Raw genomic sequence first — 42,945 nt, 5'->3', positions numbered from 1 at the left:
AGCCGGTGACGGCCTGACCAACAATGCCGGCCTGACTTTCAACACGGCCGACAGCGATGCGACCCGCGTCATCACGGTCGACGGCGCCGTGGTCAGCAGCTACGACGCCAGCAAGCTCACCGACGGCAAGCATACTGTCAGCGTGACCGATACGGACAAGGCAGGCAACAGCAAGAACGCATCGCTCAGCTTCACGCTCGATACCACCCTCACTGCGCCCACCCTGGCGCTCACGTCGGACAGCGGCGAAGCCGGCGACAAGCTGACCAACAATGCCGGCCTGACTTTCAACGCAGCCGACAGCGATGCAACCCGGGTCATCACGGTGGACGGCGCCGTGGTCAGCAGCTACGACGCCAGCAAGCTCACCGACGGCAACCATACCGTCAGCGTGGCCGATACCGACAAGGCGGGCAACAGCAAAAACGCGTCGCTCAGCTTCACGCTCGACAGTAAAGGCCCGAGTTTCGTCTCCGGGGCGACCGCAAGCGTTATGGAAAACATTGGCGCCAATCAGATTGTGTATCGGGCGCAGGCAACAGATGAGCATTCGGTCACCTATCGCCTGGAAGGCGCCGATGCCGGCAAATTTGACGTGAGCGCCGCCGGTATCGTCTCACTGAAGGAAAACCCGGACTACGAAAGCCTTAACGCCTACCGCTTCTCCGTAGTCGCGACGGACACTGCCGGCAATCACACTACTCAGGCTATCAACCTTGGCATCGACAATATCAACGAAGCGCCGGTTGCCTCGCCCGTCGGCCTGTCCACGATTGAAAATGCACCGGTTACCTTCCAGGTCGCCGATTCTGTCTACGACCAGGATGCTGGCGACAAGCACACGCTTTCCTTGAGCTCGAACGTGGCAACCTTAAGCTGGGCGAACAGCGATCCCAATGCTGTTACGAAATTAATCAACCCTGTCACACGTGCGGAGGTCGCGCTCTCCTCCCTGAATGTGCAGGCGCAGATTTCGGCTGATGGCAGCAGCGTCACACTCGTGCCCTCCACAGAACTGGACTGGATGGTCACTGGCCAGGCGGTGAAGGCGGTATTCACTTACACAATTACGGATACGGGTGGCCTGACGAGTAAAAATTCCATCACCTTGCTCATGACAGGATCGACTGGTGACAAAGGCGTGAATCTGAATGGCGGAAACGGTAGCGACACACTGTCGGGCAATACGACCAACAATGCCGAAGACGTACTCCAGGGTGGCAACGGCAATGACACGCTCTCCGGCTATGGCGGCACCGATGCACTCTACGGTGGCAACGGGGACGACAGGCTGACAGGCGGCGCAGGCATCGACTACCTTTACGGTGACAGCGGCAATGACACGCTCGACGGTGGCACCGAAGGGGATGTCATCATGGGCGGCAAGGGCAATGACATCCTCACTGGTGGTGCTGGGGCTGACAAGTTCATATTCGATCCTCAGAACGGCAATGACCGCCTTCTGGATTTCAAAGCCGCCGAGGGAGACAAACTGTTTTTTGCAGACTTCTTCTCGACGCCGATGAATGTCGATGCGTTCATCGCGAAGTATGTCACTGACACCGGCAACGATCTACTCATCAGCCTGCCTGGTACCTCGATTGTCCTGGTCGGCGTTCCGAGCGTCTCGGCACTGTCGGGTGCCATTATGTTCGGCATGCCCGAATAAGGCGCAAGGGCCTGCGCTTTGACAGTGCAGGCCCTTGTGCAACCAAAGCCGCATCGTACTGACGCGCCGGCATCGACGTGCAAGCCGGATCAACCGTGCGTATTGCTACAGGTGACGCAAGGGGTGTGCGTAATCGGGCCAGACCGGCTCGAAGAATTTCGCCACCATCGCTGGCGTCACTTCCTCCAGCGTCGCCGGATTCCACTTCGGCAGGTTGTCCTTGTCGATCACCAGCGCGCGCACGCCTTCCAGCACTTCGCCGTGTTCGAAGTTGTGGCGCACCAGCGAGCGTTCCATGCGCAGGCAATCGGCCACGTCCAGCGAGGCGCCGCGCTGCAGGAGTTCGCGCGTGACGCACATCATCAGGGGCGAGCGCTGGCGCATGGCCTTGAGGGCTTTTTGCGCGAACGGGTTCTCGTCGCGCGCCAGCGATGCCATGATGGCGGCCACAGAGGCGGCGCCGAAGTGGGCGTCGATCACGGCGCGCCGGGCCTGCAGTTCACTGCTGCCTGCGGCCCGCGCAAACGGCGCGGCAAACGCACGGATCGCTGCAGGCAAACCAGCACCCGGCGTAGCTTCCACCAGCGCCATCAACTCACCCATCTTCTCGCCCGGCACGAACAGGTCCGCCAGGCCCACGTACATCGCGTCGGCCGGGCCGATCGTCAAACCGGTGAGGCCCAGGTACTGGCCCAACTGGCCCGGCGCGTGCGACAGGAAATGGCTGCCGCCGACATCGGGGAACAGGCCGATATTCACCTCGGGCATGGCGACCTTGCTGCGCTCGGTGACGATGCGCAGGCCGCAACCGGGACCGCCCTGGGCAATGCCCATGCCGCCACCCATCACCACGCCATCCATCAGCGCGATATACGGCTTCGGGTAGAAATGGATCAGGTGGTTCAGCGCGTATTCTTCGGTGAAGAAATCTTCCAGCAGCGCGCTGCCGCCAGTCGGCCCGACATGGCCCATTTCATGGAAGAAACGGATGTCGCCACCCGCGCACAAGGCCTTTTCGCTCGAGCTGGTGATCACGACCGCGTCGATGCCGGCATCGTTCTGCCAGTCGCGCAGGATCGCGGTGAGCGCGCGCACCATATCGAGCGACAAGGAATTCAGGGCTTTTGGCCGGTCGAGCGTAATGACGCCGGTGCGGTTGGCGACGCGGGTCAGGACGGTGTCGGTCATGGAATGTGCTGTGATCGAAAAAACATGCATTTTACAGAACAGTCGCGCGCATGCGAAGCACTGTAGATGCAAAAAGGGCGTCCCCTCAGACGCCCTTGCTGTCATTGCTGCCGCGCGTATTTACGCAGCGGCGGCTTCGCCGAGATCCGGCAGGCGTTTGTGCGCCACGTGATTATGATTTTGCAGCATGGACTTGTGCTTGATGACCTGGCGGTCCAGCCTGTCCATCAGCATGTCGATCGCCGCGTACAGGTCTTGCGCGGCACTGGCCACATGCAAAATTTTTCCTGATACTTGCAGGTTGATCTCGGCTTTCTGCCGTTTTTCTTTTTCGGTGAGGTTGTCGATGGCGAGGAACACGTGGGTGTCGATCACGTGATCGAAATGACGGTTAATGCGCTCGAGCTTATTCTGAACGTATTCACGAATTGCGGGAGTCACTTCAAGATGATGACCACTGATTGTGAGGTTCATACACACTCCTTTAAAATGTCGCGCTGCCCGCGCCACAAGATAGGTGTGGGCAGTGCAGTTACAGAGACTTGCGGAGGCTGACGGGAGGGATCTTGAGGGCTTCGCGGTATTTGGCAACCGTCCGGCGCGCAATGACCATACCTTGTTCCCCGAGCATTTCCGCGATCTTGCTGTCGGATAGAGGGTTCTTTGGGTCTTCTGCTCCTGTCAATTGCGCAATGAGCGCGCGGATCGCCGTGGAAGATGCTTCTCCCCCCGCTTCGGTGGCGACGTGGCTTCCGAAGAAATATTTCAGTTCAAACATGCCGTGGGGGGTCAACATGTATTTCTGCGTGGTTACACGGGAAATCGTACTCTCGTGTAGGCCTAGTGTATCAGCAATCTCGCGCAGCACAAGCGGGCGCATGGCAACCGCGCCATGGCTGAAAAAGTTGCGCTGGCGCTCTACAATTGCCTCGGCCACACGCAAGATCGTATCGAAACGCTGGCGCATATTCTTGATCAGCCACTTGGCTTCCTGCAGCTGCGCGCCCATCTGGCTTTCGCTTTTCCCCTGCTTGAGCAGGTTGGCGTAGAGCGAATTCACGCGCAGTTTCGGCATCACGTCCGGGTTCAGCACCACCGACCAGCCGCCCTTGGCGCGGCGCACGATCACGTCCGGCACCACGTAGTCGGAGGTAGCAGACGCAAAGGTCGCGCCGGGATGTGGATTGCACTGGCGGACCACGGCCTGCACTTCGCGCAGGTCTTCGTCGTCGCAGTCCAACGCCTTCTTGAGCTTGGCGTATTCGCGCTGGGCGAACCAGCTCAGGTAGCCTTCGACGATCTTCAACGCAAGGCGCCGCGTGACCATCGGCACGCCCGGCATGCGGCGGATCTGCAGCGCCAGGCATTCGGCCGCGCTGCGTGCACCGCAGCCGACCGGGTCCAGGCTCTGCACCAGTGCCAGCGCACAGCGCAGCTCGTCCATCTCGATCTCGAGTTCGGCGGGCAGGCGCGCGTGGATGTCGTCCAGCGGCTCCTCCAGATAGCCGTTGTCGTCGAGCGCATCGATCACGAGTTCGGCCAGCGCGCGGTCGCGCACGCTGCAGCCGGTGGTGCGGACCTGTTCGGCCAGGTGCTCGCGCAGGGATACGCTGCAGGCTTCCAGCTGCGGGCGGCCGTCTTCGTCGTCGCCGCTGCGCGCGCCGCCGCCCTCGCCGCCCCAGTCGCCATCCGGTTCGCCCCGGTCGCGATCATTGCCGTCCTCGATACCTTCGCCCTCCGGCTTGGCGCCCTCGCCTTCGCCGGCTTCCTGTGCCGGCTGCGTGGCCGGGGCTTCGCCGCTGGCGGGTGCGCTGTTGATGGCGCCGTCAGCCAGCAGGCGCACCGAGTGGTCGAGCGGATCGTCAAGGCGTTCGAGCAGCGGGTTATCGGTCAGTATCTGCTCGAGCTCCTGGTGCAGTTCGAGCGTGGACAACTGCAGGAGCCGGATCGACTGCTGCAGCTGCGGCGTGAGCGCCAGGTGCTGCGAAGTGCGGAGTTGCAGGGACTGTTTCATGGTCACATGCGGAAGTGTTCGCCGAGGTAGACGCGGCGCACCGACTCGTCGGCGATGATGTCGTCCGGACGGCCCGAGGCCAGCACCGCCCCCTGGTTGATGATGTAGGCGCGATCGCAGATGCCGAGCGTCTCGCGCACGTTATGGTCCGTGATCAGGACGCCGATGTTGCGCTCCTTCAGGAAGCGTACGATGCGCTGGATCTCGATGACCGCGATCGGGTCCACGCCGGCAAACGGTTCGTCGAGCAGCACGAAGCGCGGGTTGGTCGCCAGCGCGCGCGCGATCTCCACGCGGCGGCGCTCGCCGCCCGACAGCGACAGCGCCGGGTTCTCGCGCAGCTTCTCGATCTGCAGTTCGGCCAGCAGGGTATCGAGGCGCTCGTTGATCTCGTCCTTCGACATGGCCTTGCCTTCGTCGGTGCGCTGCAGTTCGAGCACGGCGCGGATGTTCTCTTCCACCGTGAGCTTGCGGAACACCGAGGCTTCCTGCGGCAGGTAGGACAGGCCGAGCACCGCGCGGCGATGAATCGGCAGGCTCGAGATGTCGGTGCCGTTGATGTCGATCGAACCGGCGTCCGACGGCACCAGGCCGACGATCATGTAGAACGAGGTGGTCTTGCCGGCGCCGTTCGGGCCCAGCAAACCAACCACTTCGCCGCATTCCACCTGCAGCGAGACGTCGCGCACCACCAGCCGCTTGCCATAGCTCTTTTGCAGGCCCTTGACGATCAGGGTGCTGCAGCCTTCGCGCACGGTTGCCAAGGCTGCCGTCATTGCTTGCCGCCTTCTGCGGTTGCAGGGCGGCGCGGGGCGATGATCAGGGTGCCGCGCCCGCCGCCGATCTTGCTCTGGCCGCTGGCGTCGTTGCGCACCTGGGCGACTTCCTTGCGGTTGTCGTAGGAAATGAACGGACCCTTGATTTCATTGGTCATGCGCCCGCTTTCGAGCTCGCGCACTTCGGCCGCGGTGAACAGCTTGACCAGCTCGGCGCGCTCGTCGTATTCGATGCGCTGGGCCTGGCCTTCGACCCACAGGTCCGGACCGCCGTCGCGCTTCTGGCGGAAGGTGGCCAGCTTGCCCGGCGCTGCGGTGAGCGTCACGCTCATATAGCCTTCCGGCGTTTCCTTGACCTGGGCGCGGTCGGACTTGAGCACCAGGGTGCCGCGCGTGAGCACGACGTTGCCGGTCAGGATGCGGGTTTGCGTGACCTCGTCGACGTCCAGGGTGTCGAAGTTGATCACGGCCTGCTTGAGCGAATCGGCGCGCTCGGCAAAGGCGCCGAGGGAGGCCAGGCCAAGAAGGGCGGCAAGAATGATTTTTTTCATGGTGCTTGTCCTGTGATGACGTGCGCGCTAGCGTTGCGCGCGTGGCGGATAGACGATCTGGCCGCGGCTGGCCAGGTGCAGTTTCTGGGTCGCGTTGTTCGCGACCATGCCGGTGCCACGGATGGTGGAGGCGCCGAGCTGCATCTCGATCGGCTTGTCGGTCTTCATGATCTCTTCGTCGGGCAGCACGGTCAGCGCCTCGGTGCGCACGCGCAGCGCTTCGCTGGTCGGCGTGGCCGGACGCTGGATGTCGACCTTGCCGAGCAGGTCGACGCGGTGTTCTTCGTGGTAGATGCGGCCGCGGTTGGCCACGACGTTGGTGCGCGGGCGGCCGGGCGTCATGCCCTGCACCACCGGCTGCTCTACTTCGGAGACGTCGCCCTGCGGCTGGTGCGCCAGGCGCTTGCCCGACACGACGTAGCTCGGCTTGCCCTCTTCGGTCATCCGCACGAACGAGAAATTCTCGACGATGTAATCGGGCTCGTTCATCGGCCCGCCCAGGCGCGCATCGCCATCGTCGCTGTCCATCACCTGCACCAGCCAGAAACTGCCGAAGGCGAGGAAGACACCGATGATCATGACGCTCAGCAGTCTCCAGCGGTGGGCGGTGCGCTTGTAGTTGACCATGTCTGCTCGTGCGACGGCTTAGGCAAAGTAAGGCGCGAGCGCCTGTTCGTAGGTGCCCTGGGCCCGCATGACCAGGTCGCAGACTTCGCGCACGGCGCCGCGGCCGCCAGCGTTCCTGGTGACGTAATGTGCGCGGTGCTGCACTTCCGGGTGGCCCGAGGGCACGGCCACGGCAAAGCCGACTTTGGTCAGCAGCGGCAGGTCGATCACGTCGTCGCCGATGTAGCCGCATTCTTCCGCAGTCACGCCGGTGGCTTCGAGCAGCTTGGCAAAGCCGATGCGCTTGTCGTGGATGCCCTGGTAGACATGCTGAATGCCCAGGTCTGCTGCCCTTTTGACCACGATCGGCGACAGGCGCGCGCTGATGATCGCGGTCTGCACGCCGGTCTTGCCCAGCAACTGGATGCCCAGGCCATCGAGCACATTGAAGGTCTTGGTGACTTCGCCGTCCGGGCCGTAGGTAAGACTGCCGTCGGTGAGCACGCCGTCGACGTCGAAGATCATGACTTTGACGCGCGCGGCGCGCTGCATGTGTTCCAGTGGGGTCATCAGATCACCTTGGCGCGGGTCAGGTCGTGGATGTGGAGCGCGCCGACCAGGCGGCCCTCAAGATCCACCACCAGCATCTGGTTGATGCGGAATTCTTCCATCACGGCGACCGCGTCGACCGCCAGCTGTTCCGGGTGCACGGTGCGCGGACCCGCATGCATCACGTCGCGGATCAGGATGTTCGAGAAATCGTGCATGCGCTCGATCAGGCGGCGCAAGTCGCCGTCGGTGAACACGCCGACCGGGCGGCGGTCTTCGTCGATCACGGCGGTCATGCCCATGCCCTTCTGCGAGACTTCCAGCAGGGCCTTGGCCAGCGGCGTGTCGGGGCTCACGGCGGGGATCGCGTCGCCGCTGCGCATGACGTCGCGCACATGGGTCAGCAGGCGGCGGCCCAGGGCCCCGCCCGGGTGGGACATCGCGAAGTCTTCTTCGCGGAAGCCGCGCATGTCCAGCAGCGACACGGCCAGCGCGTCGCCCATTGCCAGGGTCACGGTGGTGCTGGTGGTCGGGGCCAGGTTTAGCGTGCAGGCTTCCTTGGCCACCGAGATGTCGAGGTGGATCTCGGACAGCTTGGCCAGGCGCGAATGCGGCTTGCCGGTCATCGAGATCACCTTGCTGCCCATTCTTTTGACAGCCGGCAAAATTTCGAGCAGCTCGGACGATTCGCCCGAGTTGGAGATGGCGATAAACACGTCCTGCGCCGTCACCATGCCCAGGTCGCCGTGGGCGGCTTCGCCCGGGTGCACGAACATGGCCGGGGTGCCGGTCGAGGCCAGGGTGGCGGCAATCTTGCGGCCGATGTGGCCCGACTTGCCCATGCCGGACACCACTACGCGCCCGGTGCAGCCCAACAAGAGCTGCACGGCGCGCACGAAGTGGTCGTCGTCGCCCAGGCGCGCATGCACCGCGCGAATGGCGTCGGCCTCGATGGCCAGGGTCTCGCGGCCCAGCTCCAGCACGCGGCGGGCCTGGTCCGCATCAAAACTTTTCAGCATTGTTTTTTCATCGGTTACACTCATCGTGGCAGTATAAACGAATTGGCCAAGCAAAAAACTTGCCAGTGGTAACAAACTACAACAATGACCCCTGGGGAAGATGCATTCCGGACTCGAACTGACCCTGCTCCTGCTGGGCTGCGCCGTACTTGGCGTGGTCGCTTTCCGGATGCTTCACCTGCCGCCGATGCTCGGCTACCTGGCCGTCGGCATCCTCATCGGCCCCCACGCGCTGGCCCTGGCCGACGACAGTCCCGCCACCCATGCGCTGGCCGAATTCGGCGTCGTCTTCCTGATGTTTTCGATCGGGCTGGAGTTCTCGCTGGCCCAGCTCAAATCGATGCGGCGCATTGTGTTCGGCCTCGGCCTGGCTCAAGTCGTATTGACAATCGCGGCCGCCATGGGCTTCGGCCTGTTCATCTCCTGGTGGGTGCCCGAGATGCACGTGAGCTGGCAGGCGGCCTTCGCGCTGGGCGGGGCGCTGGCCATGTCGTCCACCGCCATCGTCGTCAAGATGCTGACCGAGCGCCTGGAACTCGAGAGCGAGCATGGCCGCCGGATCATCGGCATCCTGCTGTTCCAGGATCTGGCGGTGGTGCCGCTCCTGATCATGATCCCCTCGCTGGCGCGCCCGCCCGAAGAACTGGCCGCGACCCTCGGCTGGGCGGCGGTGAAGGCGGCCTTCGTGCTGGCCCTGTTGCTGATCTTCGGCCAGAAGCTGATGCGCAACTGGTTCACCATCGTGGCCAAGCGCCGCTCGCAGGAGCTGTTCATGCTCAACCTGCTGCTGGTGACGCTGGGCCTGGCCTGGGTGACCGAGCAGGCCGGCCTGTCGCTGGCGCTGGGCGCATTCGTGGCCGGCATGCTGATCTCCGAGACCCAGTACAAGCACCAGGTGGAAGAAGACATCAAACCCTTCCGCGACGTGCTGCTCGGGCTGTTCTTCATCACGGTGGGCATGCTGCTCAACGTCGGGGTGGTGCTGCAGCACTGGTGGCTGGTGCTGGCGCTCGTGGTGTTCCCGGTGCTGCTGAAATTCGCGATCATCGCCGCCCTGGCCAAGGCCTTCGGGTCGAGCGACGGCGTGTCGATGCGCACCGGCCTGGCCTTGGCCCAGGCCGGCGAATTCGGCTTCGTGCTGCTGAACCTCGCCTCCGGCTCGAAGCTGATCGACGACTTCCTGATCCAGCTGGTGCTGGCCTCGATGGTGCTGTCGATGCTGGTTGCCCCCTTCGTGATCCAGAACATGGACAAGATCGTGATGAAGGTCGCGACCAACGAATGGATGATGCAGTCGCTGCAGCTGACCCAGCTCGCCAGCCGCACCATGAAGACCCAGAAGCACGTGATCATCGCCGGCTTCGGCCGCAGCGGCCAGAGCCTGGCCACCCTGCTGAGCGAGGAAAAGCTGCCCTGGTATGCGCTCGACCTGGACCCGGAACGGGTGCAGGAAGCGCAAGCCGCCGGCGCCAACGTGTCCTACGGTGACGCCGCCCGGCGCGAAGCCCTGATCGCGGCCGGCATCAACCGCGCCAGCGCGCTGGTGATCACCTTCGCCAATACCCCGCTCGCGCTGAAGGTGCTGCACCTGGTGCACGAGCTGGCGCCGAATTTATCGGTGATCGTGCGCGCCCACGACGACAGCGATCTCGATCAGCTCAAGCGCGCCGGCGCCACCGAAGTGGTGCCCGAAGCGCTGGAGTCCAGCCTGATGCTGGCCTCGCACGCGCTGGTGGTCATGGGCGTGCCGCTGCGCCGCGTGGTGCACCGCGTGCAGAACGCGCGCGACGAACGCTATGCTTCGCTGCGCGGCTACTTCCATGGCGCGGGCGACGTGTCGGACGATCCGGAACACACCTATGTGCGGCTGCATTCGGTGACGCTGCGTAGCGAGGCGGCGGCGGTGGGGCGGCGCATCCGCGAGATGGGGCTGGAAGAAGTCGGTGCCGAGGTGACCACGCTGCGGCGCAATGGGCAGAGCCTGAGCTGGGATCCGGAGACGATTCTGCTCGTGGGGGATGTGCTGGTGTTGCGCGGGGCGGGGGAAGCGGTAAGCCGGGCTGAGAGCCGGCTGCTGTAAACCCTGCGCTGTGCCGCGTTACTAATTTCGTTAACCCCTGCACGTCGTACCCGCCTGCGCGGGGATGACGTGCATGTGGCGCGTTAAATGAAGGGCATTGCGGTATGCGTATTACACATTGCCCGCGTTTTTACCCCGTGACGACTCGGTTGCGCCCATCCGCCTTCGCACGATACAGGGCCGTATCCGCCTGCGCCACCAGATCCTGCGCCACGCCCTCGATCGCATGATCCCGCTCGAAATCATCCAGCGTCGCCACCCCGATCGACACCGTCACCGACACGTGCTCGCCGCTTGACAAGTCCACCGGCGTCACCGCCACGCTGTGACGAATGCGCTGCGCAACCACGCTGGCGCTCTCCAGCCCCGCATCGATCAGGAGCACCACGAACTCCTCGCCCCCAAAACGCCCGAGCGCATCCGAAATGCGCAGCTCCGCCTTGATCCGTGACGCCACCTCGCGCAGCACGTCGTCCCCGCCCCCGTGTCCGACGCTGTCGTTGACCTTCTTGAAATGGTCGATGTCGATGTACAAGCACGAGATGCGATAGCCCTGGCGGCGCGCCCGCGCGATTTCTTCCACCAGTCGGCGGTCGATGTAGCGGCGGTTGTACACGCCCGTGAGTGCATCGGTCAGGCCGATAAACTTCAGCATCTCGTTGCTGATGACGTTCTCGAGGCAGATCGCGATGATCGATCCCATGTGCTCGAGAAAGTCGGTGCCGAGGGCTGCCGTAAAGCGGTTCGGATCCGCGCTGCCCAGATTCAGGCTGCCGATCAGGCGCGTGTTGCGCAGCAGTGGCACCAGGGCCACGCTTTGCAGCGCAGCGGGCGGATGCGGGAATTGCGCGCAGTGCTGCGACGGCGCATAGGGCCCGAGCAGCGGGCGCGGACGGCGGCCTTCGGCGTGCTCGAAACCGAGCTCGCTGGCGTGTTCGCAAAAACTCAGGTCCTGCAGCTGTTCGTAGTCGACGCCCAGCTTGTGCATGACGGTATAGATGTCGGCGTCAGGATCGACCAGCGACAGCGTCACCGTATCGAGCTCCGAAATGACCGGCAGCGTGCGGAAAATCGTCGAGACCAGTTCCTGGAAGGTGCCGGCGCCGACGATCTGCAGGTCGAAGGCCTGGTGGCGCGTCATGATCGAATGGTTGCGCTCGGCCTGTTCGAGCAGGTACGCCATGCGGGAACGCAGGGTCTCGTTCTCCAACATCAGCTCTCGCGTCAGCGCATCTGGCTCGTGCATTGGAAATTCCTTTCGGCAATAACCGTAACATTACGCTATCTGACCTCCCTTGAAAACGAAAACCGCCCGAAGGTGGGCGATTTAGCGACACAAAATTTTTACAAGTGTCAAAAATTCAGGGTCAGTTCCAGTTCCTGGCCCACGCGCAAGCTGCGTCCGGCGCCGCCGGTGACGATGCAATTCATGCCCATGCAGACTGCACCTTCCATGCGCGGATTGGCGCGGTAGGTTTGCAGGATGTCGAGCGGATCGGGGCCGATGGCGCCGGTAGCCTGGTCGATCGAGGGAATCGGACAGCGGGCGCAGGGTTTGACCGGGCGTATATTCAGTTCGCCGGCTGTCAGCGATTCGACGAAGTCTTCTTCGAAGGCTTCCAGGCCATCGACGACGAGGTTCGGGCGGAAGCGGTTCATCGGCAGCGGCGCGCGTCCGGCGCTTTCCAGCCTGGCGTTCAGGTCGTCGAGCGAGGCCTGGCCGATCAGCAGGATGGGGTAGCCGTCCGCAAAGCGGGTTGCCGAGGGGGCGCCGCCGGTCCATTTGGTGCTGGTGGGGCGCTGCATCTCTGGGCGGAAGCGCACCAGGCGGCAATCGGCGCCCAAGGCTTCGGCGAACCATCTGGCAGCCGCGTCGCCGCAGTCGGCGGCGCTTACCCGGTCATCCCAGATGTTCACCTCGACCCTGGCGGCTGCAGCGTCGTGCGCCAGCGGCAGGCGTAGCGGCGGCTTGCCGGGGATGCTCACTTCCAGCGCGTCGCCGCCGATGCGGGGGGTGACCAGCGCCATGCGCGGATACTCGCGCTGGGTCAGGAACAGGCCGTCGCGGGTGACCAGCATCCATTCGCGGTCATGCACGCCCTGCGCGGAGAAGCCGTCGATCCCGCATTCCACTTCGGCTATCTGGATGCCGTTGCAGGACTTGATCGGGTAGAGAACGAGTTCGGTAACGGTGGCCATGCTGTCAACCCTTGCGAATGAAGGCCGACAGTATGGCAGGGAACGCACTCATTGGCACGGTCAGCGGCCGGCCGCTTTCGTCTTCTCGTCGCGTTCACGCAGCAGGCGGGCGTTCAGGTTGCGGGTCGCGCCGGCGGCCAGCTTGCGGCAGCCTTCCGGATCGATGAAGGGGTTGGACTGCGCCGTCTTGGCCGCAGCCTTGCCGAAGGCATCGGTGGCGGAGGGATGGGCTGCGATCACGATGTCGCACTTCAGGCCGGCCACCTTGGCGAGGGTAGCGCGGAAGCTCGCAGTGCGGTCCGGGTAATTGGCGCCGCCGCTGTAGTGGAAGCCGTCGGTGGACACCGGGGTCAGGCTGTCGGCATAGACCATGTCCAGGCACCTGCCCCGCTCGCACGACTGCCAGGTCCAGGTCGTGCCGCCGGGCGTGTGGCCGGGGGTGTGGTGGACGGTGAAGCGCAGCGGGCCGACGCTCAAGGTTTCACCATCGGCGACTTCTTTTACCTGCGCCAGCTTGGGGATGGTGAAGCGGTCGTTCGGGTCGTATTGCGGATCGTCCGTGCCTGGCGTGCCGTCGCGCAGCACCTGGGCGCCGTGCGGGCTGTGCGCGACAGTCGCGCCGCTTGCGCGCTGCAGCGCGGCGAGGCCGCCGGCGTGGTCGAAGTGGGCGTGCGAGTTCAGGATGAGTTTGACGTCCTTCATCCTGAAGCCGAGCGTCTCGATGTTCTTCTGGATCAGCGGCGCCGACTGCGGCAGTGCGCCGTCGAGCAGGACGTGGCCTTGCGGGCCGGTGACCAGCACGGCGGACAGGCCGGCGGTGCCGACGTAGTACGCGTTGCCGTAGATGTTGAATGGGGTCGCCGGTTGGTTCCATTCATCGCAGGAGGTGCAGGTAATCGCATCCTGCGCCAGCGCACCGTTCGTGGCCATCAGCGCCAGCGCGATGGCCGCCGGCTTCATTATGTTCTTCATCATGTGACAACACTCCAGACAGAAAAAAAGGGCCCCACAGGGCCCTCGATCACAACGCCGATCAGACGTTAAACAGGAAATTCAGCACATCGCCATCCTTGACCACGTATTCCTTGCCCTCGGCGCGCATCTTGCCCGCTTCCTTGGCGCCGGCCTCGCCCTTCAAGGCGATGTAGTCGTCGTACGAAATGGTCTGGGCACGGATGAAGCCGCGCTCGAAGTCGGTGTGAATCACGCCCGCGGCTTGCGGCGCGGTGGCGCCGACCTTCACGGTCCAGGCGCGCACTTCTTTCACGCCGGCGGTGAAATAGGTCTGCAGGCCAAGCAGCTTGTAGGCGGCGCGGATCAGGCGGTCCAGGCCCGGTTCGTCCATGCCCATGTCGCCCAGGAAGGCGGCCTTGTCGGCGTCGTCCAGGTCCGCGATTTCCGCTTCGATCGCGGCGGAAATCGCCACGATCGGCGCGTTCTGCTTCTTGGCGAATTCAGTCAGCTGGTCCAGCAACGGATTGTTGGTGAAGCCGGTGTCGGACACGTTGGCGACGTACATCGCCGGCTTGGCCGTGATCAGGTGCAGGTCACGGATCAGGGCCGTCTCGTCGGCGTCCAGGCCCATGGTGCGCACCGGCTGGCCTTCGTTCAGGTGCGGCAGGATGCGCTCGCAGATCGCCACCAGCTTGGCCGCGTCCTTGTCGCCCGAACGCGCCTTCTTGTTCTCGCGGTGAATCGCCTTCTCGACGGCAGTCAGGTCGGCCAGCGCCAGCTCGGTCTGGATGACTTCGATGTCGTCGATCGGGTTGACCTTGCCGGACACGTGGATCACGTTGTCGTCTTCGAAGCAGCGCACCACGTTGACGATGGCGTCGGTTTCGCGGATGTGCGACAGAAACTGGTTGCCCAGGCCCTCACCCTTCGAGGCACCCGCCACCAGGCCGGCGATGTCGACGAATTCGACGATGGCCGGCACCACGCGCTCCGGCTTGACGATGTCGGCCAGTGCCTGCATGCGCGGGTCCGGCACCTCGACCACGCCGACGTTCGGCTCGATCGTGCAGAACGGGTAGTTCTCGGCCGGGATGCCGGCCTTGGTCAGGGCGTTGAACAGGGTGGACTTGCCGACGTTCGGCAAGCCGACGATGCCGCATTGGAGACTCATGGGAATTCTTTCTAATTCGGTGGACGCGGAGCGGAAAGGAAGCCCGGCTCCAAAACCCCACATTGTAACCGCGGACGGTGCCGGTTGCTGAAAAAACCGGCGTGCAGGGACGGCGGCGTTGCTATCGGGCAGCCGGATTTGGCGCGAATATTTTAGCCCGGCGGCGGCTTCAATGTCTGTCATGTCAGCCTGGTGTCGTTTATTCTGAACGCCATGCCCCCTACCGACTTCCAGCTCATCGGCGATTACATGATGCCGCCCTTCCCGGTGCAGCCGTCAGATATCGGCTTCCTGTTCGGTACGCGGCACGGCGTCGAACAATTCTGCGAGGTGGCCTGCCGACTCTGGCGCGAGGGGATGTTCAGCCGCCTGCTGGTATCCGGCGGGAAGACCGGCGGCCAGCCGAGGTCGGAGGCGGAGGTCATCGCCGCGCGCCTAGTGGCGCTGGGCCTTCCGGAATCTATCCTGATTCTCGAAACCGCCGCGACCAACACCGGCGAGAACGTGCGCTTCGGGCGCGCCCGGGTGGCTGAAGCGATGGACATTGAGGCAGTGCGCAGTGTCGTCGTAATCGGCAAGATGTGCTCGACCCGGCGCTACCTGATGACCCTGCAGCAGCACTGGCCCGGCTTGCGTATGTCGGTCTGCCCCGTCAACTATTTCGGCGTGCCGGATGAATGCTGGCACGAGCATGACGAGTTTCGCGCCCGCGTACTGGGCGAGTTCGGCAAGATTCCGGCGTATGTGGAGCGAGGCTTCCTGGCCGAGATCGACGGATGCGCACCGTATCCGCAACTGGCCGGCGCGGGGCGCACATAAAACGCTTGTGCAGATCGTACTGATTAAGCTTCGCCTTTGAGCCTGAAATTCGAACGCTTGTTTGCATGATTAGCGAAATCAGCGGGCGTTGCTCACATTACCGTTCCCTCTGATCGGTACTGCCGTGCCTCTTGTGGGACATCACAGTCGAGCTCAGATCTCAGGCGCAGAGTAGCCATTTGCGCTGTGCCGGCACGATCTCAAGCTAAAGTGGCCGCACCCGCGACAAATCCGGCTTCGCCACGAACTCCGCCAGTTCATCCCGCAGCCGCTGCCCCTCCCCCATCGCCTTCTGCCAGTTGCGGATGCGCGCGTCGTGATCGAGCCCGTAGAACTTGAAATCGGCCCGGTCCGGCAGCTTCCCGCGAGGCAGGGTGCGCAGGAAGTCGTCGGACGGCGCGATGATCAGGACGTTGTCGAGCCAGCCGCGGTTGACGCCGCGCGCGGCCCGCCGCCATGGGAAGCCCTTGTCGAGCCAGCCCGGCACGATGTGCTGGGTGAAATGCGGGTACAGCACCAGGTCGCCCTTGGCCTCCCCCGCCGCGCGCGCATAGGGCAAGGCCAGGTGGTAGTCGATGATGCCGCCATCCCAGTAACTCCCCGGCGGGGCCTCCGCGATACCTGTGACCGGTTTCATCAAGAGCGGCAGCGTCCCCGAGGCGAGCAGGCTGCTCTCCAGGTTGCCGCGCGTGAGCGACGAGAAATGCGTCGTAAACGCGTCGAAGCGCTCGCGCAGCCATGGCGCCTTCGAGCGCTGGTCGCCGATCACCACGCGCTCGAGCAGGCGCCCGAGCCAGTCGCGCGAGCCGGCATTGTGCAGCGCCGCCGCGGCGAAGCCGCGCAGTTCGGCGCGCGGATGGCTTGGGGCCGCCAGCCTACCCTTGCCGCGTACGGCCAACAGGTGCAGGCGGTGGTGGGGATGGCTGACGATGTCGTCTTCGTGGCCGCGCACGAATTCACCTAGCAAGGCCTGCACCACCTCGTTGATTTCGCCCTGCGTCGGCTTCGTGCTGGTGTAGCGCTGGCCGGCGTAGAGCTCGCCCAGGCGCGCGAACGCCTTGGCGGGGTCGCGCTGGCAGGCGGCCGCCATGCGCCAGGCGCCGATCGAGGCTCCGATCAGGTCGCGCTCGCGCGGGGCCGAGGGCAGCCATTCGCCGAACATCCATTGGTCGACGGCCTGGAAGATCAAGCCCTTCGGTCCGCCGGCGGCAGCGGGAACGATGGCGACGTCTTGGGCACGCAAGCCTTGCGCGCCGAGCTGGGCCAGGGCCAGCGGCCCGGCATGGAAACTAAGTGCCTTCATGGGCAAAATTATCGCAGGAAGAACACGCTTGTGCTGGCGCAAGGGTCGGAGAAGGCTGCTACGTAACATGGACCGTTCCTGCTCGCGGAGTCCGCCATGCCGTTTCGACTTGCCCTGGTTCTTTTGCTGCTGTTCGCCTGCGGCCCGCTGGCGGCGAACGACAACGCCATCACTGTCGAGCGCTACCACCGGCACTTCACGGTCGACGCCGACGGGTCTTACGTGCTCGACGTCGAGCTGGTGAAGAACATCAATACCAGCGCAGCCATCGCGCTGCATGCCGAGCAGTTCATCAGCTTCAATGCGTCGCTCGACGAGGTCGTGTCCGTCGACGCCTGGACCGCAAAGGTCGACGGCCGCCGCGTCCCGGTCGCGCCCAGCCAGATCCGCGAGCAGCAGGAAGCGGTTTCCCAAAATGCGCCGATGTTCCAGGACACGCGCCTGAAAATCGTGATCTTCCCCGACGTCGCGGTGGGCGACCTCCTGCACCTGCGCTATCGGCTGCGGCGCCACACGCCGCTGTTTCCTGGACAGTTCGAAGACTTCACCATCGCCCGCCCCTTTCCGACAAAAGACTTCCGGCTGACCTATGACTTGCCGGCCTCGATGATGCTGTATGCCGACGCGGCGGGCTTCGAGCAGGCGGCGGGCGAGAGCCCGCCGAGCGACAGCCCGCCGAGCGACAGCCCGCACGGCCGGCGCCGCACGAGCTGGCGCTATGTGGAGGGCGAGCATGAGCGCATCGAGAACGGTTCCGTCAGCTATCTCGACTACGGCCGGCGCCTGGCCGTCACCACCTTCCCGGACTATGCGGCCTTCGCCCGCGCCTATCACGCCCGCGCCGCGACGGCGGCCATGCCCGACGCGGCCATCACCAGGCTCGCGGCCGGGATCACGCACGGCATTGCCGATCCTCGCGCGCGTGCGATCGCCCTGTCCGACTGGGTCAGGCGCAACATCCGCTACGTCGCGGTCTATCTCGGCCCGGGCGGCGTGGTGCCGCATCCCGCACCGGCCGTGCTGGCCAACCGCTATGGCGACTGCAAGGACCATGCGGCGCTGCTGCAGGCGCTGCTTGCTGCAGCCGGCATCCCGGGCAGCGCCGCGCTGGTCAACAGCGACGCCGCCTATCGCCTGCCGGCCGTGCCGACGCTCGGCGTGCTGAACCACGTGATCGTCTACGTGCCGAAGTTACAGCTGTATCTGGACCCGACCGCGGCGACGGTGGCCGGCGGCTTCCTGCCGCCCGGCCTGCTCGGCAAACCGGTGCTGCTGGCCGACAGCGGCAGCTTCGCGGTGACGCCGGTATTCCAGCCGGCACGCAGCCGCACCCTTACCCGCTTCGACATCGCGCGCGACGGCAGCAGCCGTTTCCACGTGGCGCGCACCAGCGGCGGTGCGATTGCCGAACCCTACCGGCAGGCGGTGCGCGCCACGCCGCAGGGTGAAAGCGAGCGCTTCGTGCGGCGCATGCTGGCGGGACTGGGACAGACGGGTGACGGCTTGATCGAGCCGGGCGAACTCGATGCGCCCTCGAGCGAATACACCCTGGCTTTTTCGGGCGCAATGGATGGTTTCGTGCACCTGCCCGGGCCGGTCGCGCTGGCGACGACCTACAACTTCTGGGGAGGACTGGGCGATGCGGTAGTCGACCTGGGACGCGAGCCGGAGCGGCGCCAGGAATTCGTCTGCCCCGCCATCGATGCCGAGGACGAGCTGCGCTACCGGCTCCCTGGAAAAACGCGTGTGCTGACGCTACCGAAACCGCTGGTGGTGGACGATGGCAGGTTCTTCTACCGTTCGCAGTATGCACGGCAAGGCGATGCGGTGGTGGTGAAGCGGCGCCTGCAGTTCCGGCACACGTCGGCAACCTGCACGCCTGAAGACTACCGTGTCATGCGGCCGGCGCTGGAGCGCATGATGCGCGACCTGCGCGGCCAGGTGGTGGTGCAAGGGCCTTAGCGATCAGGCGGTATGCAACTGCATGGTCGCCACATCCATCTTGCCTTCGCAAACCAGCGGGATGATGCGCAAGGCTTTGTCGATCGATTCTTCGATGAGCACCTGCTCTTCGCGGCGCGGGCGGTGCAGCACGAAATCGGCCACGCCCTGCTGCAAATTCAGGCTGCGCGGATGGCCGATGCCCAGGCGCAGGCGCCAGTAGTCCTGGGTGCCCAGGGCTGAGGTGATGTCCTTCAGGCCGTTGTGCCCGCCCGAGGAGCCACCCTTCTTCAGTTTGGCCACGCCCGGCAGCATGTCGAGTTCGTCGTGCACGACCAGCACCTCATCGGGATTGATCTTGTAGAAACGCGCCAAGGCGCCGACCGACTGGCCGGAGCGGTTCATGTAGGTCAGCGGCTCCAGCAGCCAGATTTCATTGCCCGCGATGCGGGTCTTCGCGACCATCGCGTTGAAGCGCGATTCGCGCTGCAGCCGGCAGCCAGGCAGCGAATTGGCCAGGTTGTCGACCAGCCAGAAGCCGGCGTTATGGCGGGTTTGTTCGTATTCCGGGCCCGGGTTGCCGAGGCCGACGATCAGTCGGATGGACATGTAATGGATGATTCTGGGAAAAACAGGATTATCGCCCAAAAAGGCGGGCTCACGTGCCGGCAAGGCGCCAACAAAAAACCCGCCGGGCAAGCCACGGCGGGTTTTCGTTTCTTTCGCACCGCTTGCGCGGTGCTACAGGAAGATATTACTCAGCAGCTGCTTCAGCCGACACGGCGCCGCGTGGGATCGACGAGGTGACGATGGTCAGGTTCTGGCCGTGGGTCAGCGCGGTCACGCCTTCTGGCAGGACCAGGTCGTTCGTGTGGATCGACTGACCGGCTTCCAGCTTGCCCAGGTCGACTTCGATGAACTCAGGCAGCTTGCCTGGCAGGCAGGACACGTCCAGCTCGTTCAGCACGTGCGAGATGACGGCTGCGCTCAGCTTGACGGCTGGCGAGGTCTCGGCGTTGATGAAGTGCAGGGCGACCTTGGTGTGGATCGGCTGCGATGCGTCGACGCGCTGGAAGTCAGCGTGCAGGACCAGTTGCTTGAATGCGTGCATCTGGAAGTCACGCAGCAGGACTTGCTGGGTGGCGCCGTCGATTTCGAGGTCGAGCACGGAACCGTGGAAGGCTTCTTTCTTGAGCGCGTGCCAGAGGGCGTTGCCGTCCAGGGCGATCAGGACTGGGGCAGCGGTGCCGCCGTAGATGATGCCTGGGGTCTGGCCAGCCTTGCGCAGGCGGCGGCTCGCTCCGGTGCCCTGCAGGGTGCGGTTGAATGCAACAACTTTCATGTGAAACTCCAAGTATAAAGGGTCCGAATGCCGGAACAAAGGTGCCGGCCCGGTAACCCAATTGTGGTGACCACCCCCGCGACCAGGGACAGTCATGAACGAGCGCCATGCTGCGCGCTCAAGAATTACTGTCGATGAGCGCCGAAACGCGCCCGAAATCTGTGCAGCCTGAGATAGTACAACGGCGCGCCGGCTTTTTCAGCCAGGCGCGCCGCAAAAACTGCTGCGGTGTTGCTTATTCAGCGAACAGCGAAATGACCGAGTCGCCTTTGACGATGCGCTTGAAGGTCTCGGCCAGCAGTGGTGCGCTGGTGAGCTGGCGGATCTTGGTGCAGGCGGCGCCGGCTGCGCTCAGCGGGATGGTGTCGGTGACGACCAGCTCGTCGAGCGGCGAATTGTTGATGCGGTCGATTGCCGGACCCGACAGGACAGGGTGCGTGCAGTAAGCAACCACTTTCTTGGCGCCGCGCTCTTTCAGCACTTCGGCAGCCTTGGTCAGGGTGCCGGCGGTGTCGACCATGTCATCCATGATGACGCAGTTGCGGCCTTCGACTTCACCGATGATGTTCATGACTTCCGACACGTTCGCCTTCGGGCGGCGCTTGTCGATGATCGCCAGGTCGCAGCCGAGGCGTTTGGCCAGGGCGCGGGCGCGCACCACGCCGCCGACATCCGGCGACACGACCAGCAGGTCGTCGTAATTGCGCTTCTGCAGGTCGCCCAGCAGGATCGGCGACGCATAGATATTATCGACCGGAATGTCGAAGAAGCCCTGGATCTGGTCGGCGTGCAGGTCCATGATCAGGACGCGCTCGACGCCGGCTTCTTCCAGCATGTTGGCCACCACCTTGGCCGAGATCGCAACACGCGCCGAACGCGGGCGACGGTCCTGGCGGGCGTAACCGAAGTAAGGAATCGCGGCGGTGATGCGGCCAGCAGACGCGCGCTTGAGCGCGTCGACCATCAGGATGATCTCCATCAGGTTGTCGTTGGTCGGCGCGCAGGTCGATTGCAGGACGAAGACGTCCTTGCCGCGCACGTTCTCGTTGATCTCGACCATGACTTCGCCGTCCGAGAACTTCGAGACCATTGCTTTGCCGAGTGGAATGCCGAGGTTCTTAGCGACCCCCTCTGCTAGTGCCGGATTGGCATTGCCGGTAAAAACCATCAGGTTTTCGTAAGCCATGGAGGAAGTCCCAAGAGATAGAAGAGTTGACACTTGAAAAACAATCAGCCGGCTAAACCGGCTGATGTTTGACGACGCTGCGTTGCCGATGCTTGCGGAGCACTGCACCGCTGTCTTTACCCGCTGGACGCTTGAGCATCGACAGCCGGGAAAACTTTGGCAGGGGAACAAGGATTCGAACCTTGGTATGCCGGAATCAAAATCCGGTGCCTTAACCAGCTTGGCGATTCCCCTACACGACTGCACTTGCTTGCCGTTACATTCTGCGTATTTTAACGCTTAACGTCGCGACAGGCAAAATTTTATTCTATAACTCACTGATTCTGCAAGAGCGATTTCAACGGATGACTCAACAACGAATGCGCTTTCCATGCCCGCCAAGTGTCTGGCACAAGGGCCACCACCTGATCCGCTTCACGCTCGCTGGAGAACGCGCAGAATACACACGCACCGGAGCCAGTCATTCTGGCATCGCCATGCCTGCCCAACCATTCGACCGCCTCTGCTACCGGCGGGAACAGGCGTTCAGCCACGTCCTGCAAATCATTCTTTCCGAAACCGCGATGCTTGCCTGAAACATCGTAGCCGCTGGAAAAGTCCGATATTATGACCCGCTCCGTATCCCTTGTCAAATCCGGGGCAGAAAATATTGCTGGGGTCGGCACGGCGACGCCGGGCTCGATGACGACATACCAGCATTCCGGGCCGCGCACGGACTGGAGCGACTCGCCTACACCCTCGGCAAATGCCGTCTCGCCGAACAGGAAGAACGGAATATCGGCGCCCAGCGGCAGCCCGAGGCTAATGAGCTCCTGTTGCGTCAGTCCCGCCTGCCACAGGTGGTTGGCCGCCATCAGCGCGGTGGCCGCATCCGACGACCCTCCTCCCAGCCCGCCTCCCATTGGCAGGATCTTTTCCACCGCCACATCGATACCCGGCGGCAGGCGGCCGTGGCGGCGCGCGTATTCCGCCTGCAGCAGGCGCAGGACGCGCACGACCAGGTCCTGCTCGGCCGGCACGCCCGGCATGTCGGTGGTGCGCACGATGAGCTCGTCGTCGCGCAGGTCGAAATGCAGGGTATCGGCGCGGTCGATCAGCTGGAACACGCTTTGCAGCAGGTGGTAGCCGTCGGCGCGGCGGCCGACGACGTGCAGGAACAGGTTGAGCTTGGCCGGGGCCGGGCAATGGTGCAGCGAACGCATGCGTCTTAGCCCTGCCCTGCCGGGTTGACAACGATGCGGATCGACAGGTCCTGGATGTCCCCTGCCGCGGCGCGCTCGGCATGGATCACGCGCGGCGCCGGCTGGGCTGCCTTCGCATCCTGCCATTCCACGAAACGCAGGCGCCAGCCGTCGCGCGTGGTCACGCTGTTATTCGCGGGCGAAGCCGAGAAGCGCTGCCCGTCGGCAGCCACCGCATAGCCCTGCAGCCAGTCACGCAGACCCGAGACCGGCAGCGGCCAGCCCAGCGCCTGCTGGGTCAGGCCATCGATGTCGGCCGCGCTCACCGGCTTGCGGCCGGCTTGCGTCAGGGTGGCCGAGCCAGGCGTGACCGCGATGGTCGCCACCGTCTGGCCCAGCGGCGACACCAGCTCGACGTCGACATGACCCGGACGCTGCGCCCAGTTGAAATTGCCGTTCAGTGATTCGGTCTTGCCGTCCTTCTGGTAATTGACTGCCAGACGGCCATTCAGGTCGATGCTGTCGCGGTAGGCGGCGACCGTGGCGACATTGGTGCTGGGGGTGGCGCAGCCGGCGAGAATCGTGGCGGCAAAGGCGAGCAGGGTCAGGCGTCGGGTAATTGGCATTGGTAAATAGGAGTAGTTACGGGCGTCATTCCGCTACGCGCAGGCATGAATAAAGGGTCGGCACAGGTGCAGTGTCGTTCAATTAGCTTGTCATCTTACGTTAACGAAAGAATGACGCACCGTGATTGAACGGGATCGCAGTGCATTGCAGCGCAGCAGCGCAGCAGCGCAGCAGCGCAGCAGTGGATTATTTCACAAGCTCTGCCGAAGCCGCGCCAGCGTGCTGCGCAGCGTGTCGTTCTGCGGATCCTTGGCCCGTGCTTCGCGCCACAGTTGCTGGGCGTCGGCCTGCTTGCCCTTCTGGAACAGCACTTCCCCCAGGTGCACGGCGATTTCCGGATCGCGCCGCAACGCATACGCCTGGCGCAGGTATTTTTCCGCTTCGTCGAGCTTGCCAAGGCGGTACTGGACCCATCCCATGCTGTCCATGATAAAGGCATCGCCCGGTGCCATCTCGAGCGCCTTGGCGACCAGCGCGTGGGCTTCCTGCAGGCGCACGTTGCGCTCGGCCAGCGAATAGCCGAGGGCGTTGTAGGCGTGGTGGTTGTCCGGCGCCAGCGTCATCACGTCGCGCAGCAGCTTTTCCATGATCTCGACGCGGCCGATCTTTTCGGCCAGCAGCGCAAAGTCGTATAGCAGGTCGGGATTCTTCGGGAAGCGCTTGGCGGCCGCGTCCATCAGCGCATAGGCCTCCGACACCTGGCCGGCGTCGCGCAGCAGCTGCGATTCGGCCACCGCCACCTGGGCCTGCTGGGCCGGCTCGGCGGGCGTCAAGCCGGCCAGCAGCCGGCGTCCGCCGGCCAGGTCGCCGGCCTTGGCCATCACGCCTGCGCGGCGCAGCTGGGCGTTGAACAGCAGTTGCGGCTCGGTGCCGGCGGGGACTTTTTCCAGCCATTGCAGGGCAGCCGGGTAGTCACCGCGGTCCTCGGCCAGCTGGGCCAGGATCAGGAGCGCGCGGGTCGGGTCGCGGTCGTCTTCCGGGTTGCGGCCCAGGACATCCACGAAGCGCGTGAAATAAGTCTCGGCGGCCTTGGCGTCGTTCATCTGGCTGGCCAGCACGCCCACCGCGTACAGGTTGCCGGCGTCGTCCGGCTTGGCCTTGAGCAGCGCCTCGAACTGGGCGCGCGCCTGCGGGTACTGCTTCTGGTTGACCAGGATGCGGGCGTGGGCGGCGCGCACTTCGCGCGCCTCCGGGTGCTGCTTGAGGAAGGCGTCGAGCATCGGCGCGACCTTGGCGTCGTCTTCCAGTACCTGGGCCATCATCAGCATGGCGATTTCGGAATCGGGCTTGGCCGCCAGGCCCGCCTGCGCTTCGCGCACGGCCGCAGCCTTGTCGGCGCGGGCGAGCGCCGCCTGGGCGCGCACGATGTGCGCTTCCAGGGTGCCGTTATACGGCGTGACGATGCGCTCGAGCATGGCAGCGGCGGCATCCTTGTCCTTGGCGCGGCCCAGCAACTGCTGGATCTGGAACATCAGCACGCCGCGCTCCTTGAGCGGCGCCGCCCTCAATCGTTCGACGAAGATCGGCTCGGCTTCGGCGATGTCGTCGGAGGTGACCACCATGCCGACGAAATATTGCGTTGCTTCGTCCGAGGCCGGATCGAGCTCGCGCCACAGGCGCACGGCGGCCAGCGTGTCGTCGGCCTGGCGGGCCGTGACCGCCATTTCGGCCGCGCGGCGCGCCAGGCGCGGGTCGCGGGTCTGCTGGGCCAGCGACAGCATGGTGAGATAGGGTCCCTGCCAGTCGCCTTTGCGGAATGCGAACTCGGCCTTAAGTAGCTGGTTCAGCATGCTGCTGGTCAGTTCGACCTTGGGCAGGCGCGCCTCGATCTCGGCCCGGAGTTTGGCTTCCGCGTCGTCGTCCGATTCCGTGGCTGCCGCCGTCTCGACTTGCTCCTGTCCGGGCGGCACGCCGGCGCCCGCTGCCGGAGCCGCGCTGGCTGCCACCGGCGGCTGCTGTGTCGGCGCGACAGCACACGCCGCCAGGATGCTGGAGAGGGTTACAATGACGAAAGCGTTTTTCAAGGCAAATCCTGTGTTCTGGGTGTCGTCTGATTCTACGCTCAAGCGTGGCCCCGCGTGCACTGCAGCGCAGTTGTCGTCAGTCGCTCTCCAAGAATTGTCACCGAATTCCTCCCCATGCCCGAACTCCCGGAAGTCGAAGTCACCCGGCGCGGTGTCGCCCCCCATATCGAAGGCCGTGTCGTCGAAGCGGTGGTCCTGCGCCGCGAAGGCCTGCGCTGGCCCTTCCCGCCCGGCCTCTCCAGCCAGCTGGTCGGGAAGCGCATCACCCACACCGACCGGCGCGGCAAATACCTGCTGGTCCACTTCGAACATGGCGCCCTGATCATCCACCTTGGCATGTCCGGCCACCTGCGCGTGCTGCCGCCCGGGGTCGAGCCGCGCAAGCACGACCATTTCGACCTGGTCGTCGCCGGACCCGACGGCCAGCAGGTATTGCGCCTGCACGATCCGCGCCGCTTCGGCGCCGTGCTCTGGCACGACCAGGGCGAAGGAGAGATCGGCCAGCACCTCTTGCTGCGCGGCCTGGGGGTCGAACCGCTCGAGGACGGCTTTTCGGGCGAGCTGCTGCACCGCGAGACGCGCAAGCGCAGCGCGCCGATCAAGCAGGTGCTGCTGGCGGGAGACATCGTGGTCGGCGTCGGCAATATCTACGCCTGCGAAAGCCTGTTCCAGGCCGGGATCAACCCGAAAACGCCGGCCGCGCGCATCAGCCGCGCCCGCTACGACCGGCTGGCGGTGGCGATCAAGGAGATCCTGGCCGCCGCTATCGTGCAGGGCGGCAGCACCCTGAAAGACTTTATTGCTGTAAACGGACAATCCGGATATTTCCAGCAGACATATTTCGTCTATGATCGTGCAGGAGTGCCCTGCCGCAACTGTGGGTCGTCGGTCCGCCAGATCAAGCAGGGCCAGCGCTCGACTTTCTATTGCGTGCAGTGCCAGCGCTAGGTTCACGATCACGGGTACAAAAGATGCAGGATTTCCAACAGTATGGCGCCTGGCGCGCCGCCGTCACCGCAGCGCTGGAAGCCTATGGCGCGGCCCTGCGCGATGCCGCGCTGGTCGACGGCGGCGGCGAGCAGCAGCTGGCGCGGGCCCTGGCGCGGCTGCGCGACGACCGCCTGTCGGTGGCCTTCGTGGCCGAGTTCTCGCGCGGTAAGACAGAGCTGATCAACGCGCTCTTCTTCGCCGACTACGGCCAGCGCATCCTGCCTTCGAGCGCCGGCCGCACCACCATGTGCCCGACCGAGCTGCTGTACGACGCAGCGCTGCCGCCGTGCATCCGCCTGCTGCCGATCGACACCCGCACCGAGCGCCTAGCCACCAGCGACTTCCGCGAGGACCCGGCCGCCTGGACGGTCCTGCCGCTGGATCTCGACGCCCCCGAGCGCATGACGGAAGCTTTTCGCCAGGTGAGCCTGACGCGCCGCGTGCCCGCCCTAGAGGCCGAACGCTACGGCCTGTGGGACCCGAACGACCCGGAAACCGCCACCAGCCTGGGAGCGGACGGCATGGTCGAGATCCCGCAATGGCGCCACGCCATCATCAACCTGCCCCACCCGCTGCTCAAGCAGGGACTGGTGATCCTCGACACGCCGGGCCTGAACGCGATCGGCACCGAGCCGGAACTGACCCTGAACCTGATCCCGAACGCGCACGCGGTGCTGTTCATCCTGGCCGCCGAAACCGGCGTGACCAAGAGCGACATCGACGTCTGGCGCACCCATATCGGCGCCGGGCCGGGACGGCTGGCGGTGCTCAACAAGATCGACGCGATGTGGGACGAGTTGCGCACGCCGGAACAGAATGACGCCGAGATCGCGCGCCAGCAACTGAGCGTCGCCCGCGAGCTGGGGCTCGATAGCGCGCGCGTGTATCCGGTCTCCGCGCAAAAAGCCCTGGTCGGCAAGATCAACGGCGACATGGCCCTGTTCGAGAAGAGCCGCATGGGCGCGCTGGAAGCGGCCCTGTTCCACGACCTGATCCCGGCGCGCAAGGAGATCGTCCGGCGCCAGCTGCGCCTGGACCTCGAGCAGCTGGCCGCCGGCCAGGCCGCACTGGCGGGCGCGCGCATGCGCGACCTGGTCGACCAGCTGCAGGAGCTCAAGAGCCTGCGCGGCAAGAACCAGAACGTGATCGCCCACATGATGCGCCGCGTGGAGCTCGAGAAAAAGGAATTCGACGCCAGCCTGTTCAAGCTGCAAGGCACGCGCGCCGTATTCGCCCGCCTGTCGACCGAGCTGTATTCGACGCTGGGCATGGACACCGTGCAGGAGCAGACCAACGCCGTGCGCGCCGAGATGCAGGCGGCGCGCTTTGCGACCGGCATGCGCCAGCCCGTGCGCGCCTTTTTCGAGGCGGCGCGCGCCAACCTCGACGCGTCCAGCGCGAAGGTCGACGAGATCGGCGCCATGCTCGACACTATGGTGCGCAAGTTCTCGGCCGAGCATGGCCTGGCGCTGGCCAGCCCGATGACGCTGTCCTTCGCCCGCTACCGGCGCGAGATCGACGAGGTCGAAGAGCTGTTCCTGAAGCAGTTCGGCACCGCCACCCTGCTCATGACCAGCCGCGCGACCCTGCTCGAGCGCTTCTTCGACTCGATCGCCTCGCGCGTGCGGCGCAGTTTCCGCAGCGCGAACCTGGACGCCGAAGCCTGGCTGAAGGTGATCATGGCGCCGCTGGAGGGCGCGATCCGCCAGCACCGCGAGCAGCTGCGCGGCCGCCAGGCCTCGATCGGCCGCATCTTCGAGGCCACCGACAGCCTGGAACAGAAAATCACCGCCTTCGAAGGCAGCCGCCTGGCCCTCGAAGGCACGCGTACGCACCTGGCGGAGTTGTCTGCGCAGGTCGCCGCCACACTGGACACACCCCCTGCATGAAGCGTTTGACCGAATTCGACCAGCTGGCCGACCCCACTTTTTCGCAAGCCGTGATCGACTGGCAGCGCACCCATGGCCGCCACACGCTGCCGTGGCAGAACACCACCGACGCCTACCGCATTTGGCTGTCCGAGATCATGCTGCAACAGACCCAGGTCGCCGCGGTGCTCGGCTATTACGCGCGCTTCCTGGAACGCTTCCCGACGGTTCAGGCGCTGGCCGAAGCGCCCTCGGAAGATGTCATGGCCCACTGGAGTGGCCTGGGTTACTACACCCGCGCGCGCAACCTGCACGCCTGCGCCAGGCGCGTGGTGGAGGAGTACGGCGGCGTCTTCCCGGGCGACCCGGCGCTGCTGGCCGACCTGCCGGGCATCGGCCGCTCCACGGCGGCAGCGATTGCCGCGTTCTCGGTAAGTGCACGGGCCGCGATCATGGACGGCAACGTCAAGCGCGTGTTCGCGCGCGTGTTCGGCATCGAGCAGTATCCGGGCGAGAAGCGGGTCGAAGAGGTCCTGTGGCGCCGCGCGGAGGCGCTGCTGCCGGAAACCGGCATCGAATCGTACACGCAGGGGCTGATGGACCTCGGCGCCACCCTGTGCACCCGCAGCCGCCCGGACTGCCCACGCTGCCCGCTGCAGGAGCGCTGCGTCGCCTGTGCCACGGGCCGCACGCAAGAACTCCCGGTACGCAAGCCGAAGAAGACCTCGCCGGAAAAGCGTGCGGCGCTGCTGGTCGTGATCGACCGCGGACAGGTGCTGCTGGAGCAGCGGCCGGGCACCGGGATCTGGGGCGGGCTGCTGTCGCTGCCGGAGGTGGACGGGCACCTGGCTGTCGAGGTGGAGCCGGTGTTATCTTCCGGGATCGTGGCTGCGGCAGCGCAGTTTGGCGCGGTGGAAGAGGTGCAGGCGCTGCGCCCGCTGGTGCACGTGTTCACGCACTACAAGCTGCATATCGCGCCGTGGCAAGTGGTCCTGTCGGCACGCGGGAGCGCGACCGGACGGCACGTGTGGTGGGATCTGGATCGGATCGACGCAGCGCCCTTGCCGGCGCCGGTGAAGAAGTTGTTGCTGGAGTTGGGAAGGCCGGGGTTGTTTGGGTGAAGCGCTAGTCAGCCAAACGGTCCCGCCTTTTTCATTGTCAGCTCAAAAACCGTCATTCGCGCGAAGGCGGGAATGACGGCTCACAGGGAGCGGGCTGGGCAGTGCGTCGCCGCTACTCAGCGGCTACTGCAGCAGTCAAAAGTGATCCAGCGAGAAAATCCTGCGATGCTCCCGGATCGCATACCGATCCGTCATCCCCGCAATGTAATCCGCGATCTTCCTTGCCTGCCCCATCGGGTCGCCCTCGACCTGGTAGTCGTTCGGCAGCAGCACCGGGTCTTGCATGAAACCGTCGAACAGCTCGCGCACGATGCGGCTGGCCTTGACGCGCATGCGGTTGACCTGGAAGTGACGGTACAAATTCGCGTAGAGAAAACGCTTGAGCGCCGTCGTTTCCGCGCGCATCTGGCTTGAAAAACGAATCAGCGGCGGCAAGCTGCGCACGTCGTCGATGTTCAAAGGCCCGGCATCCAGGATCAGGGCTCTCGAGGTGTCAACCAGGTCCGCCGTCATCTGCGTAATCATCAACCGGATCGTCTCGTACAGCGCACGCCGTCCCGGCAGGCCCGGATACTGCGCCTCCACCGCATGCCGGTGGCGCGCGAACAGCTCGACCTCTTCCATCTGCGCCATCGTGAGCAGGCCCGAACGCAGGCCGTCGTCGATATCGTGGTTGTTGTACGCGATCTCGTCGGCCAGGTTGGTCAGCTGGGCTTCCAGGCTGGGCTGGCTGCGGTCGATGAAGCGCTGGCCCAGCTCACCGAGCTCGCGCGCATTCGTCAGCGAGCAGTGTTTCAAAATGCCCTCGCGCGTCTCGAAGGTGAGGTTCAAGCCGTCGAAAGCGCCGTAGTGTTCTTCGAGCTTGTCCACCACGCGCAGGCTTTGCAGGTTGTGCTCGAAGCCGCCGTAGTCCTTCATGCATTCATTGAGCACGTCCTGGCCGACGTGGCCGAAAGGCGTGTGCCCGAGGTCGTGCGCCAGCGCGGTGGCTTCGACCAGGTCTTCGTTCAGCTGCAGGCTGCGCGCCAGGGTGCGGCCGATCTGCGCCACCTCGATGCTGTGCGTGAGCCGGGTACGGAACAAATCGCCCTCGTGGTTCAGGAAGACCTGGGTCTTGTATTCGAGGCGGCGGAAGGCGGTCGAGTGGATGATGCGGTCGCGGTCGCGCTGGAACTCGCTGCGCGAGCCGGCCGGCGGTTCCGGGTGCTGCCGGCCGCGCGACTTCGACGAATGGGCTGCGTAGGGTGCAAGGCGTGCGTCGAAGTCCATGATATTTACTGTACGCAGGCCGCTAGCGTGGCGCGCAGGGTTTCAGGCGGCACCGTCGTGATCGACGGGCTGCCCAGGGGCTTGAGCAGGATGAACTTGATCGCCCCGCCCTCGTTCTTCTTGTCCACCGCCATCAGCTCGATCCAGCGCTCCTGGCCCAGGTCTGGCGCCTTCGTCGGCAGGCCGGCAGCGGCCACCAGCGCGCGCACGCGCTCGACGGTGGCGGCATCGACCAGGCCGAGGCGGGCCGACAGGTCGGCCGCCATCACCATGCCGCAGCCGACCGCCTCGCCGTGCAGCCAGTTGCCGTAGCCGAGGCCCGATTCGATCGCGTGGCCGAAGGTGTGGCCGAAATTGAGCACGGCGCGCAGGCCGCCTTCGCGCTCGTCCTTGCGCACCACCTCGGCCTTGATCTCGCAGGAACGCGCGATCGCATAGGCCATCGCTGCGGGTTCGCGCGCCACCAGCTTGGCGATGTTCTGCTCGATCCACTCGAAATACGCGGCATCCAGGATGGCGCCGTGCTTGATGACTTCGGCCAGGCCCGCCGACAGTTCGCGCCCGGGCAGCGTGTCGAGGGTGGCGGTATCGGCGATCACGGCGCGCGGTTGGTAGAAGGCGCCGATCATGTTCTTGCCCAGCGGGTGGTTGATGCCGGTCTTGCCGCCCACCGAGGAATCGACCTGCGACAGCAGCGTGGTCGGCACCTGGACAAAAGGCACGCCGCGCATGTAGCTGCTGGCGGCAAAGCCGGTCAGGTCGCCGATCACGCCGCCGCCCAGCGCCACCAGGGTGGTCTTGCGGTCGCAGCGGTTGGCCAGCAGCGCGTCGTACACGAGGTTGAGCGACTGCCAGGTCTTGTGCTCTTCGCCGTCCGGCAGCACGATCTCGACCACCTCCCGCCCGGCTGCGCGCAGCGTACCGGCGACCTTCGCCAGGTAGAGCGGCGCGACAACCGTGTTGGTGACGATGGCGACCTTGCCGCTGTCGATATGGCGGGTGAGCAGCGCGGCGTCGCCGAGCAGGTCGCGGCCGATGGCGATCGGGTAGCTGCGCTCGCCCAGCTCGACGTTGAGGGTGGTGGTTGCCTGTGCGTTCATCGGATTGCGTGCCAGCTCCTGCGTGCGTCCGGTATCGAGCGCGGCGAGCTGGTCCAGTATGGTTTGTACCATCGATTGTACGTTAGGTCGGCCGGTGTCGATGACGAGGTCCGCAATCTCGCGGTAGAGCGGATCGCGAACGGCCAGCAGCTCTTCCAGCTTGGCGCGCGGGTCGGCGGTCTGCAGCAGCGGACGGTTCTTGTCGTGCGAAGTGCGCTGCAGGATGCTGCCGATCGCGGCGCGCAGGTAGATCACGGTGCCGCGCTCGGCCAGCAGCGCGCGGCTGGCCGGGTCCAGCACGGCGCCGCCGCCGGTGGCCAGCACCAGGTTGTCCTGCTTGGTCAGGTCGCGGATCATCTCGGCTTCGCGGCGGCGGAAGCTCGGCTCGCCCTCGATCTCGAAGATCCATGGCACCGAGGCGCCGGTGCGCGCTTCGATTTCGTGGTCCGAATCGACGAAGCGCTTGCCGAGCTTGCGCGCGAGCTGGCGTCCGATGGTGGTCTTGCCCGCCCCCATCAGGCCAACGAGGAAGATATTATTGTTCTTGGGATGAGGCACTGCCGGGTCCGCAGAAATAAAAAAAAGACGGCCAGTATAGACTGGCCGCCTCTCTTTGCGTCAATCCATCGATGGCTCAGGCCATCATGGGCAGCTGAAGGTGACGCGGAAGGGATACGAGCTGACGTTGCCGCGCGGGGTGGTCACCGTGACGTCGAAGGTCGCCACGCTGCCGGCCGTGCATGGCTTGGCGCCGACGCTGGTGATCGTGAAGCGGTGGGTCGAGCCCTGGTTGCCGCTGATGACGTTGCCGGTCGGGTCGTCCTTATTGGCATCGTGCGGGAAAATGTTGGGCACGACCGCCGGAACGACGCCCACCACGGTGCCGTTGGCGATGCCGGTGACTGCCACCGTGGAGCCGGCCGGAAGCGGGTTCAGGTTCAGGTCGTTGAGCTCCAGGAGAAACACCAGCGGATTGTCCGCCGGTACCGGTCCGATGTCGGTGGCGGTGATTTTCGACAGCTTGGTACCGTTGAGGAAGACATTGTCCGCAAAGCCGCCGCTGAAGAACACCGCCGATTTCGCGAACTGCGTGACCACGCCGTCGGTCGTGCTGGCGCAGATCGTGGCCACACCCGGGCGCGTCGCGTCAGGCGTCGAGCCCGGGCCGGTATTGCAGGGGGTGGCCGGGACGTTCGGCAGCGGATTGCGCGGGTTCTGGGTGCGGAAATCGACCGAGCAGCCGCCGTTGAGCGTATTGCAGCCGCCTTTGTTCGACGAACCGATCGCGCCCATGTTGGTCTGGAAGACCACGGGCGTGCCGTCGGCGACCGGATTGCCGAACTGGTCGGCCAGCAGGATATTGAACATCGCCGCCGGCGTGGTTGGGCCGCTATCGTAGCTCCAGCCTTCGAGGTTTGCCCTGGTCACGCTCAGCGAGACCGAACGCTGCACCGGCAGGCCGGTGGTCACGACGATCGAGTCCGAGGTGGTCGAGATGTTCGGGCGGGTCGCGGTTGCGGTTTGCGGCAGCGTCGCCTGGACGCGGAAGGTGGTCGGGAAGCTGCGCGAGTTGACCGTGGTGATGACTTCGCCGTTCTGGTCGGTGGTGTCGGTGGTCTTGTTCAGGGTCACGGCGTCCGCCGGGGACACGCTGAAGTCGACGCGCTGGCCCACCAGCGGACGGTCGAAGATGTCGAACACGCGGAAGCGCAGGGTCGCGGTTTCGGTGCGGTTGATGCCGCCCTGGCCCTGGATCACGATCGATTTATCGTTCGGCAGCGCGGAAACAAACTGCACCGACGCCGCGGCCGGCGGGGCGATCTGCAGGGTCGCCGAAGCCGGCGTGGCCACGCCGGTGGCCGAAGCCGTGATGACGTCGCTGTTGCCGCAACCCTGGTCGCGGTAGACCACTTTCGCAGTGCCGTTGTTGGTGGTGGCGGTATCGGCCAGCGTGGCCTTGCCGGCCGTGGCGCAGGCCGAACTGAATTTCACCGGCACCTGCCCTGTGTAGGGGGCGCCGTTGGCCAGCACGTCGAGCGAGATCTCGCTCGAGCCATAAGCCGCGATGCTGGCCGGCGCCAGGCGCAGGGCGCTGAAGGTCAGCGCGGTGGCGCCGACCGAATAATTGGCTTCGCCGGTGATGGTGGCGGCGCTGATGGAAGTAGTCGCCGTCACCTTGCCGGCCCCGCCCGCAGCCAGGCTGGCCGTACGCATCATCACGCTGGCCACGCCGCTGGCGTCGCTCAGGCTGGTGCCGGCGGTCGGCGAGAACACCGCCAGCGCCGGATCGGTGGCAAACGACACCAGCACGTTCGGCAGCGGCTGGCCGGCGGCGTTGCGCACCAGGGCGCGCACCGTCAGCGGCGCGGCGCCGGTGAGCGTGTTGCTGGCCTGGCCGCTGCCGTTGACGAAGCTCACGCCGACCGTCGGCGCCGCCGGGGTGACGGTGCCCCCGGTGCCGCCGGTGCCGGTGCTGCCACCGGTATTGGTGCCGGGATTGCCGCCGCCGCCGCCGCAGGCAGCCAGCATTGCGGCCAGCACCAGCGCGGCGCCGCCCTTGAGGTAAATCGATTGCAGGGTTGTCATGTCAGGATTTTTTATTGTTCGTTGATCGGGTAAGGATGCCGGCTCAGCGCGCGGCGGCTGCGTCAGTCACGATCTTCGGCGTGATGAACACCAGCAGTTCGGTCTTGGCGCTTTCGCGGCCGCGGGTCTTGAACAGGTAGCCGAGCACCGGCACGTCGCCCAGCAGCGGCACCTTGGTCTCGTTGTTGCGTTCGGTCTGCTGGTAGATGCCGCCCAGGACCACCGTGCCGCCGTTCTCGACCATCACCTTGGTCTTGACGTGCTGGGTGTTGATGGCAAAGCCCGCGCGGGTTTCCTCGCCCTTCGAGTCCTTGTTGACGTCCACTTCCAGCACGACGTTGCCGTCCGGGGTGATCTGCGGCGTCACTTCCAGGCGCAGGTTGGCCTTCTTGAAGGTGATCGAGGTCGCGCCGCTGCTGGTGGCGACCTGGTAAGGCAGTTCGATACCCTGCTCGATCACGGCGAGCTGCTTGTCTTCGGTGACCACGCGCGGGCTCGAGATGATCTTGCCCTTGCCGTCCGCTTCCAGCGCCGACAGTTCCAGGTTCAGGAAGCGGTTGGCGGCCGAGGAGAACAGGCTGAAGGCCAGCGAGGACGGCGCGATGCCGCCGATCGCCGCGGCCGGCAGGTTCACCAGGCTCATGTTGTTGTAGCTGTCGGCGCTGTTGGCGACCTGGTTGGTCACCTGGCCGACCCCGGTCAGGTTGCCGGCGATGGCCAGGCGCTCGTTGCCGCCGACAGACCAGCCGGCGTCGCCGCCGCGGATGCCGCGCATGTCCGAGAAGCCCAGCTTGGCGCCGAGGGTGCGCGAGAAGCCGTCGTTGGCTTCCACCAGGCGCGCTTCGATTAACACCTGCTTGGAGGCGACGTCGGTCTTCAGGATGAGTTTACGGATGTCTTCGATCTTGGAAGCCACGTCGGTGACGAACAGCTGGTTGGTGCGCGGGTCGATGACGGCGCTGCCGCGCTTGGACAGCACGCGGTTCTTGCTTTCTGCGGATGCCCCGCCGGCGGAGTCCAGGCCGAACACGGTGCGGAAGGAGTCGACCTTCTGGTAGTTCAGCTGGAAGATCTCGGAGCGCAGCGGCTCGAGGTCGGCGATCTGGGCGCGCTGCTCGAGCTCGAGCTTTTCCTTGGTCAGCAGTTCTTCGCGCGGTGCGATCCACAGCACGTTGCCGTTCTTGCGCATGTCCAGGCCCTTGGCCTGCAGGACCACGTCCAGTGCCTGGTCCCACGGCACGTCGCGCAGGCGCAGGGTCAGGTTGCCGGTCACGGAATCGCTGGTGATGATGTTCAGGCCCGAGATGTCGGCGATCGCCTGCAGCGCGGCGCGCACTTCCACGTTCTGGAAGTTAAACGAGAGCTTCTCGCCGCGGTAGCCGGTGCTGCCCTGGGCGAGCTTGTTCGGGTCTTCCTTGATCGGGCGCACGTCCACCACCAGCTGGGTGTCGCTCTGGTAGACCGATTGTTCCCACACGCCTTGCGCGTCGATGGTCATGCGCACGTTCTGGCCCTGCACGGCGGTCGTGATGCGCGACACCGGGGTGCCGAAATCGGTTACGTCGAGGCGGCGGCGCAGGGTTTCCGGCAGGCCGGTCTTCATGAAGTCGACCAGGATCTGGTTGCCGACCTGGCGCACGTCGACGCCGACCTGGCCATGCGGCAGGTCGACCACGACCCGGCCTTCGCCATTGGCGCCGCGGCGGAAGTCGAGGTCGCGCAGCAGTTGTTTACCGGCCGGGGCGGTAGCGGGCGCGGCGACCGGCAAACCGGAAGCATTCACGGCCTGGGCCACGCCGCCCGAGCCTTCGACGGTGACGATCACCGACTTGCCGTCGATCGCGGCGGCGTAGTTCAGGGGACGCGCCAGGTTCAGCACCATGCGGGTACGCTCGCCGGCCTGTACCAGGTTCAGGCCGCGCACATCGCCCAGGTTGATGTCCTGGGACGACTTGCCGGTGGCGTTCGCGGTGGCGCCGAAATCGAGGGCGATGCGGGCCGGGTTGGTGATCGAGAAGCCGATCGGCGCCTTGCCTGGGGCCTCGCGCATGGCGATGTTCAGGACCACGTTGGCGCCCTGCTGGTTGGCCGTGATCGACTCGATCGCATTGCCCTGCGCGGCGGCCGCGCCGGCGCCGAGCGCCAGCAACATGGCGGCGCAAGAGCGCGCCAGCCAGAGCGGCGCGGTGATGCGAATGGTGGTATTTGGGCTCATTTCCCGGTCTCCTTGCTTTCCGCTAACTCGATCGTCGCCTTGCGTTCGACCCAGTCACCGGTGGCGTCCTGCACAACTTCCCTGATGTCGATCGCGCTGTCGGAAACGCGCGTGACCAACCCGTGATTCTGGCCGATGCGCCGGCCGACCCTGACCTGGTGGATCAGGGCGTCGATCTGTACCAGCGCGTAGTTCGCGCCGCCTTTTTGCAGCGTGCCCACCATCCGCATCGTGTCGAGCGGGTAGCTCTCGAGCGGCTCGCGTGGACGGTTGAGATTCGGCTGCATCGGGCTGCCGGACGCCTGCGCCACGCGCGCCATCTCGCCGAGCAGCTTGTCCTGGCTGAAGGGCTCGACCGCGGCGCCCGGATTATAGGCGTAGGGGACGAACTGCTTCGGTTCCGGCAGGGGCTTCACGGCCGGCACGGTTTCGCGCTCGACCTTCTTCATCCAGTCGCGCACTTCCTTGACGTCGCCGTCGCCGCAACCGGCCAGCAATGCCGCGGCGCACAGGGCGCCGGCTAATCGCAGGCGCATCATTTCTTCGCTCCTTTTGCCGGCTTGGCCTTGTCCTTGCCTTTACCCTTGCCTTTGCCCTTCTTGTCGCCGCGCGCCTTGTTCTGCGCCTCGATCTCTTCCGGGTCCAGGTAGCGGAAGGTCTTGGCCACCGCCTCCAGCTGCAACGCGCCGTCCTTCGACGTCAGCGCCATGTTGTTGAGCGTGACGATGCGCGGCAGGTTGGCCATGTCGGAGGCAAACGCGCCGACGTCGTTGTACTTGCCGCTTACCTTGATGTTGATCGGCAGCTCGGCATAGTAGTCGCGCACCACTTCCTGGCCCGGCTTGAACAGCTCGAACTGCAGGCCGCGGCCGACACCGGCCTGGTTGATGTCGGACAGCAGGTCCGCCATCTGCGACCGGTTCGGCAGCTGCTTTTCGAGGCGCTCGACGTACTGGTCGACCTGCACCTTCTGCGCCTGCAGCGCCGCGAGGTTGATGGCCTGGGCCATCTTGGTCTTGTATTCGGCGCGCAGCTTGGTTTCTTCCTTGGCGCCCTTCTTCTGCTTCTCGAACTGGCCATCCCAGTAGAAGAAATAACCGAGACCGACGACGGCGGCCATCACGCCGGTTGCGCACAGCAGGCGCGGGGCCAGCGGCCACTGGCCGGGCGGGCGCCCCTGCAGGTCCTGGAACTGCGCCGCAAGGCGGGCGCCGAGGTCTTTGAGATCGATATTCATGGTGTGTCCGTTCCGGCGCCGGCAGCGTTGCCGGCAACCTTGGCGCCCGGCCTGGCGCCGTCGTCCTGCACCTGTTCGCGCGGACGCTTGATCGCCACGTCCATGCTGAACTCGACGACCTTGCGGCCACTCTTGCTCTGCGCCAGCGGGGCGACCTTCACCTCGGTCAGGTTGGGGCGCTCGAGCCAGGGCGAGGGGCCGGAGACGTTGCGCAGCAGTTCGGCGACGCGCTCCTGCGACTGGGCGTAGCCGGTGAGCGTCACCTTCTGGCCCTCCTGCTTGAACGACTTCAGGTAGACGCCTTCCGGGGTCTGGCGCACCAGTTCGTCGAGCAGGTAGACCGGCTGGTTGCGGTCGCCCTGCAGGTCCTCGACCGCCTGCTGGCGCGCCTTGAGGGCCTCGATTTCTTCCTTGAGCGTGTTGATTTCGCCGATCTTCTTGTCCAGCTCCGCGCTGGCGGTCTTGAGCACCAGGTTGCGCTGGTTCTGGGTGGCGATGCGGCTGGCGTTGTAGCCGCCCACCAGCAGCACCACGACGGCGCCGGCGATGCCGCCCAGGGCCAGCAGCGCGACGAACGCTTTCTGCTTCTGCTTGCGCTTGGCTTCGCGGTGGGGTAACAGGTTAATCCGGATCATCAGCCAAACCTCCGCATGGCAAGGCCGCAGGCGACCAGGTAGGCGGCGCCTTCCTGGCGCAGCTGCTGTTCGCGCACTTGCGGACCGTGCGACATGCCCGCGAACGGCGCCACGATGCTGCTCGGGATCCGGGTGCGGTTGCCGATCAGTTCCAGCAATCCCGGCAGCGCGGCGCAGCCGCCGGCCAGGTAGAGCGCGTCGATCCGGGTGTAGGGAGTCGAGGTGAAGAAGAACTGGATTGCGCGGGTGATTTCCAGCGCGGCGCTTTCCATGAAGGGGCCCAGCAGCTCGGCGCGGTAGTTCTCGGGCAGGTCGCCGGCCGTCTTGCGGCTTTCCGCTTCCTCGAAGGCCATGCCGTAGGCGCGCACGATGTCCTGGGTCAGCTGGTTGCCGCCGAAAGGCTGCTCGCGCTCGTAGATGGTCTCGCCGTTCTGCAGCACCGACACGTGGGTGGAGTGGGCGCCGATCTGGAACAGCGCGATGATCTGGTCCGGCTTGCCGCCGGCGACCCGCGCCAGCGCGGCGCGCGCCGCATACGATTCGATGTCCATCACGGTGGCGGTCAGGCCGGCCGCTTCGGCGATCGCCACGCGGTCCTCGACCTTCTCGCGGCGCGCGGCGGCCAGCATGACTTCCATGTCCTCGCTGGACGCCGGGACCTGGCCGATCACGTCGAAGTCGAGGCTGACTTCGTCCAGCGCGAAGGGGATGTACTGGCTGGCTTCGGATTCGACCTGCACCTCTAACTGGTCTTCCGACATGCCGGCCGGAAGGATGATTTTCTTGGTGATGACCGAGGCCGGCGGCATGCCGAGGGCGACGTGCTTGGCGCGAGTGCCGCTCCTGGTCCAGACGCGGCGCACGGCGTCGGCGACCTGCTCGATGTTTTCGATATTGCCGTCGACGACCGCGCCACGCGGCAGCGGTTCGGCGGCAAAGCGCTCGAGGCGCAATTCGCCCTTGCCGGCGTCGGCCAGCTCCACCAGGCGCACGCCCGAGGTGCTGATGTCGAGCCCGGCCAACGGCGGGCTGGACTTTCCAAACAAGGAAGCTAGATTGATCACGAGCGGACTCCCTGGTGCCCTCCCGCTTGACACGGGATTTGATGTTGAATGCCCGCACGCGGGATTTTGTTTCTAATAACCTGCAAAAAATCACAGAGTTAATGCACATATATGAGGCAGTGCCTGAGATCGTAGCAATAAGGATGCCCCCAGACAAGATATTTCTATGTGGGAACATAGCAATCCGGGGCGCGCGCGCCACACTAGGGCGAAGGGTGTTATCACCGCTGCCACGACCGTTTCCTGCTTGATATTGTTAAGGCCGTCCTGTTGAGCTCAATTCCTTGGGTAGGTGAAATGGCTGCCTTATAATGAGGCGCTTAATGAAGTGAACCAAACCTGCGAAAGCGAGCATGAAAGAGAAACAAGCGTCACCTTCTTCGCCATCGAAATACAACCCGAAGCGCCTGGTGCTGATCGCGCTGGCCGCCCTCAGCGGCCTGGCCGCCATCGGCGTGCTGGTGCTCGTGTTCGCGCTCGCCATGGCCTACCCGAACCTGCCGGCGCTCGACACCATCACCGACTACCGCCCCAAGATGCCGCTGCGGATCTTTACTGCGGATAACGTCCTGATCGGCGAGTTCGGCGAAGAGCGCCGCACCCTGGTGCGTTTCAAGGACATCCCGGACGTCATGAAGAAGGCGGTGCTGTCGATCGAGGACGACCGCTTCTACGAGCACAGCGGCGTCGATTACCTGGGCATCCTGCGCGCGGTGTTCAAGAACGCGACCGGCGGCGCGCGCCAGGGCGCCTCGACCATCACCCAGCAGGTGGCGCGCAACTTCTTCCTGTCCTCGGAGCAGACCTTCAAGCGCAAGGCTTACGAGGCGCTGCTGGCCTGGAAGATCGAGAAAAACCTGAGCAAAGACCAGATCCTCGAGCTCTACATGAACCAGATCTACCTGGGCCAGCGCGCCTTCGGCTTCCAGTCGGCCGCCCAGATCTATTTCGGCAAGGACCTGCGCGACATCAGCGTGGCCGAAGCCGCGATGCTGGCCGGCCTGCCAAAGGCCCCATCTGCTTACAATCCAGTCGTCAACCCTACCCGCGCCAAGACCCGCCAGCAGTACATCCTGCAGCGCATGCATTCGCTCGGCTACATCACCGACGCCCAGTTCAACCAGGCCAGGACCGAGCCGCTGAAGATCAAGTCGGACAGCACGGCCTTCGGCGTGCACGCCGAGTACGTGGCCGAGATGGCGCGCCAGCTGGTGTACGAGCAGTTCAAGGAAGACACCTATACCCGCGGCCTGAACGTGTTCACCACCATCACCAAGGCCGACCAGGACGCGGCCTACCTGGCGGTACGCCGCGGCGTGATGGAATACGAGCGCCGCCATCCGTACCGCGGCCCGGAGTCGTACATCGAGATCCCGGGCGAGAAGAGCGAGGCCGACGAAGCCATCGAGGCCGAGCTGGCCGAGCATCCGGACAGCGACAACATCGTGGCCGCCATCGTGCTTGCCGCCTCGCCCAGCCAGGTGACCGCCACCATCGCCTCGGGCGAGACCATCAAGATGAACGGTGCAGGCCTGTCGTTTGCCAAGTCCTGGCTGTCGGAGAAGGCCGCGCCGAACCGCCGCCTGCGCCGCGGCGCCGTGATCCGCGTGATGCAGGACGACGAGTCGCAATGGATCATCACCCAGATGCCGGAAGTCGAATCGGCCTTCGTTGCGGCCAATACCGACGACGGCGCGATCCGGGCCTTGGTAGGCGGCTTCGACTTCAACCGCAACAAGTTCAACCACGTCACGCAAGCCTGGCGCCAGCCGGGTTCCTCGTTCAAGCCCTTCATCTATTCGGCCTCGCTCGAGCGTGGGCTGTCGCCGGCCACCGTCATCAACGACGCGCCGATCAGTTTTGATGCCGGCCAGACCGGCGGCCAGGCCTGGGAGCCCAAGAACTACGACAACAAGTACGAAGGTCCGATGACGATGCGGCGCGGCCTGACGCAGTCGAAGAACATGGTCTCGATCCGCATCCTGAACAAGATCGGCGCCCGCTACGGCCAGGAATTCGCGACCCGCTTCGGCTTCGACCCGGACCGCAACCCGGCCTACCTGACCCTCGCGCTAGGCGCGGGTTCGACCACGCCGCTGCAGATGGCCGGCGCCTACGCGGTGTTCGCCAACGGCGGCTACCGCGTCAGCCCCTACATCATCTCGAAGGTGACCGACAGCGCCGGCAAGGTGCTGTCCGAAGCCCGGCCCGAGCGCGCCGGCCTGGAAGCGAACCGCGTGATCGATGCGCGCAACGCCTTCCTGGTCGACAGCATGCTGCGCGACGTAGTCCGCCACGGCACCGCCACCAAGGCGCTGTCGCTCAAGCGCAACGACCTGGCCGGCAAGACCGGCACCACCAACGATTCGATCGACGCCTGGTTCGCCGGCTACAACCCGAAACTGGTGGGCATCGCCTGGATCGGCTACGACCAGCCGAAGAACCTGGGCAACCGCGAAACCGGCGGCGGCCTGGCCCTGCCGATCTGGATCGGCTACATGGGCAAGGCGCTCAAGGGCGAGGACAATGTCGAGCGCGAGCTGCCGCCAGGGCTCGTCCAGGCCAATGGCGAGTACTACTACGCCGAGAACCCGCCTGGCACCGGGGTGCAGTCGCTCGATGTCGGCGCCCCACCGGTGCCGGCCGAGCAGAAGGCGCGCGACGCGGTGAGGAACGAACTGTTCTGATTTTTTGACAGTTGTAAAAAAATGGCGGCCGAAAGGCCGCCATTTTGTTTGGAGGGCAGGAATCAGCCCAACGCCACCGGCGCCCCGCCCTGCTCGGTCACACATTGCGACAGCGAGGCAAACAGCTCGGTATCGTCGCGGGTGTTACGCCATTCCTCGCCCACGCGCTTGTAGTGGTAGCCGCCCGAACGCGCCGCCAGCCACATTTCCTGCAGCGGGGCCTGGCTGTTGATGATGATCTTCGAACCGTTGCGCAGGAATTCGAGTTCGAGCACGTTGCCGCTGCGCTTGCACTCGACGTCCACCACGTCCTCGTCGTTGAGGCGGTCGAGGCATTCCTCGATGCGGTCCAGGGTGCTTTTGGCCAGCGCCAAAAATTCGGATTCGGTCATGCTACACTCCAAAGTCTGCTAATCAAACCCCCATTCTAATCGTGAAGTCCTCGATCGCACTTCTTTGCGGCGCAGCCATGCTGGCCGCCCTCGCCGGCTGTGGCCAGACCGGCCCGCTCTACCTGCCGAACCCGCCCGCAAAACCTGCCGCGCAGCCTGCCCAACCCGTCCCATCCAACAACGCCTCCGTCCCGGCACCGACCAAATAAAGCCATTGATGTCGCATTTCTCGTACCAGAACGGCGTGCTGCACGCCGACGGCGCCGCCCTGCCCGCCATCGCCGAACAATTCGGCACCCCGACCTATGTCTATTCGAAGACCGCGCTGCTGGAAAACTTCGGCGCGTATTTCGATGCCTGCCGCGGCCGCGACGCGCTGGTGTGCTACGCGATGAAGGCCAACTCGAACCTGGCCATCCTCGACCTGCTGGCGCGCGAAGGCGCGGGCTTCGACATCGTCTCGGGCGGCGAACTGCTGCGCGTGATCGCCGCCGGTGGCGACCCGGGCAAGACCATCTTCTCGGGCATCGGCAAGACCGTCGACGAGATGAAGCTGGCGCTGGAAAAGAACATCCTGTGCTT

General features: G+C 65.0%; 38 protein-coding genes and 1 tRNA gene (1 of these 39 running past the window's edge). 10 read left to right on the top strand and 29 right to left on the bottom strand.

Features of this window, described 5'->3' with window-relative positions:
* Positions 1-1,669 (top strand): Ig-like domain-containing protein (locus AC56K1_RS14860; protein WP_497158574.1); only part of this gene is annotated, 1,669 nt, incomplete at its 5' end.
* 105 nt (positions 1,670-1,774) lie between these two features.
* Here AC56K1_RS14860 and AC56K1_RS14855 read toward each other — a convergent pair.
* The 8 genes from AC56K1_RS14855 to AC56K1_RS14820 all read right to left on the bottom strand — a co-directional run bounded on the left by AC56K1_RS14855 (position 1,775) and on the right by AC56K1_RS14820 (position 8,396).
* Entirely contained in the window at positions 1,775-2,857 is a 1,083-nt protein-coding gene (locus tag AC56K1_RS14855) for an enoyl-CoA hydratase/isomerase family protein (protein ID WP_497158573.1), read from the bottom strand.
* Between the two features lie 120 nt (positions 2,858-2,977).
* Positions 2,978-3,331 carry a ribosome hibernation-promoting factor, HPF/YfiA family gene (hpf, locus tag AC56K1_RS14850; protein ID WP_497158572.1) on the bottom strand — a complete coding sequence of 118 codons (354 nt, stop codon included), beginning with the start codon at positions 3,329-3,331 and terminating at the stop codon, positions 2,978-2,980.
* Positions 3,332-3,389: 58 nt separating this feature from the next.
* The gene (locus AC56K1_RS14845; RefSeq protein ID WP_497158571.1) at positions 3,390-4,871 is read right to left on the bottom strand and encodes an RNA polymerase factor sigma-54; all 1,482 of its coding nucleotides are present in this window, start codon (positions 4,869-4,871) and stop codon (positions 3,390-3,392) included.
* Positions 4,872-4,873: 2 nt separating this feature from the next.
* Entirely contained in the window at positions 4,874-5,647 is a 774-nt protein-coding gene (lptB, locus tag AC56K1_RS14840) for an LPS export ABC transporter ATP-binding protein (RefSeq protein WP_497158570.1), read from the bottom strand.
* On the bottom strand, positions 5,644-6,198 hold the full coding sequence (lptA, locus tag AC56K1_RS14835; protein WP_497158569.1) for a lipopolysaccharide transport periplasmic protein LptA: 555 nt from the start codon (positions 6,196-6,198) through the stop codon (positions 5,644-5,646). Before lptA ends, lptB begins: the two co-directional genes overlap by 4 nt.
* A gap of 27 nt (positions 6,199-6,225) precedes the next feature.
* The gene (lptC, locus tag AC56K1_RS14830; protein ID WP_497158568.1) at positions 6,226-6,825 is read right to left on the bottom strand and encodes an LPS export ABC transporter periplasmic protein LptC; all 600 of its coding nucleotides are present in this window, start codon (positions 6,823-6,825) and stop codon (positions 6,226-6,228) included.
* Between the two features lie 18 nt (positions 6,826-6,843).
* The gene (locus AC56K1_RS14825; RefSeq protein WP_497158567.1) at positions 6,844-7,374 is read right to left on the bottom strand and encodes a KdsC family phosphatase; all 531 of its coding nucleotides are present in this window, start codon (positions 7,372-7,374) and stop codon (positions 6,844-6,846) included.
* Complete coding sequence (locus AC56K1_RS14820) at positions 7,374-8,396, bottom strand: KpsF/GutQ family sugar-phosphate isomerase (protein ID WP_497158566.1); 1,023 nt, start codon at positions 8,394-8,396, stop codon at positions 7,374-7,376. Before AC56K1_RS14820 ends, AC56K1_RS14825 begins: the two co-directional genes overlap by 1 nt.
* A gap of 76 nt (positions 8,397-8,472) precedes the next feature.
* On the opposite strand from AC56K1_RS14820, the gene AC56K1_RS14815 reads away from it, so the two are divergent.
* The gene (locus AC56K1_RS14815) at positions 8,473-10,452 is read left to right on the top strand and encodes a monovalent cation:proton antiporter family protein (RefSeq protein ID WP_497158565.1); all 1,980 of its coding nucleotides are present in this window, start codon (positions 8,473-8,475) and stop codon (positions 10,450-10,452) included.
* Positions 10,453-10,582: 130 nt separating this feature from the next.
* Here AC56K1_RS14815 and AC56K1_RS14810 read toward each other — a convergent pair whose 3' ends face one another.
* From AC56K1_RS14810 to ychF, 4 genes are all read right to left on the bottom strand, one after another.
* The gene (locus AC56K1_RS14810) at positions 10,583-11,698 is read right to left on the bottom strand and encodes a GGDEF domain-containing protein (RefSeq protein ID WP_497158564.1); all 1,116 of its coding nucleotides are present in this window, start codon (positions 11,696-11,698) and stop codon (positions 10,583-10,585) included.
* A gap of 107 nt (positions 11,699-11,805) precedes the next feature.
* Positions 11,806-12,651 (bottom strand): MOSC domain-containing protein, encoded by an 846-nt coding sequence (locus AC56K1_RS14805; protein ID WP_497158563.1) that lies wholly within the window; start codon positions 12,649-12,651, stop codon positions 11,806-11,808.
* 60 nt (positions 12,652-12,711) lie between these two features.
* Positions 12,712-13,626 carry a subclass B3 metallo-beta-lactamase gene (bla, locus tag AC56K1_RS14800; protein ID WP_497158562.1) on the bottom strand — a complete coding sequence of 305 codons (915 nt, stop codon included), beginning with the start codon at positions 13,624-13,626 and terminating at the stop codon, positions 12,712-12,714.
* Between the two features lie 58 nt (positions 13,627-13,684).
* Positions 13,685-14,776, bottom strand: coding sequence for a redox-regulated ATPase YchF (gene ychF / locus AC56K1_RS14795; protein ID WP_497158561.1), 1,092 nt, complete (start codon positions 14,774-14,776; stop codon positions 13,685-13,687).
* A 213-nt stretch (positions 14,777-14,989) separates the two neighbouring features.
* Between ychF and AC56K1_RS14790 the strand changes: the two genes are divergently transcribed.
* Complete coding sequence (locus tag AC56K1_RS14790; protein ID WP_497158560.1) at positions 14,990-15,595, top strand: YdcF family protein; 606 nt, start codon at positions 14,990-14,992, stop codon at positions 15,593-15,595.
* Positions 15,596-15,800: 205 nt separating this feature from the next.
* Here the strand turns inward: AC56K1_RS14790 and AC56K1_RS14785 are convergent, their stop codons facing one another.
* Positions 15,801-16,898 carry a patatin-like phospholipase family protein gene (locus AC56K1_RS14785; protein ID WP_497158559.1) on the bottom strand — a complete coding sequence of 366 codons (1,098 nt, stop codon included), beginning with the start codon at positions 16,896-16,898 and terminating at the stop codon, positions 15,801-15,803.
* 96 nt (positions 16,899-16,994) lie between these two features.
* Between AC56K1_RS14785 and AC56K1_RS14780 the strand changes: the two genes are divergently transcribed.
* The gene (locus AC56K1_RS14780; protein WP_497158558.1) at positions 16,995-18,860 is read left to right on the top strand and encodes a DUF3857 domain-containing transglutaminase family protein; all 1,866 of its coding nucleotides are present in this window, start codon (positions 16,995-16,997) and stop codon (positions 18,858-18,860) included.
* Positions 18,861-18,863: 3 nt separating this feature from the next.
* Here AC56K1_RS14780 and pth read toward each other — a convergent pair whose 3' ends face one another.
* The 7 genes from pth to AC56K1_RS14745 form a co-directional block, all read right to left on the bottom strand.
* Positions 18,864-19,448, bottom strand: coding sequence for an aminoacyl-tRNA hydrolase (gene pth / locus AC56K1_RS14775; RefSeq protein WP_497158557.1), 585 nt, complete (start codon positions 19,446-19,448; stop codon positions 18,864-18,866).
* A gap of 145 nt (positions 19,449-19,593) precedes the next feature.
* Positions 19,594-20,181 (bottom strand): 50S ribosomal protein L25/general stress protein Ctc, encoded by a 588-nt coding sequence (locus AC56K1_RS14770; RefSeq protein WP_497158556.1) that lies wholly within the window; start codon positions 20,179-20,181, stop codon positions 19,594-19,596.
* A gap of 235 nt (positions 20,182-20,416) precedes the next feature.
* The gene (locus AC56K1_RS14765) at positions 20,417-21,367 is read right to left on the bottom strand and encodes a ribose-phosphate pyrophosphokinase (RefSeq protein ID WP_497131510.1); all 951 of its coding nucleotides are present in this window, start codon (positions 21,365-21,367) and stop codon (positions 20,417-20,419) included.
* A 157-nt stretch (positions 21,368-21,524) separates the two neighbouring features.
* Positions 21,525-21,601, bottom strand: a tRNA-Gln gene (locus tag AC56K1_RS14760).
* 80 nt (positions 21,602-21,681) lie between these two features.
* Positions 21,682-22,569 (bottom strand): 4-(cytidine 5'-diphospho)-2-C-methyl-D-erythritol kinase, encoded by an 888-nt coding sequence (ispE, locus tag AC56K1_RS14755; RefSeq protein WP_497158555.1) that lies wholly within the window; start codon positions 22,567-22,569, stop codon positions 21,682-21,684.
* A gap of 5 nt (positions 22,570-22,574) precedes the next feature.
* The gene (gene lolB, locus AC56K1_RS14750; RefSeq protein WP_497158554.1) at positions 22,575-23,174 is read right to left on the bottom strand and encodes a lipoprotein insertase outer membrane protein LolB; all 600 of its coding nucleotides are present in this window, start codon (positions 23,172-23,174) and stop codon (positions 22,575-22,577) included.
* A 192-nt stretch (positions 23,175-23,366) separates the two neighbouring features.
* Entirely contained in the window at positions 23,367-25,199 is a 1,833-nt protein-coding gene (locus tag AC56K1_RS14745; protein WP_497158553.1) for a tetratricopeptide repeat protein, read from the bottom strand.
* A 114-nt stretch (positions 25,200-25,313) separates the two neighbouring features.
* Between AC56K1_RS14745 and mutM the strand changes: the two genes are divergently transcribed.
* From mutM to mutY, 3 genes are read left to right on the top strand one after another with little or no spacing between them, the layout of a single operon-like run.
* Entirely contained in the window at positions 25,314-26,147 is an 834-nt protein-coding gene (gene mutM, locus AC56K1_RS14740) for a bifunctional DNA-formamidopyrimidine glycosylase/DNA-(apurinic or apyrimidinic site) lyase (protein ID WP_497158552.1), read from the top strand.
* A gap of 23 nt (positions 26,148-26,170) precedes the next feature.
* On the top strand, positions 26,171-28,078 hold the full coding sequence (locus tag AC56K1_RS14735) for a dynamin family protein (RefSeq protein ID WP_497158551.1): 1,908 nt from the start codon (positions 26,171-26,173) through the stop codon (positions 28,076-28,078).
* Positions 28,075-29,178, top strand: a complete 1,104-nt coding sequence (gene mutY, locus AC56K1_RS14730; protein WP_497158550.1) for an A/G-specific adenine glycosylase — start codon at positions 28,075-28,077, stop codon at positions 29,176-29,178. The genes AC56K1_RS14735 and mutY overlap by 4 nt, the downstream gene beginning before the upstream one ends.
* Before the next feature lie 135 nt (positions 29,179-29,313).
* Here mutY and AC56K1_RS14725 read toward each other — a convergent pair whose 3' ends face one another.
* The 8 genes from AC56K1_RS14725 to AC56K1_RS14690 all read right to left on the bottom strand — a co-directional run bounded on the left by AC56K1_RS14725 (position 29,314) and on the right by AC56K1_RS14690 (position 39,284).
* On the bottom strand, positions 29,314-30,447 hold the full coding sequence (locus AC56K1_RS14725; RefSeq protein WP_497158549.1) for a deoxyguanosinetriphosphate triphosphohydrolase: 1,134 nt from the start codon (positions 30,445-30,447) through the stop codon (positions 29,314-29,316).
* Between the two features lie 5 nt (positions 30,448-30,452).
* Complete coding sequence (aroKB, locus tag AC56K1_RS14720; protein WP_497158576.1) at positions 30,453-32,063, bottom strand: bifunctional shikimate kinase/3-dehydroquinate synthase AroKB; 1,611 nt, start codon at positions 32,061-32,063, stop codon at positions 30,453-30,455.
* A 126-nt stretch (positions 32,064-32,189) separates the two neighbouring features.
* The gene (locus AC56K1_RS14715) at positions 32,190-34,133 is read right to left on the bottom strand and encodes an Ig-like domain-containing protein (RefSeq protein ID WP_497158548.1); all 1,944 of its coding nucleotides are present in this window, start codon (positions 34,131-34,133) and stop codon (positions 32,190-32,192) included.
* Between the two features lie 43 nt (positions 34,134-34,176).
* Complete coding sequence (locus AC56K1_RS14710) at positions 34,177-36,348, bottom strand: type IV pilus secretin PilQ (protein ID WP_497158547.1); 2,172 nt, start codon at positions 36,346-36,348, stop codon at positions 34,177-34,179.
* Positions 36,345-36,887: a pilus assembly protein PilP gene (locus AC56K1_RS14705; RefSeq protein ID WP_497158546.1), complete on the bottom strand. Its 543-nt coding sequence runs from the start codon at positions 36,885-36,887 to the stop codon at positions 36,345-36,347. Before AC56K1_RS14705 ends, AC56K1_RS14710 begins: the two co-directional genes overlap by 4 nt.
* Complete coding sequence (locus AC56K1_RS14700) at positions 36,884-37,585, bottom strand: type IV pilus inner membrane component PilO (RefSeq protein WP_497158545.1); 702 nt, start codon at positions 37,583-37,585, stop codon at positions 36,884-36,886. Before AC56K1_RS14700 ends, AC56K1_RS14705 begins: the two co-directional genes overlap by 4 nt.
* A complete protein-coding gene (locus AC56K1_RS14695) occupies positions 37,582-38,220 on the bottom strand; it encodes a PilN domain-containing protein (RefSeq protein ID WP_497158544.1) in 639 nt (212 codons plus the stop codon). The genes AC56K1_RS14700 and AC56K1_RS14695 overlap by 4 nt, the downstream gene beginning before the upstream one ends.
* Entirely contained in the window at positions 38,220-39,284 is a 1,065-nt protein-coding gene (locus AC56K1_RS14690; protein WP_497158543.1) for a pilus assembly protein PilM, read from the bottom strand. The genes AC56K1_RS14695 and AC56K1_RS14690 overlap by 1 nt, the downstream gene beginning before the upstream one ends.
* A gap of 353 nt (positions 39,285-39,637) precedes the next feature.
* On the opposite strand from AC56K1_RS14690, the gene AC56K1_RS14685 reads away from it, so the two are divergent.
* Positions 39,638-41,971, top strand: a complete 2,334-nt coding sequence (locus tag AC56K1_RS14685) for a penicillin-binding protein 1A (protein ID WP_497158542.1) — start codon at positions 39,638-39,640, stop codon at positions 41,969-41,971.
* A 62-nt stretch (positions 41,972-42,033) separates the two neighbouring features.
* On the opposite strand, the gene cyaY is transcribed toward AC56K1_RS14685, so the two are convergent.
* Positions 42,034-42,363, bottom strand: coding sequence for an iron donor protein CyaY (gene cyaY, locus AC56K1_RS14680; protein ID WP_497158541.1), 330 nt, complete (start codon positions 42,361-42,363; stop codon positions 42,034-42,036).
* Between the two features lie 77 nt (positions 42,364-42,440).
* Here cyaY and lptM point away from each other — a divergent pair, with 77 nt between their 5' ends.
* Together lptM and lysA are read left to right on the top strand one after the other, a co-directional pair.
* Positions 42,441-42,572 (top strand): LPS translocon maturation chaperone LptM, encoded by a 132-nt coding sequence (lptM, locus tag AC56K1_RS14675; RefSeq protein ID WP_497158575.1) that lies wholly within the window; start codon positions 42,441-42,443, stop codon positions 42,570-42,572.
* A gap of 8 nt (positions 42,573-42,580) precedes the next feature.
* A protein-coding gene (gene lysA, locus AC56K1_RS14670; protein WP_497158540.1) for a diaminopimelate decarboxylase crosses the window boundary here: on the top strand, positions 42,581-42,945 show its 5' portion. The gene runs 913 nt beyond the window's last position; only the first 365 of its 1,278 coding nucleotides appear in the window; the start codon lies at positions 42,581-42,583; the stop codon falls past the right edge of the window.

This window comes from Telluria sp. ZB4P37 (genome assembly GCF_059685855.1).
Note: the sequence above shows the minus strand (reverse complement) of the source record. Positions and strands in the feature narration are given on the sequence as shown.

Excerpts from the sequence above, each read along its gene's own strand:
- AC56K1_RS14855 (WP_497158573.1), bottom strand. The coding sequence starts at position 2,857 with ATGACCGACACCGTCCTGACCCGCGTCGCCAACCGCACCGGCGTCATT.
- hpf (WP_497158572.1), bottom strand. The coding sequence starts at position 3,331 with ATGAACCTCACAATCAGTGGTCATCATCTTGAAGTGACTCCCGCAATT.
- AC56K1_RS14845 (WP_497158571.1), bottom strand. The coding sequence starts at position 4,871 with ATGAAACAGTCCCTGCAACTCCGCACTTCGCAGCACCTGGCGCTCACG.
- lptB (WP_497158570.1), bottom strand. The coding sequence starts at position 5,647 with ATGACGGCAGCCTTGGCAACCGTGCGCGAAGGCTGCAGCACCCTGATC.
- lptA (WP_497158569.1), bottom strand. The coding sequence starts at position 6,198 with ATGAAAAAAATCATTCTTGCCGCCCTTCTTGGCCTGGCCTCCCTCGGC.
- lptC (WP_497158568.1), bottom strand. The coding sequence starts at position 6,825 with ATGGTCAACTACAAGCGCACCGCCCACCGCTGGAGACTGCTGAGCGTC.
- AC56K1_RS14825 (WP_497158567.1), bottom strand. The coding sequence starts at position 7,374 with ATGACCCCACTGGAACACATGCAGCGCGCCGCGCGCGTCAAAGTCATG.
- AC56K1_RS14820 (WP_497158566.1), bottom strand. The coding sequence starts at position 8,396 with ATGAGTGTAACCGATGAAAAAACAATGCTGAAAAGTTTTGATGCGGAC.
- AC56K1_RS14815 (WP_497158565.1), top strand. The coding sequence starts at position 8,473 with ATGCATTCCGGACTCGAACTGACCCTGCTCCTGCTGGGCTGCGCCGTA.
- AC56K1_RS14810 (WP_497158564.1), bottom strand. The coding sequence starts at position 11,698 with ATGCACGAGCCAGATGCGCTGACGCGAGAGCTGATGTTGGAGAACGAG.
- AC56K1_RS14805 (WP_497158563.1), bottom strand. The coding sequence starts at position 12,651 with ATGGCCACCGTTACCGAACTCGTTCTCTACCCGATCAAGTCCTGCAAC.
- bla (WP_497158562.1), bottom strand. The coding sequence starts at position 13,626 with ATGATGAAGAACATAATGAAGCCGGCGGCCATCGCGCTGGCGCTGATG.
- ychF (WP_497158561.1), bottom strand. The coding sequence starts at position 14,776 with ATGAGTCTCCAATGCGGCATCGTCGGCTTGCCGAACGTCGGCAAGTCC.
- AC56K1_RS14790 (WP_497158560.1), top strand. The coding sequence starts at position 14,990 with ATGCCCCCTACCGACTTCCAGCTCATCGGCGATTACATGATGCCGCCC.
- AC56K1_RS14785 (WP_497158559.1), bottom strand. The coding sequence starts at position 16,898 with ATGAAGGCACTTAGTTTCCATGCCGGGCCGCTGGCCCTGGCCCAGCTC.
- AC56K1_RS14780 (WP_497158558.1), top strand. The coding sequence starts at position 16,995 with ATGCCGTTTCGACTTGCCCTGGTTCTTTTGCTGCTGTTCGCCTGCGGC.
- pth (WP_497158557.1), bottom strand. The coding sequence starts at position 19,448 with ATGTCCATCCGACTGATCGTCGGCCTCGGCAACCCGGGCCCGGAATAC.
- AC56K1_RS14770 (WP_497158556.1), bottom strand. The coding sequence starts at position 20,181 with ATGAAAGTTGTTGCATTCAACCGCACCCTGCAGGGCACCGGAGCGAGC.
- AC56K1_RS14765 (WP_497131510.1), bottom strand. The coding sequence starts at position 21,367 with ATGGCTTACGAAAACCTGATGGTTTTTACCGGCAATGCCAATCCGGCA.
- ispE (WP_497158555.1), bottom strand. The coding sequence starts at position 22,569 with ATGCGTTCGCTGCACCATTGCCCGGCCCCGGCCAAGCTCAACCTGTTC.
- lolB (WP_497158554.1), bottom strand. The coding sequence starts at position 23,174 with ATGCCAATTACCCGACGCCTGACCCTGCTCGCCTTTGCCGCCACGATT.
- mutM (WP_497158552.1), top strand. The coding sequence starts at position 25,314 with ATGCCCGAACTCCCGGAAGTCGAAGTCACCCGGCGCGGTGTCGCCCCC.
- AC56K1_RS14735 (WP_497158551.1), top strand. The coding sequence starts at position 26,171 with ATGCAGGATTTCCAACAGTATGGCGCCTGGCGCGCCGCCGTCACCGCA.
- mutY (WP_497158550.1), top strand. The coding sequence starts at position 28,075 with ATGAAGCGTTTGACCGAATTCGACCAGCTGGCCGACCCCACTTTTTCG.
- AC56K1_RS14725 (WP_497158549.1), bottom strand. The coding sequence starts at position 30,447 with ATGGACTTCGACGCACGCCTTGCACCCTACGCAGCCCATTCGTCGAAG.
- aroKB (WP_497158576.1), bottom strand. The coding sequence starts at position 32,063 with ATGGGGGCGGGCAAGACCACCATCGGACGCCAGCTCGCGCGCAAGCTC.
- AC56K1_RS14715 (WP_497158548.1), bottom strand. The coding sequence starts at position 34,133 with ATGACAACCCTGCAATCGATTTACCTCAAGGGCGGCGCCGCGCTGGTG.
- AC56K1_RS14710 (WP_497158547.1), bottom strand. The coding sequence starts at position 36,348 with ATGAGCCCAAATACCACCATTCGCATCACCGCGCCGCTCTGGCTGGCG.
- AC56K1_RS14705 (WP_497158546.1), bottom strand. The coding sequence starts at position 36,887 with ATGATGCGCCTGCGATTAGCCGGCGCCCTGTGCGCCGCGGCATTGCTG.
- AC56K1_RS14700 (WP_497158545.1), bottom strand. The coding sequence starts at position 37,585 with ATGAATATCGATCTCAAAGACCTCGGCGCCCGCCTTGCGGCGCAGTTC.
- AC56K1_RS14695 (WP_497158544.1), bottom strand. The coding sequence starts at position 38,220 with ATGATCCGGATTAACCTGTTACCCCACCGCGAAGCCAAGCGCAAGCAG.
- AC56K1_RS14685 (WP_497158542.1), top strand. The coding sequence starts at position 39,638 with ATGAAAGAGAAACAAGCGTCACCTTCTTCGCCATCGAAATACAACCCG.
- cyaY (WP_497158541.1), bottom strand. The coding sequence starts at position 42,363 with ATGACCGAATCCGAATTTTTGGCGCTGGCCAAAAGCACCCTGGACCGC.
- lptM (WP_497158575.1), top strand. The coding sequence starts at position 42,441 with ATGCTGGCCGCCCTCGCCGGCTGTGGCCAGACCGGCCCGCTCTACCTG.